At 42.0% G+C, this 57,671-nt stretch carries 59 protein-coding genes and 1 pseudogene (2 of these 60 cut by a window edge); 6 read left to right on the forward strand and 54 right to left on the reverse strand.

Going from position 1 to position 57,671, the window contains the following annotated elements; translation table 11 throughout:
- From LIR34_RS05735 to LIR34_RS05755, 5 genes are all read right to left on the reverse strand, one after another.
- Positions 1 to 382: the 5' portion of a TIGR00730 family Rossman fold protein gene (locus LIR34_RS05735; protein ID WP_161283865.1), read on the reverse strand. It extends 161 nt beyond the left edge of the window; 382 of the gene's 543 nt are visible here — the first part of the coding sequence; the start codon lies at positions 380 to 382; its stop codon lies off the left edge, out of view.
- A gap of 46 nt (positions 383 to 428) precedes the next feature.
- Positions 429 to 710, reverse strand: a complete 282-nt coding sequence (locus tag LIR34_RS05740) for a hypothetical protein (RefSeq protein ID WP_161283864.1) — start codon at positions 708 to 710, stop codon at positions 429 to 431.
- 32 nt (positions 711 to 742) lie between these two features.
- Positions 743 to 1,603, reverse strand: coding sequence for a YitT family protein (locus tag LIR34_RS05745; RefSeq protein WP_161283863.1), 861 nt, complete (start codon positions 1,601 to 1,603; stop codon positions 743 to 745).
- 171 nt (positions 1,604 to 1,774) lie between these two features.
- Positions 1,775 to 2,374, reverse strand: a complete 600-nt coding sequence (locus LIR34_RS05750) for a 50S ribosomal protein L25 (protein ID WP_161283862.1) — start codon at positions 2,372 to 2,374, stop codon at positions 1,775 to 1,777.
- 208 nt (positions 2,375 to 2,582) lie between these two features.
- On the reverse strand, positions 2,583 to 3,752 hold the full coding sequence (locus tag LIR34_RS05755; RefSeq protein ID WP_173902238.1) for a cation diffusion facilitator family transporter: 1,170 nt from the start codon (positions 3,750 to 3,752) through the stop codon (positions 2,583 to 2,585).
- Between the two features lie 171 nt (positions 3,753 to 3,923).
- Here LIR34_RS05755 and LIR34_RS05760 point away from each other — a divergent pair, with 171 nt between their 5' ends.
- Positions 3,924 to 4,700: an NYN domain-containing protein gene (locus LIR34_RS05760; RefSeq protein ID WP_173902239.1), complete on the forward strand. Its 777-nt coding sequence runs from the start codon at positions 3,924 to 3,926 to the stop codon at positions 4,698 to 4,700.
- On the opposite strand, the gene LIR34_RS05765 is transcribed toward LIR34_RS05760, so the two are convergent.
- The 20 genes and pseudogenes from LIR34_RS05765 to LIR34_RS05860 form a co-directional block, all read right to left on the reverse strand.
- Positions 4,701 to 5,216, reverse strand: coding sequence for a threonine/serine exporter family protein (locus LIR34_RS05765; RefSeq protein WP_173902240.1), 516 nt, complete (start codon positions 5,214 to 5,216; stop codon positions 4,701 to 4,703).
- Positions 5,177 to 5,941 (reverse strand): threonine/serine exporter family protein, encoded by a 765-nt coding sequence (locus tag LIR34_RS05770; RefSeq protein ID WP_161283858.1) that lies wholly within the window; start codon positions 5,939 to 5,941, stop codon positions 5,177 to 5,179. Before LIR34_RS05770 ends, LIR34_RS05765 begins: the two co-directional genes overlap by 40 nt.
- A 139-nt stretch (positions 5,942 to 6,080) precedes the next feature.
- A pseudogene (gene hcp / locus LIR34_RS05775) lies at positions 6,081 to 7,589 on the reverse strand (hydroxylamine reductase); the annotation flags it as partial.
- 99 nt (positions 7,590 to 7,688) lie between these two features.
- Entirely contained in the window at positions 7,689 to 8,795 is a 1,107-nt protein-coding gene (locus tag LIR34_RS05780; protein WP_173902241.1) for an alpha/beta hydrolase-fold protein, read from the reverse strand.
- 26 nt (positions 8,796 to 8,821) lie between these two features.
- Complete coding sequence (locus LIR34_RS05785) at positions 8,822 to 9,628, reverse strand: alpha/beta hydrolase (RefSeq protein ID WP_173902242.1); 807 nt, start codon at positions 9,626 to 9,628, stop codon at positions 8,822 to 8,824.
- 28 nt (positions 9,629 to 9,656) lie between these two features.
- Complete coding sequence (locus tag LIR34_RS05790; protein ID WP_173902243.1) at positions 9,657 to 10,538, reverse strand: AraC family transcriptional regulator; 882 nt, start codon at positions 10,536 to 10,538, stop codon at positions 9,657 to 9,659.
- A gap of 73 nt (positions 10,539 to 10,611) precedes the next feature.
- The gene (locus LIR34_RS05795; protein WP_173902244.1) at positions 10,612 to 11,394 is read right to left on the reverse strand and encodes an alpha/beta hydrolase; all 783 of its coding nucleotides are present in this window, start codon (positions 11,392 to 11,394) and stop codon (positions 10,612 to 10,614) included.
- 33 nt (positions 11,395 to 11,427) lie between these two features.
- Positions 11,428 to 12,792 (reverse strand): MFS transporter, encoded by a 1,365-nt coding sequence (locus tag LIR34_RS05800; protein ID WP_161283853.1) that lies wholly within the window; start codon positions 12,790 to 12,792, stop codon positions 11,428 to 11,430.
- 19 nt (positions 12,793 to 12,811) lie between these two features.
- Positions 12,812 to 14,014, reverse strand: a complete 1,203-nt coding sequence (locus LIR34_RS05805) for a GDSL-type esterase/lipase family protein (protein ID WP_161283852.1) — start codon at positions 14,012 to 14,014, stop codon at positions 12,812 to 12,814.
- Between the two features lie 41 nt (positions 14,015 to 14,055).
- A complete protein-coding gene (locus tag LIR34_RS05810) occupies positions 14,056 to 14,952 on the reverse strand; it encodes a Nif3-like dinuclear metal center hexameric protein (protein WP_161283851.1) in 897 nt (298 codons plus the stop codon).
- A 397-nt stretch (positions 14,953 to 15,349) separates the two neighbouring features.
- On the reverse strand, positions 15,350 to 16,090 hold the full coding sequence (gene truA / locus LIR34_RS05815; protein WP_161283850.1) for a tRNA pseudouridine(38-40) synthase TruA: 741 nt from the start codon (positions 16,088 to 16,090) through the stop codon (positions 15,350 to 15,352).
- 4 nt (positions 16,091 to 16,094) lie between these two features.
- Positions 16,095 to 16,898, reverse strand: coding sequence for an energy-coupling factor transporter transmembrane component T family protein (locus LIR34_RS05820; protein ID WP_161283849.1), 804 nt, complete (start codon positions 16,896 to 16,898; stop codon positions 16,095 to 16,097).
- Complete coding sequence (locus tag LIR34_RS05825) at positions 16,891 to 17,778, reverse strand: energy-coupling factor transporter ATPase (RefSeq protein WP_173902245.1); 888 nt, start codon at positions 17,776 to 17,778, stop codon at positions 16,891 to 16,893. The genes LIR34_RS05820 and LIR34_RS05825 overlap by 8 nt, the downstream gene beginning before the upstream one ends.
- Positions 17,769 to 18,614 (reverse strand): energy-coupling factor transporter ATPase, encoded by an 846-nt coding sequence (locus LIR34_RS05830; protein ID WP_173902246.1) that lies wholly within the window; start codon positions 18,612 to 18,614, stop codon positions 17,769 to 17,771. Before LIR34_RS05830 ends, LIR34_RS05825 begins: the two co-directional genes overlap by 10 nt.
- Before the next feature lie 13 nt (positions 18,615 to 18,627).
- On the reverse strand, positions 18,628 to 19,233 hold the full coding sequence (gene yihA / locus LIR34_RS05835; RefSeq protein WP_161283846.1) for a ribosome biogenesis GTP-binding protein YihA/YsxC: 606 nt from the start codon (positions 19,231 to 19,233) through the stop codon (positions 18,628 to 18,630).
- 64 nt (positions 19,234 to 19,297) lie between these two features.
- Positions 19,298 to 21,613: an endopeptidase La gene (lon, locus tag LIR34_RS05840; RefSeq protein ID WP_173902247.1), complete on the reverse strand. Its 2,316-nt coding sequence runs from the start codon at positions 21,611 to 21,613 to the stop codon at positions 19,298 to 19,300.
- Positions 21,614 to 21,631: 18 nt separating this feature from the next.
- Positions 21,632 to 22,936, reverse strand: coding sequence for an ATP-dependent Clp protease ATP-binding subunit ClpX (gene clpX, locus LIR34_RS05845; RefSeq protein WP_161283844.1), 1,305 nt, complete (start codon positions 22,934 to 22,936; stop codon positions 21,632 to 21,634).
- 74 nt (positions 22,937 to 23,010) lie between these two features.
- On the reverse strand, positions 23,011 to 23,592 hold the full coding sequence (clpP, locus tag LIR34_RS05850) for an ATP-dependent Clp endopeptidase proteolytic subunit ClpP (RefSeq protein WP_022214226.1): 582 nt from the start codon (positions 23,590 to 23,592) through the stop codon (positions 23,011 to 23,013).
- Positions 23,593 to 23,642: 50 nt separating this feature from the next.
- Positions 23,643 to 24,929 (reverse strand): trigger factor, encoded by a 1,287-nt coding sequence (gene tig / locus LIR34_RS05855; RefSeq protein WP_161283843.1) that lies wholly within the window; start codon positions 24,927 to 24,929, stop codon positions 23,643 to 23,645.
- Positions 24,930 to 25,119: 190 nt separating this feature from the next.
- Positions 25,120 to 25,677 (reverse strand): DJ-1 family glyoxalase III, encoded by a 558-nt coding sequence (locus LIR34_RS05860; protein ID WP_161283842.1) that lies wholly within the window; start codon positions 25,675 to 25,677, stop codon positions 25,120 to 25,122.
- A gap of 130 nt (positions 25,678 to 25,807) precedes the next feature.
- On the opposite strand from LIR34_RS05860, the gene LIR34_RS05865 reads away from it, so the two are divergent.
- The gene (locus tag LIR34_RS05865) at positions 25,808 to 26,263 is read left to right on the forward strand and encodes a CYTH domain-containing protein (RefSeq protein WP_173902248.1); all 456 of its coding nucleotides are present in this window, start codon (positions 25,808 to 25,810) and stop codon (positions 26,261 to 26,263) included.
- Here the strand turns inward: LIR34_RS05865 and LIR34_RS05870 are convergent.
- The 14 genes from LIR34_RS05870 to LIR34_RS05935 all read right to left on the reverse strand — a co-directional run bounded on the left by LIR34_RS05870 (position 26,260) and on the right by LIR34_RS05935 (position 40,004).
- Positions 26,260 to 26,706 (reverse strand): transporter, encoded by a 447-nt coding sequence (locus tag LIR34_RS05870; RefSeq protein ID WP_161283840.1) that lies wholly within the window; start codon positions 26,704 to 26,706, stop codon positions 26,260 to 26,262. The two genes, LIR34_RS05865 and LIR34_RS05870, sit on opposite strands and share 4 nt — an antisense overlap.
- Before the next feature lie 118 nt (positions 26,707 to 26,824).
- Positions 26,825 to 28,381: an ABC-F family ATP-binding cassette domain-containing protein gene (locus LIR34_RS05875; RefSeq protein WP_173902249.1), complete on the reverse strand. Its 1,557-nt coding sequence runs from the start codon at positions 28,379 to 28,381 to the stop codon at positions 26,825 to 26,827.
- Between the two features lie 145 nt (positions 28,382 to 28,526).
- Positions 28,527 to 29,825: a dicarboxylate/amino acid:cation symporter gene (locus LIR34_RS05880; protein WP_173902250.1), complete on the reverse strand. Its 1,299-nt coding sequence runs from the start codon at positions 29,823 to 29,825 to the stop codon at positions 28,527 to 28,529.
- Between the two features lies 1 nt (position 29,826).
- Entirely contained in the window at positions 29,827 to 30,678 is an 852-nt protein-coding gene (rfbD, locus tag LIR34_RS05885) for a dTDP-4-dehydrorhamnose reductase (protein WP_173902251.1), read from the reverse strand.
- Positions 30,679 to 30,829: 151 nt separating this feature from the next.
- Positions 30,830 to 31,888, reverse strand: coding sequence for an FUSC family protein (locus tag LIR34_RS05890; RefSeq protein WP_173902252.1), 1,059 nt, complete (start codon positions 31,886 to 31,888; stop codon positions 30,830 to 30,832).
- A gap of 882 nt (positions 31,889 to 32,770) precedes the next feature.
- Positions 32,771 to 32,884, reverse strand: a complete 114-nt coding sequence (locus LIR34_RS05895; protein ID WP_412122891.1) for a cysteine-rich KTR domain-containing protein — start codon at positions 32,882 to 32,884, stop codon at positions 32,771 to 32,773.
- Positions 32,885 to 32,893: 9 nt separating this feature from the next.
- Entirely contained in the window at positions 32,894 to 33,406 is a 513-nt protein-coding gene (locus LIR34_RS05900; protein WP_156729024.1) for an immunoglobulin-like domain-containing protein, read from the reverse strand.
- A gap of 50 nt (positions 33,407 to 33,456) precedes the next feature.
- Complete coding sequence (locus LIR34_RS05905; protein ID WP_156729023.1) at positions 33,457 to 34,791, reverse strand: HAMP domain-containing sensor histidine kinase; 1,335 nt, start codon at positions 34,789 to 34,791, stop codon at positions 33,457 to 33,459.
- Complete coding sequence (locus LIR34_RS05910) at positions 34,779 to 35,453, reverse strand: response regulator transcription factor (protein WP_156729022.1); 675 nt, start codon at positions 35,451 to 35,453, stop codon at positions 34,779 to 34,781. The genes LIR34_RS05905 and LIR34_RS05910 overlap by 13 nt, the downstream gene beginning before the upstream one ends.
- 178 nt (positions 35,454 to 35,631) lie before the next feature.
- Positions 35,632 to 37,062 (reverse strand): MobA/MobL family protein, encoded by a 1,431-nt coding sequence (locus LIR34_RS05915; protein ID WP_156729021.1) that lies wholly within the window; start codon positions 37,060 to 37,062, stop codon positions 35,632 to 35,634.
- A gap of 432 nt (positions 37,063 to 37,494) precedes the next feature.
- Positions 37,495 to 38,799, reverse strand: coding sequence for a DNA primase family protein (locus LIR34_RS05920; protein ID WP_156729037.1), 1,305 nt, complete (start codon positions 38,797 to 38,799; stop codon positions 37,495 to 37,497).
- Positions 38,789 to 39,442, reverse strand: coding sequence for a CHC2 zinc finger domain-containing protein (locus tag LIR34_RS05925; protein ID WP_156729020.1), 654 nt, complete (start codon positions 39,440 to 39,442; stop codon positions 38,789 to 38,791). The genes LIR34_RS05920 and LIR34_RS05925 overlap by 11 nt, the downstream gene beginning before the upstream one ends.
- 99 nt (positions 39,443 to 39,541) lie before the next feature.
- Entirely contained in the window at positions 39,542 to 39,802 is a 261-nt protein-coding gene (locus tag LIR34_RS05930) for a hypothetical protein (RefSeq protein WP_040351214.1), read from the reverse strand.
- Entirely contained in the window at positions 39,795 to 40,004 is a 210-nt protein-coding gene (locus LIR34_RS05935) for a helix-turn-helix transcriptional regulator (RefSeq protein ID WP_101883532.1), read from the reverse strand. Before LIR34_RS05935 ends, LIR34_RS05930 begins: the two co-directional genes overlap by 8 nt.
- A 144-nt stretch (positions 40,005 to 40,148) precedes the next feature.
- Here LIR34_RS05935 and LIR34_RS05940 point away from each other — a divergent pair, with 144 nt between their 5' ends.
- Entirely contained in the window at positions 40,149 to 40,760 is a 612-nt protein-coding gene (locus LIR34_RS05940; RefSeq protein WP_156729019.1) for a helix-turn-helix domain-containing protein, read from the forward strand.
- A 23-nt stretch (positions 40,761 to 40,783) separates the two neighbouring features.
- Positions 40,784 to 41,881: a tyrosine-type recombinase/integrase gene (locus tag LIR34_RS05945; RefSeq protein WP_156729018.1), complete on the forward strand. Its 1,098-nt coding sequence runs from the start codon at positions 40,784 to 40,786 to the stop codon at positions 41,879 to 41,881.
- A gap of 181 nt (positions 41,882 to 42,062) precedes the next feature.
- Here LIR34_RS05945 and rpsI read toward each other — a convergent pair whose 3' ends face one another.
- Together rpsI and rplM are read right to left on the reverse strand one after the other, a co-directional pair.
- Complete coding sequence (gene rpsI / locus LIR34_RS05950; protein ID WP_161283835.1) at positions 42,063 to 42,455, reverse strand: 30S ribosomal protein S9; 393 nt, start codon at positions 42,453 to 42,455, stop codon at positions 42,063 to 42,065.
- Positions 42,456 to 42,471: 16 nt separating this feature from the next.
- Positions 42,472 to 42,900 (reverse strand): 50S ribosomal protein L13, encoded by a 429-nt coding sequence (gene rplM, locus LIR34_RS05955; protein ID WP_161283834.1) that lies wholly within the window; start codon positions 42,898 to 42,900, stop codon positions 42,472 to 42,474.
- A gap of 355 nt (positions 42,901 to 43,255) precedes the next feature.
- Between rplM and LIR34_RS05960 the strand changes: the two genes are divergently transcribed.
- Together LIR34_RS05960 and LIR34_RS05965 are read left to right on the forward strand one after the other, a co-directional pair.
- A complete protein-coding gene (locus LIR34_RS05960; protein ID WP_161283833.1) occupies positions 43,256 to 43,819 on the forward strand; it encodes a TetR/AcrR family transcriptional regulator in 564 nt (187 codons plus the stop codon).
- A gap of 124 nt (positions 43,820 to 43,943) precedes the next feature.
- The gene (locus tag LIR34_RS05965; protein WP_173902253.1) at positions 43,944 to 45,911 is read left to right on the forward strand and encodes an oleate hydratase; all 1,968 of its coding nucleotides are present in this window, start codon (positions 43,944 to 43,946) and stop codon (positions 45,909 to 45,911) included.
- 153 nt (positions 45,912 to 46,064) lie between these two features.
- On the opposite strand, the gene LIR34_RS05970 is transcribed toward LIR34_RS05965, so the two are convergent.
- The 13 genes from LIR34_RS05970 to ureB all read right to left on the reverse strand — a co-directional run.
- A complete protein-coding gene (locus tag LIR34_RS05970) occupies positions 46,065 to 46,787 on the reverse strand; it encodes an FUSC family protein (RefSeq protein WP_173902254.1) in 723 nt (240 codons plus the stop codon).
- Positions 46,788 to 46,805: 18 nt separating this feature from the next.
- A complete protein-coding gene (gene pflB / locus LIR34_RS05975) occupies positions 46,806 to 49,082 on the reverse strand; it encodes a formate C-acetyltransferase (protein WP_173902255.1) in 2,277 nt (758 codons plus the stop codon).
- Positions 49,083 to 49,245: 163 nt separating this feature from the next.
- The gene (locus tag LIR34_RS05980) at positions 49,246 to 50,520 is read right to left on the reverse strand and encodes an SLC13 family permease (protein WP_244092225.1); all 1,275 of its coding nucleotides are present in this window, start codon (positions 50,518 to 50,520) and stop codon (positions 49,246 to 49,248) included.
- Between the two features lie 104 nt (positions 50,521 to 50,624).
- A complete protein-coding gene (locus LIR34_RS05985; protein WP_173902257.1) occupies positions 50,625 to 51,539 on the reverse strand; it encodes a LysR family transcriptional regulator in 915 nt (304 codons plus the stop codon).
- A 196-nt stretch (positions 51,540 to 51,735) separates the two neighbouring features.
- Positions 51,736 to 52,266 carry a EutP/PduV family microcompartment system protein gene (locus LIR34_RS05990; protein ID WP_161283828.1) on the reverse strand — a complete coding sequence of 177 codons (531 nt, stop codon included), beginning with the start codon at positions 52,264 to 52,266 and terminating at the stop codon, positions 51,736 to 51,738.
- Between the two features lie 17 nt (positions 52,267 to 52,283).
- Positions 52,284 to 52,715, reverse strand: coding sequence for a BMC domain-containing protein (locus LIR34_RS05995; RefSeq protein ID WP_173902258.1), 432 nt, complete (start codon positions 52,713 to 52,715; stop codon positions 52,284 to 52,286).
- 10 nt (positions 52,716 to 52,725) lie between these two features.
- On the reverse strand, positions 52,726 to 53,091 hold the full coding sequence (locus LIR34_RS06000; RefSeq protein ID WP_161283826.1) for a BMC domain-containing protein: 366 nt from the start codon (positions 53,089 to 53,091) through the stop codon (positions 52,726 to 52,728).
- Between the two features lie 244 nt (positions 53,092 to 53,335).
- The gene (locus LIR34_RS06005; RefSeq protein WP_173902259.1) at positions 53,336 to 54,127 is read right to left on the reverse strand and encodes an urease accessory protein UreD; all 792 of its coding nucleotides are present in this window, start codon (positions 54,125 to 54,127) and stop codon (positions 53,336 to 53,338) included.
- 3 nt (positions 54,128 to 54,130) lie between these two features.
- A complete protein-coding gene (gene ureG, locus LIR34_RS06010) occupies positions 54,131 to 54,739 on the reverse strand; it encodes an urease accessory protein UreG (protein ID WP_161283824.1) in 609 nt (202 codons plus the stop codon).
- Positions 54,740 to 54,795: 56 nt separating this feature from the next.
- Complete coding sequence (locus LIR34_RS06015; RefSeq protein ID WP_173902260.1) at positions 54,796 to 55,491, reverse strand: urease accessory protein UreF; 696 nt, start codon at positions 55,489 to 55,491, stop codon at positions 54,796 to 54,798.
- 11 nt (positions 55,492 to 55,502) lie between these two features.
- Positions 55,503 to 55,982: an urease accessory protein UreE gene (locus LIR34_RS06020; RefSeq protein WP_161283822.1), complete on the reverse strand. Its 480-nt coding sequence runs from the start codon at positions 55,980 to 55,982 to the stop codon at positions 55,503 to 55,505.
- A gap of 25 nt (positions 55,983 to 56,007) precedes the next feature.
- Positions 56,008 to 56,514 (reverse strand): AmiS/UreI family transporter, encoded by a 507-nt coding sequence (locus tag LIR34_RS06025; RefSeq protein ID WP_173902261.1) that lies wholly within the window; start codon positions 56,512 to 56,514, stop codon positions 56,008 to 56,010.
- A 22-nt stretch (positions 56,515 to 56,536) separates the two neighbouring features.
- Positions 56,537 to 57,671, reverse strand: the 3' portion of a protein-coding gene (ureB, locus tag LIR34_RS06030) for an urease subunit beta (RefSeq protein WP_161283820.1). 587 nt of this gene lie beyond the right edge of the window; the window shows 1,135 of its 1,722 coding nt (coding positions 588-1,722); its start codon lies off the right edge, out of view; the stop codon is at positions 56,537 to 56,539.

Genomic DNA, 57,671 nt, shown 5'->3' on the forward strand with positions numbered 1-57,671 from the left:
GGCGATCCAGTCTGTGCAGGCTTTTGAGTGTCAGAATCTCAAAAAATTCTTCATAAGTTCCGATCCCACCAGGTGTCACGATGGTTGCATCGGAGCGTTCTTCAAGAAGTTTCTTGCGTTCCCGCATGGTTTCTGTAAAAATAAATTCACTGCAGTTCTCATACAGGACACCCGGGTTGTCAAAGAAACGCGGTGCAATGCCGAGGATATATCCCTTTTCGGCATCGACACCTCTCGCTGCCGCGCCCATCATTCCGGTCGCTCCGCCACCAAAGACAAGACCATGGCCACGCTTTGCCATCATCCTTCCAAGTTCTTCTGTCCTGTCATAATAACTCTGCTCCAGCTGTGCACTGGATGCTCCATAAACACATATGTTCATAAAAATTCCGCCTTATTTTTCGACTTTCTGCTGCCGTATTATTACTTTATTCCAGTCCGGCAAAGAACAGTTCATAAAAATCATCTTCGCCTTCCAGCATCGGAGAGTTCTCGCCTCCTCCGTTTGTACTCCTTCTCATAGTAGCATAAAACTCTTCGCCTGCTGTAATCAGATCCATATCATAGACTTCATATCCCAGTTCTCTGCATTTCTGACAGAATGCACTGAGCGGCTGTGCAGCCTTACGTGTCTGGAGAAGTTCTGCCCGAAGCGCCGGATCACGGAGAGCTTTCTGTTTCAGTTCATCAAGCATTTCTGTAATTTCCATGTTGTCATCCTCCTGTATACTCATAGATTAGCTTATTCTGCCGGTTTCTGATAAAATCTTCCAGAAACCTGCTCTGTTCGGATCGCATTGATAAATGCCTGTGGGTCTGTCTCCCTGACAGCTTTGATGACTTTCTCGCTTTCTGCACTGGAAACAACCGAATAAACAACATAGCGCTCACAATGTTCGTAGGAACCCTCCCCTTCCAGTATCGTTGCTCCATGGTTTGACACTTCTGCTATCGCATTACTGATCTCCTGCGGATGATTCGTCACCACAAAAAGTGTCTTCTGCTGATACTTCTTGTACAGTACATGCAGAACCTGCGTTGATGCATACTGAAAAATAATAGAATACAGTGCTTTGTCCCAACCAAAGAGGATTCCCGCCGCCACAAGGATTACGGCGTTCAGACCCAGCACGATATTGAAGGAATCAACTCCCTTCTTATCCGACAGATAAATGGCAATAAAATCCGTTCCTCCTGTTGTTGCATTCATCATAAGACAGATGCTGATGACCAGTCCATTGATCATTCCTCCGAAAATACTGATCAGCAATGTATCATATGTGATCGTCCAGCCTGGAATGATATCGGTAAAGAAACCGGTAAGAAAAATCATCAAACAGGAATACAGGGTAAATTTCTTGCCAATAAAACGGAACCCGATATAAACCGGAACAGCATTCAGAATCACATTGACCAGCGTATAGGGAATTGCCACATGAAGAAACATCTCGGCAATACGCTGGATCAGGATCGTCAGGCCGGTTGCCCCGCCTGGATAAAGACCTCCTGTCCTGACAAAAGATTTGATATTGAGTGCCATCAAAAGTGAGGCCAGGAAGATCACCAGGATTCTTTTTCCATCTTCTTTCACACTAAACTTCATAGCTTGATTTCCTCCGCTGTGATTTATACAATCATCATACCAGACCAAAGCGAACAAGTCCACTTCAAAGTCCCTGAATCCCTCAATTAAAGAAAAAAAAATCCCTCCTGTGAACGAACTCTACAGAAGGGATCTTTTATCATATTATATTAGGTGTGAGTCCGAAACAGCTTATTTCTCTTCTTCTGCTGTTTCTTCCTCAGGTGCTACTGTTTCCGGTACAGCTCCGTTGTGGACTGCAACGACTGTCAGTACAACCGCTTCCGGATCATCCTTAATGTCAATGTCTTTATCCTTCGCAATGCTCAGGTCTTTGATACGGATGGTATCGCCGACTTTAAGTCCGGATACATCTACTTCTACTTTGTCAACCAGTGCGGACGGATAAGCTCTGTAGTTTACTTCTTCCATGTTTTCCTGAAGAACACCTTCCAGAACTTTGTCGTGATTTACGATCACGATCTCAGCTACGGAATGTACCTTCTCATTGCTTACCAGTGCCTGGAAATCAATCTCGTCAACTCTGCCTGCCAGTGGGTTAAAATCAACCTCCTTGATCAGTGCATCGTATGTCTGACCATCTATCTCCAGCATAACCTGGCTTCCTTTGTGGTCAGTCTTTAACAGTTTGTCAACCTCTGTCTTCAGCATTTTTACCGGAATGGATCCTTCGATCTCACGGCCGAATACATTACCTGTAACATATCCTTCTCTTCTCAGTCTTTTTGCTTTGACGTCCATGCTTCTTTTTTCAGCTTTTAAAGTATTCATTTGTCTTTTCCTCCAAAAATCTGATGCTTAGCAGCCTTCAACTTTGTTTTGTGAAAGGAGGTTTTGTTAAGTTCTGTCTTCTTTTTACGGTTAGAAGTATAGCACTGAGCTTCAAAACAGATTAACCAAATATTATTTTTTTTGTGCTTTAATTTTGTTGAAATTTGAAGCCGGTATCATGAACAGACCGAAGAAAAATCTCCTCCTGTCAATAATATTCATGATCTATCTGGATCACTGCAAAATATCTGCTTCCCGACAGTTTATGTATCTGCTCCTTCAGGGAATTCATGATCTCATTGTCTGTATAAGATGTCTTTCTTGGAACTTCTACATCAAAGATAAGATTTGTTCTGGTTGTTCCTTTGACCATACGAAAATCATGAATGCTGAATGTCTCATCCAGGTTATGGACAATTTTTTCCACCTTGTCCTTCATCGCCAGGACTTCCCTGTCATCTGTTACGATCGGATCCATATGGATGGTCGCGGAACAATGAAGCTTCTCCTGCAGTTCATGCTCAATGTGGTCAATCTGCTCGTGAATATCCTGGATATCTCCATCCACGGCAACCTCGGCATGAAGAGAGATCATGACCCGTCCCGGACCATAGTCGTGAACAATCAGGTCATGCACTCCATAAACCAGAGAATGTCCGAGTACAATCTCTTTGATCTCATCGATAAATTCCTGCTTCGGCGGCTGGCCCAGAAGAAGATCGATGGTTTCTTTCAGTGTGGAACCGCCTGTATAGACAATAAATAATCCAACCAGAATACCAAACCATCCATCCAGGATCAAGCCTGTGTATTTACTGATGAGTGTCGCCGCCAGAACCAGAGTTGTTGCCACGGTATCACTGAGGCTGTCTGCGGATGTCGCCTTCATCGCTGCACTTTCAAGCTTTTTACTCAGAGAACGGTTGTAATAAAACATGTACAGCTTTACCAGAATCGATGCGATCAGGATTACAAATACCACGGTACTGCTCTCGATCGGTTCCGGATCTCTCAGTTTCCCGATGGATGTCACGATCAGTTCAAATCCCATAACCAGGATTGCAACTGAAACCAGAAGTCCTGAAATATATTCCATTCGGCCATGTCCAAACGGATGCTCCGGATCGGGTGCCTGTCCGGAAAGCCGGAATCCGATCAGCGTAATGATCGAAGAGCCTGCATCTGACAGGTTATTGAAGGCATCTGCCGTGATCGCAATGGAACCGCTCAGCATACCTGCGATCCATTTGCCGAAAAACAGAAAAATATTTAAGCCGATTCCTACTGCTCCACTCAAAACCCCATATGCCTGCCGGACTTCCGGTGATTTATAGTTACGGCTGTCTCTGATAAAAAATGACGCCAGAAATTGAATCATACCTATCCCTCCTGAATAGTTTCATACATTGCTCCTGTAACAATTTTCCCTCGATAATACCACAATCTTATCCGAAAATCCAGAATAATTTGGAATCAATCTGGAAAAATTTTTACGAAGATGATATAGTTCTAGTAATGATATTTTTTTATCATAAGGAGAATAAGTCGAATGAAAAATCTTAAAAATATAGCAATGTTGATTGATGCAGACAACACCCAGCTGTCCAAGCTGGAGTCTGTGATCCAGGAAATTTCTGCCAATGGGCGCATCGTTGTAAAGCGTGCCTACGGCAACTGGCGTAAGGGTTCTCTTAAGAACTGGGAGAACGAGCTGAAGCGTCTGGCGATCAAAGCTGAACAGCAGTTTGATTATGTTGCCGGCAAGAATGCTACGGATATGGCACTCGTGATCGATACCCTGGATCTTCTTCACAGCGGAATCTACGATGCCTTCGTCATTGTCGCCAGTGACAGCGACTATACACCTCTGGCAATCAAGCTTCATGAATCCGGTGTTTATGTCATGGGTGTCGGTGAAAAGAAAACCCCGGAGCCTTTTCGAAATGCCTGCGATGAATTTGTATATCTTGAGAATCTGAGCAAGGATGCAGACACTCCGGAGCCGCAGCCTGCCCCTGTTTCTTCCAGGAAGTCGCGCAGCAGCAGACGCAGCCAGGAGAACGCCGAGGAACGTCGTAAGGCAAAGGAGCTAAAAGAAATCCACAAGCTTCTCCGTATTGCCTGGGACAAATACCAGGATGATGACCGCTATGTCAATGTCAGCTCTGCCGGTCAGTACATCAAGCGTGCAAAACCGGATTTTGATGCCCGCACCTATGGTTTTCTGAAGCTCCCGGATCTGATCGAAGCTTATCCAAATAAATATGCAATGAAGCGCTACCCCGGCAAGGGAACAGTAACGATCATTGCATATAAATGTATCTGATTATTTGTCACTGTTCACTTCGTTCGCAGTAACTTGTGTCTGTAAAACATAATATCTTCTGAAAATCGATAGCAGCGTCCATACGATGCAGATTCCGCCTGCAATGGACAATGCATACTGAAGTGTCAGACTGCCATAGTGTGACACTTCTTCTGTATTTCCCTGTACAGCCGCACTCATTGTATAGTACAGAGTACTTCCCGGAATCAGTGGGACAACAGATGGAATCAGAAACAGCGGGACCGGAGCTCTTTTTCTGGCCGCAAGGAGTTCCGCATAAACTGCCGCCAGTGCTGCTGCTGCCAGTCCGGAAGTAAATATCTGACCATCACTGAAATACATCACAAGAAGATATCCTCCCCAGCAGAAAACTCCTCCCAGAGATGCTGATATCCATAATGCTCTCCTTAAACGAAACAGCATGGCAAAGCCCAGAGAGCCGACAAATGCCATGACCAGCTGCAAGATCACATTCTTCATACTCTCACCATCCATATCGCTGCCATAAATCCACATGCAAGTGCTCCTGCCCACAGAATACTCTCAATCAGTCGCATCATTCCGGAGATCGTATCGCCCATCAGCATATCACGGATCGAGTTTGTCGCCGCAATTCCCGGGATCAGAAGCATGATATCACCTATCATGATCTTATCAAGATTCAGAAACGGAAAAAGCTTTACTGTCAGACAGATAACAATTCCCACAACAAAAGACCCAAACAGATTGAACATGATCGTATTTACAAAAAGCTTTGTCATTTTTTCCTGAATAAAGCAGATCAGAACTGCTACCAGTGCAGCTGCAATCCCGTCCGCAAACGTTCCGCCAAAAAATACTGCAAAACTGCCTCCAGCCAGAATACTGCCAATATAAAGTTCGCGTCGTCCCTTGGGCTCTGCGATCTCATGAAGTCTTCTCTGAAACTGATCCATCGGAATCGGATTCATGCAGCAGTTCCTGCTGAGGGCATTCAGCTGTTCCAGTGCAGTAAAGTCTGTACTGCCCGTATAATTTACCCTTTTGGTATGCGTAAGCAGTTCTCCGTTCATTTTTTCCATTGTTATCACGATACTGGATGTAATAACAAACACATTCATCCTGGCTGCGCCATAAGCACATCCAATCCTCTGCAGCGTATCTTCAACACGCTTGATCTCCGCTCCGGAGTCAAGGAGCATTTCTCCCATATCCAGAAGCAGGTGCAGAAGCCTGTTCTCATCATAATTTCCAGTTTTCATCTTTGTTTCCATCCCTGATTTCTATATATTCTGTAAAAAAATATCCACTGCAATACGTTAATTATCTAACATATGCAGTGGATTTGCAACCGGTTTTTAATTAAATCAAAGAGACTTGTTACATCTCAAAAACAGTTTTTTATCCGATCAGATCAGCAATGTCTTCTTCAACAGAACGGATTCCGCCGATCCCGAAATTATCTACCAGGATCTTTGCCACGTTCGGAGAAAGGAATGCTGGCAGAGTCGGTCCCAGGTGGATATTTCTCACTCCGAGGGAAAGCAGAGCCAGGAGTACGATCACTGCTTTCTGCTCATACCAGGCAATATTGTATACGATCGGAAGGTCGTTGATATCTTCCAGTTCAAATATTTCCTTTAGTTTCAGTGCGATCACAGCCAGTGAATAGGAATCATTACACTGTCCTGCGTCAAGTACTCTCGGAATGCCGTTGATATCTCCCAGATTCAGTTTATTATACTTGTATTTTGCACAGCCGGCAGTCAGGATCACCGTATCTTTCGGAAGTGCCTTTGCAAAATCTGTGTAGTAATTTCTGGTCTTTGCACGGCCATCACAGCCTGCCATTACAACAAACTTGCGGATGGCTCCAGTCTTAACCGCCTCTACGATCTGATCTGCCAGTGCAAGGACCTGTGCATGGGCGAAACCTCCGACAATCTCTCCACTTTCAATCTCCTGTGGCGGTGCACATTTCTTTGCATGCTCGATCACAGCAGAAAAGTCTTTCTCTTCCCCCTCTGCTCCCGGAATATGTTTGCATCCCGGATATCTGACTGCTCCGGTCGTATAGATCCGGTCTTTGTAGCTTTCCTTCGGCGGTACGATACAGTTTGTGGTCATCACGATCGGACCATGAAAGCTCTCAAACTCTTCTTTCTGTTTCCACCACGCATTCCCGTAATTTCCTGCAAAGTTCGGATATTTTTTGAATGCTGGATAGTAATGTGCCGGAAGCATCTCAGAATGTGTATAGACATCCACACCTGTTCCTTTCGTCTGTTCCAGAAGCATTTCCAGATCACGGAGATCGTGTCCGGAAATCAGGATTCCCGGATTGTTTCGAACCCCAATATTTACTTTTGTGATCTCCGGATTTCCATAAGTTTCTGTATTTGCCTTATCAAGAAGTGCCATCACCTGTACACCATATTTTCCGGTTTCCAGCGTCAGAGCTGTCAGTTCTTCCTCACTGAGAGTATCATTCAGTGTTGCGGCAAGTGCTCTCTGAAGAAAAGCATCCAGTTCTTCCTCATTATGAAGAAGTGCAAGTGCATGTTTCTCATAGGCAGCAAGACCTTTTAACCCATAAGTGATCAGTTCTCTTAAGCTTCGGATGTCCTCATTTTCGGTAGAAAGAATTCCAACCTTTGATGCTTTTTCTTCGAATTCCTTCTCTTTTCCATTCCAAACTGCTGCCTCCGGAAGCTGATCTTTGTCTTCCACTTCTGAAAGCAATCTTTCCTTTGCCTTCAATGTTTCTGTAATACGTTCTGTAATGGATTCTCTGTCAAAATTTACATTTGTAATGGTTGTAAAAAGATTCATCACCACCAGATGATCAATCTCATCCGGAATCTCTTTTCCTTCTTTTCGAAGTTCTGTTGTAACTGCAGAAAGCCCCTTTATATGTGGTCATAACCACGGATATAAAATATCGCAGAAAAAAAGACGGATTTTTATCATCTGTCGTTTCTTTTATTGTCTTACATTACAATCCATTTTTCAGAATAACAGTTTCGCAAAATCTCGAATACAACGTCTCCATACATTCCAGTCATGCCCGCCCTCATAAATGATTCTGATGCATGAAATATCTTTTTTACTTAAAAGTTCATCTTCCTCCAGAAACTTCTGGATAAAAATATCATTCTCTCCCATTGCACGAAAAAAGATCTTAAGATTATTTTTAAATGTTTCTTTACTGTCCAGAATTCTCAGATGTTTATCAGAGGCCTTTCCTCTCTGGACCATGTCCATAATTTTATCTCCCTGAATAAAATCACGAAGAAATCCACTGAATAATCCAATATAGGAAAAATATTCCGGATATTCAAATGCCGTGATACTCGTCTGAATAGACCCCATGGACAGACCTGCCATTGCCCGGCTGTCCTTGTTTTTAATTGTACGATATTTCTTTTCTATGTATGGAATCACATCTTTTATCAGATATTCAGGAAATATCGTATGATCTACTATTCGCTTTCCTTCTGCATTTTTCGTTTGAACCATTCCATTATTCATCACAATGATAAATGGCTTTGCTTCTTTCGCCTGAATCAGATTATCCATAATGAAATGGACTTTTCCTTCTTCGATCCATCCGGTTTCATTTTCTCCATGTCCATGCTGCAAATACAAAACCGGATATCTCTTTTCCGGACACTCCTCATATTCCACCGGTGTATAAACAAAACAGCGTTCCCATTCTCCGGTTATATCAGAATGAAAATATTCCTGTCTCACAGTTCCATGTGGTACATTTTTCAGATAATAGAACTCTTCTTCTGTTTCTATTGAAACATAATTATATGGCCTACTATATCCATAACATATCGGAAGGTAGGGGGTAAGTACATTCATTCCATCAATCTGCAATTGTACAAGAGTTATTCCATCCTTTCCCGGATATTTCAACTTCCATATTCCTTCTTCTTTAATAAACGGAAATTTTTGCTCGTAGATGATCAGACTGACATCTGAAGCATAATCTGCCTTAATCTGAATCCATACATTGCCTTCTGCATCTCTGATCTGTCCTTCTGGTTCATCAGCTGCCGATATAACCGGACAAAATGAAAGAGCCTGTGACGTTATCGCCTGATTCATGACGTTTTCCTCTCTTTGCAATTTATTTAATTATGATTTTCGAGTATTAACCTTGTTTTTGTGCCCGGCTCGATCTCTGCCAGAAAAGAAAAGACCGGATCCATCTGATCTTCCCAATACGCCATTTCATGATTTCCCTGACCCATTCTGTCAATAAAAGGTATCTCCAGTTCCTTAAGCTTTTCACGGAAATCTTTTACTCCCTTTCCAACCAGATCATCCTGCTCTCCACAGGCAATAAAAAGTTCCGGAATCTCTTCTTTTGGAACCTCTGAGTAAAATTTACAGAGATTTGTATCATTCTCATAATACTTTTCTTCGCTGCCAAATACATTTTCAAATAATTCCCGGTCAAACATCTCTTCATGTCCACAAATCAGATCATAACAATCTGCACTTGGAGATAATGCTGCTATTTTTGAAAAATACGAACGAAATCTGAGTCCATTTAATAATGCCCCATATCCACCCATTGAAATTCCACCTATAAATGTGTCTTCTCTTCTTGTTGAAAGGGGCAGAAGTTTCCTTGTCATATCCACCGTTTCTTTTATAAATGCAGAGTAATTAGAAAGCCTTCTGGAATGATCTATATAAAAAGAATTATCTCCATCTACCACTACTACTGCGATTCCTTTTAACTCACATTCCCGTCTGAATCCCAGATAGGTCATAAGCGTTGTTGCATCATTACTGAAACCAGGAAGAAAATATAAGGTTTTATACGGGGGCTCAAAATTTTTTCCACTCATTCCGTCTGTAGGCAGATAAGCTTTAACCGTTGTAAATTTAGTAATTGTTGATGACAAATATTGTAATTCTATGTATGCCATAATAAAATCCCTTCTATTAATACAATCCTCATCTTTTCTTTTTCATCCATGCAGACGGAGTACATCCATAAAATCGTTTAAAAGTTTCGATAAAAGATTTTATATTTGGAAACCCATTATTCAGTGCTATAACCGTAAGCTGCATTTCCGGATGTATTTTCATCATTTCCACACAATTCATAAGACGAAGATACTGTAAATGATCATGAAAATTAATTCCTATATGCTTTTTAAATAACCGTGATAAATGTGCAGATGTGTAATGAAATTGTTCTGCAACAGCAGCAAGTGTCAGATTTTCTGTATAATGTTTGTCAAGATAATTCGTGATTTCCTTAATTTTATTAATGCTGTCTTCTCTGTTACGCCTGTTTTCTGTTGGTTTCTTCACACAGGACATACGAAGAACTCCAAGTAACCGAAACAACAGTTCCATTGCCCGGATTCTTGACAGATCATTTTCAACAGTTCCATCCAGATTTTCTCCAAAACCAGCATAACCATTCTGTTCTTTCTTCTGCTTCAGTTTTCCAAATTGCAGCAGAACATTTATCATCTGCTGCATATCTTCCGCTTTCTCAGGTATACTCAAATAAAAATCTCCTCCAAGCCAGCGTTCCATAAAACTTTTGGAAATCTGAACAGTAATACCCTCAAAATGATCTGTCTCATCAATCCAGTGATCCGCATGAATTTCTCCACTGTTAACTATGAAAATATCTCCTTCCGTCTGATCATACTGTATTCCATCTACAATCCGACGGATTCTTCCACAGGTCACAAGATTAAATTCAATATTACGATGCCAGTGAGTAGGTGTAAAAATCTCTATTCCATCAAAGCAATGATTAAAAATACGAATAGGTATCCTGTTATAAATAAAATCTTCACTTTCGTATAATTCTGACATAAACACCTCCGGCAAAATATTGTTTTACCTCATTATAGCATACCTTCTGACAATCTCACACAACGCCACGCTTTTATTTCAGCAGCCATTCCACCGCTTCTGGCAAATATTTATTCCAGAACGACCAGTCATGAATTCCCTCTGCCTCGTGATACGTCACTTTTACTCCTTCTTTTTCCAGATATTTTTTCATCATACGATTTTCTTCGATCAAAAAGTCTTCTGTCCCTACTGCCTGATAAACCTCCGGCATATTTTTTTGTAAAACTGCTTTTTTTACACAATACATCGGATCTTTTTCAGAATCTTTTAAACAATCCAGATTTCCAAACGTACGTACATAATAATCATAATCTGCAATGCTGTCTGAATATCCGGCCTTCTGACCAGAAATCTTGTCAATGATAAACGCACCTGATAAGGTAAACAGCTTTCCAAATGTTTCATGATAAAGACTTCCCAGTCTCAATGCACCAAAACCACCCATGGAAAGTCCACCAATGTAAGTGTCCTCTCTCCGTTCAGAAAGAGGAAACATTCTTCTGGTAAAATCAACAATTTCTTTCCCTGTAAAATCACTGTAACGACCTGCAATGCTGTTCATATTTTCATAAAAACTATTTTCCCCGGAAGGAAGAACAATCGCAAGATTATACTTTTCGGATATTGCTCTCAAATTGCTATAATCCATCCAGTCATCCTGACTTCCGCCAAATCCATGAAGCAGATAAAGAGTCTTAAATTTTTCTGGTTTTTTTACGTCAGTTCTTCCATAAGTTTCTACAGGCACAATAACATTTAAATTAACTGTGCGAAATAAAGTCTCAGATGCAAATGCAATTCTAAAAACCGCCATAGTTCATTTCCTCTCTCTGTTTTCTATATAAAATTAATTTTCTGTTACCATAGCATCTCTTTTTTTATTAAGATCTGCACGAATCTGAGGGTAGATTTTGTCAAGCTTATAAAATCCATTTATTATAAATACGATAACAAACAAAATTACAGGAATCCAGACGTAACAGAATTCAATCGCGTTTACAGCTGATGCAGTCTGCACTTCTGCCGCTCCGTTATAACCACCTGCATTCAGAATGGCTGTAGTTATCATCTGAACAATAGAGTTCGCAATTTTTACTGCAAATCCGATAAATGCCATCAAAAATCCCTGAACTCTGATACCGCTCTTCCATTCTCCATAATCAATACTTTCTGCACACATAACATATATAATTCCGTTCACGAATGCAGTTCCCACAGACGCAATGACCGCACAGGCAATTACTGCAATATTATTAAATTTCAAGAAATAAATACCAATATTTCCTAATACACCAAATACAGATCCAACCCATACAATGTTTCTGTTTCCAATTTTTGCTGCAATAACAGGAATAATCAGTGTGATTGGAATTCCAATAATATTTGCAACAGAAAGCAAGCTGGAAGACATCCCGGCATTCTGTAAAACATTGGTGGAATAATAAACAGTTGTAGAAGATTTGACAACTACCTGGGCAATAATAAACAGCGTAGTAACAGTACATATGATCCAAGGGGTATTTTTCATGGATCTAATGGTATCAGCTGCTGATATTTTCTGCTGTGCGGCAGTTCCCATATTCATTCGTTCTCTTGTATTAAATCCATCTACCATAGTTAATGCTGCACCACAAATACCAAAGATCAGTATCGTTATATTGTATCCACGGTACTCAGAACCATGCCCCAGCACAGAAACAAGTGTCAACGCAAATGCACCTGTAATCAGCTGTCCAATATTTGTTCCAAGAGTTCCAAACATATTTGTTGCAAGTCGATCCTGTGTATCATCTGTAATTGCAGAGATCAATACATTTTGTGGGATCAGTACAGTTGTATATGCTAATGTATAGATAACATATGTAATCAAAGCATAAATATATTTTACTGTGGCACTTGCATCCGGAACATGAAGCACAAAGAAACAGGCTGCTGCCATAGGTATCGCTCCAAAAATAAGATACGGCCGGCATTTTCCCCAGCGGGTATTTGTATGATCTACAATGATTCCCATTACCGCATCTGACACAGCATCTGCAATTCCACCGATCAACATGATCGTTCCAACCTGAAGTACACTGATCTTAACAACATCTGTATAGAAATACATAATAAATGTAGTGATAAGTGTAGTACACAGACATATTCCCATATTTCCCGATCCATAACTGATTTTTTCCAGCAAAGACATCTTTTTGTTAATCTGATTCATATTTTTTCTCCTCGTATTTTTAATCATCCAACCCTGTAAGCATACTCAAATCCACACATTCCGCAAGGATTTTTCCACCCATTGTATTTGGATGTAATCCATCTCCAATATGAACTTCTTCTTTGAGATAAGCCGGAACTGTATCATTTTTTAATATATCATCAAAATCAAAATATCCATCATAAACACTTTGTGTTCTGATCCATTGATTCACATCTCTTCTTGTTTTTTCAAACGCCTGCATCCATTTCTCTGAATACTCTGTATTTCCACACGGCATAATAGTTGCACCATAAATTCTGCTTCCATGATCGTGTGCTTTTTTTGCAAGATAACTGAAGCCCTGCTCCAGATATTCAGCGGAAACAGATTCTTCTGCTTTTTCAAACTGAAGAGGATGCATAATATCATTAATGCCCATCAGGCAAAAAATACTGTCAACTTTGTCCCTCCCAAATACATCCTTCTCGAATCTTCTCACCCCTGCTTCTCCAAAAAGCCCTCCTTCTGCAGGAGCATCTGGTATCCATGTAGCATCATGAAGCAGTCTGTTCCCTCCGATTCCTGCATTAAGCAAGGTTACCTGCCCCGGATATTTTTTATACAGTCTTTTCTGAAGTGCATTTGTGAAAAACGCCATTGCTGTAATAGAATCCCCAAAAGCTGTTATTACTTTGACGTCATCTTCTGTCCAAACCTGAACAGCCGAAAAGCCAAAGAAAAACTGACCTTTTACCGATGAAGGATCTTCTTTTACAAATTTATAGATTTCCTCCATAGATGTACTTGAAAAAGCGTTTCCTCTCGTATCATCTCCTTCAATATTACATCTGACTTCTGATCCGCCTTCTGCCCAGTATCCACATAAATTCTGAATTTTCTGCTGCTGGTCAATATAAATATTTACTGCGATCCGATCTCCGGCTTTCACTGTAACTTCAACTTCATCACTGTAAACTTCTGCTCCTGCCGGAAGTACGATCTCTTTTGTTCCTCGAAGTGTTACTTCCCTTATTCTTTCCACTGCTCCTTCATTTTCAATCCCAATGGTTACCTTTTTTAAGTTCAATGTTTCTTTTGCGTATTTATTTGAAAATAAAATACGCACTTTATTTCCATTTAAATTATTATCAAACAGAACTCTCTGGGTTTTGTCTGACAATGTTGCCAGTGTCATTCCGTAATTAATCGGAAGATATTTAAAACTGCTTGTCCATTTCATTTGTTGTACTCCTTAACTTACAGACATCGGATAGTTGCTGTTTACTCCGATTTCTGTTCAAACAAACTCTTTTTTGTCTGATACTTCCACATATCACCAGTTGGAACATAAAAAACTGATACTTTATTTTCAGTTAATTCCATAAGCCAGTCTTTTGCATATCGGGCACCAAGTTCTTCCCAGTTAAAATGTCCTGGATTGATACATGCAAGATTTTTTCCCAGAGAAATTCCATCGCGGATATACGATAATACCGTCCACTCGATCACTTCCCCCGGAATAATACATTCAACCCCATCCTGCTCCATTTCACGAATAATCTCCGTCGCATAATCACTCCAGCTTCCGTCTTCGTTAAAATGCTGCGGAATAAACGCATCCGGATAAATATGTCCTGTAAATGCTATTTTTTTTAATTCTGCTTCTGGATTTCCTATAAAGCGAAGTCCTTGCATTCCAATTTTTTCTATCAATTCCTGATTGATCTCTCTAAGCTTTTTTGCCTTTGGAAAACATACTGTATAACCAAACGGAATCTTCTGCTCTTCTGTAAGATATTCCATCCAGCCCAGGTATTTCAGCACTCCTGTAAAAATGCTATCAGGTTTATGGGCATGCATATGATCATGATCCCGAACAAGCACAATCTTATTCTCTTTTAGTAATTTTAATTTTTCATCATAAATTCTGCATTTATAATCTGCCTTCCACTCAGGCCAGTCAGGGGTCAGATAGGATACCGGCTCATGAACATACAGAAGATTTGCTTTAAGTTCAACCGCCCTTCTAATCACATCAACTGTCGGAACCAATGCAGAAACAATTCCTGTGCATTCCTGTGAGCAATCACCAAACTTTACTTCATCACATCCATGGTAATCTTCTCCCAGATCAGGATGATATTCAGAAACCCGATCTAATATTTCCTGAATTGTCATTTGTTCTCCTTTTCCTTTTGTGATATTTTTCTTTTTTTATTATGATAGCAGTAAAAAAGAGCTTTTTCTTTTCCTTTTTTTTCTATATAATTGTCATTTTTTGATATTTTCATTTTCAGACAAACTAAGGGAGGGTATAACTCTTCCTGAGCTATACCCTCCCTGTTTTTATGCTGTCCATTTCCAGACAGTCGCTTTTATTGTTTCAACCCACAGTCGGTAATTTCACAGAGTCTGACTTATCAGCAGAATGCTGACTGTGGTTTGCCTCATGTCAGTGGGGGATACCGATTTCTCTCCGCCCTCCACTGCCGTTAATTTTTTTATTTGCAATTCATCTCACCACCTATAGAGGTGGGGAGAATCCTTGCCATTATTTGTTAAATAAGACTGCTTTTCAGTCAAAAAATTCAATTCCCATCAACGTCAGTCCATGAGCCGGTGCAGTCGGTCCGGATACAGATCTGTCGCAGGCATCCAGAATCTTCTTTACACGCTCCGGCGGATATTGTCCATTCCCTACCTGTATCAGCGTTCCTGCGATAATACGTACCATATTGTAGAGGAATCCCTCTCCTCTGACCTGTATCGTCACAATATCTCCATCTCGCCAGATATCGATTCCTGTCAGTGTACGGACCGTTGACTTCACCTGTGCTCCTGTTCCGCAGAAGCTGGCAAAATCATGCCGTCCGATCAGATAGGAGGTTGCCTCTCGCATTTTGTCTATATCCAGCTTATAGTGATAGAAATACGAATACAATCTCTCTGTCGGCACTGGAAACTTCCTGTTCAGGATGCGGTATTCGTAGGTTTTTTCACTGTCACAGTAGCGCGGATGAAAATCCGGCTCCACTTCCTCAGAAAGCTGAATACGGATGTCCTCCGGCAGACGCTGGTTCAGTGCGTAGGATATTTTTTCTCCGGGAATGCGTGTGTTCGTATCAAAAACGGCTACATTTCCCAGGGCATGCACACCGGCATCTGTACGGCTCGCACCCATGATCTCGATTTTTTCTCCGAGTAATTCTGTCAGTGTATCATTCAACACACCCTGGATGGTGACTCCATTCGGCTGGATCTGCCATCCGCTGTAATTGGTTCCATCATATGCAACCACAAGTCCGATTCTCTTCATTCCATCACCATCCCATCACGCGAAATCCAATCGCAACAGCAAGATATACAAATAGTACCACATAGGCTATATGATCCCTTCTGGTATAGTGCAGCGGCTTCATCTGTGTACGGTTATCACCACCATGATAGCATCTTGCCTCCATCGCCATTGCAAGATCATTGGCACGGCGAAATGCTGAGATAAACAGAGGCACAAGAAGCGGAACCATGTTTTTGACCTTCTGGATCAGATTTCCACTCTCAAAATCTGCACCCCTGGCAATCTGTGCTTTCATGATCTTATCCGTTTCCTCCAGAAGGATCGGTATAAATCTCAGGGCGATCGACATCATCATAGCAATCTCATGTACCGGAATGTGAATCTTATTTAATGGACGAAGACTTTTTTCCAGACCGTCTGTAAGCTGGTTCGGTGTCGTTGTCAGTGTCATAAGAGAAGAACCGATCACCAGATAAACCAGTCGGATTGCCATCCGGACTGCCATGGAAATTCCCTCTCTGGTGATCTTAAAGATTCCTATCTTCCAGAGTACCTCTCCCGGCGTCAGCAGAATATTGAACACCATTGTGATCATAAGGATCATAAAGATCGCCTTCAGTCCTTTGAAGATAAACTTCACAGGCACCTGGGAGATGATGATCATTCCCGCCAGAAACAGCGTTGCCACGGCATATCCTGCCACACTGTGAAACAAAAATACAGAAATAATGAATATCAGAGTTCCAAATAATTTCGTTCTCGGATCCATTCTGTGGATTGGAGACTTGGCCGGATAATACTGACCGATTGTGATATCTCTAATCATTCTTAACCCCTCCTTTCAGTAAAGGAGAGTTTATTTTCTTAAGTGCTTCCAGGATGTCCTGCTTTGCCTCTTCAACCGTGGTATCAGAAGGGTCTACATCGAGGCCTTGTTCCTTCAGTGCGTGCATGATATAGGTGATCTGCGGAGCTGCCAGTCCCATAGGTTCCATTTCTCTGAAATGAGCAAAAACCTTCTTCGGGGTGTCATCAAAGGCAATCTCTCCATGATTAACTACGATCAGACGCTGTGCATATTTGGCTACATCCTCCATGCTGTGAGATACCAGCACGATCGTGATTCCGCGTACTTTGTGAAGCTGAGCGATCTGATCAAGAATCTCATCCCTGCCCTTCGGATCAAGACCTGCTGTTGGCTCATCCAGGATCAGGATTTTCGGATTCATGGCAAGTACACCCGCAATGGCAACCCGTTTCTTCTGACCACCAGAAAGTTCAAACGGTGATTTGTCAAAATTTTCTTCTTTGAAGCCGACGTGATGAAGTGCTTTGCGTGCCTCTTCCTCTGCCTGCTCTCTTGTCATTCCCTGATTCATAGGTCCAAAGCACACATCAGAAAGAACATCACTCTCAAACAGCTGATGCTCCGGATACTGAAAGACCAGTCCTACTTCGCTTCGAAGCTTCCGGCGGTCATATTTTTCCGCCCATACATCCTCGCCGTTGTAGGATACAGTTCCTGATGTTGGCTGGATCAGTGCATTAAAATGCTGGATCAGTGTAGATTTGCCGCTTCCGGTATGTCCGATCACACCGATAAACTGACCATCCGGGATTTCCAGATTGATGTCTTTAAGTGCATGGATCTGATAAGAGGTTCCCGGGCTGTATGTGTATGTTACGTTTTTTAATTCTATTGACATAAGGCATTTACCAGTTCTTCCGTAGTAAGAATTCCATCCGGAAGCTCTACTCCGGACTGTTTGAGTTCATGTGCCAGCAGAGTGACCTGCGGTACATCAAGACGATATTTCTTAAGCGTTTCTACCTGAGAAAAGATTTCTCTCGGTGTTCCCTCCATGACTACATGTCCGTCATCCATGACAATAACATGATCTGCATCTATGACTTCCTCCATGTAGTGTGTGATCAGCACCACTGTAACGTTTTCCTGCTTATTCAGCTGGTGAACTGCGGCCAGAACTTCCTTACGTCCGTTCGGGTCCAGCATGGCGGTCGGCTCATCCAGTACAATGCATTTCGGCCGCATCGCCATAACTCCTGCGATGGCAACACGCTGTTTCTGTCCACCGGAGAGCTTATTCGGTGAATGATGTCTGTACGCTGTCATTCCTGTCTTTTCAAGGCTCTCATTGACCCGCTTCCATATGTCCATTGTGGGAACTCCCATATTCTCAGGGCCAAATCCGACATCCTCCTCCACAACGCTTCCAATGATCTGATTATCTGGATTCTGAAAAACCATTCCGGCCTTCTGGCGTACCTTCCACAGTTCCGGTTCCTCCAGAGTATTGATGCCATCGATCCAGATTGTTCCGTCCGACGGCAGAAGAAGTGCATTGATATGCTTTGCAAATGTAGATTTACCGGAACCATTATGTCCCAGGATCGCTACAAACTGGCCTTCCCTGATATCAACATCCACACCGTCTACTGCTCTCTGTGTTTCCTGAACATTGCCGTCTTCATCATATTTCAAGTAATCGAATGCAAGTTTTACTGCTTTGATGATTCCCATCTTTTTAATCCTTTCAGGCTTCTTCTGTCGGTGTCAGACCGGTCAGAGAATCCATCAGTTCCCATATCTCTTCTCTTCCCTGCTTTGTTTCCGCAGAATACGGAATGATCTTCGTACCTTTTGTCAGTTTAAGTTCTTCACGGATAACTTTGAGGCATTTCTGAACCTGGCTTCGTTTGATCTTGTCAAGCTTGGTCGCTATGATGATCGGTTCATAACCATTATGCAGGATCCAGTCATACATCTGACAGTCATTTGCAGATGGTTTATGTCGGATATCGATAAGGAGGAACACCGCCTTGAGATTTTTGGAACTGTGAAGATAACGCTCTATCATCTTTCCCCATTTTTCTTTTTCGGCAGGTGTGACCTTTGCATATCCATAACCCGGAAGATCCACCAGAAACATCTCATCATTTATCTTATAAAAGTTGATCGTCTGTGTCTTCCCCGGCTGAGCACTGGTGCGCGCCAGTGCTTTGCGGTTCATAAGACCATTGATCAGAGAAGATTTTCCTACATTTGATTTTCCTGCAAAAGCCACCTCCGGCATCCCTGTATCAGGAAGTGTACTGGTGACTCCGCAGACTATATCCAAAACTGCATTTTTTATAACCATAAATTCCTCTTTTGATAACTGTTCAGTCCCTTCATGGTGACGCTCTGCTGAAAAGCTATCTTTCTTATTTTGCCAGTGCTTCGTGAAGCACTTCCTTCATGTTATCTACATAGGAAATTTTCAGTCCATCCAGGATCTCAGCATCAATTTCCTGGATATCCGGTTTATTTTCCTTCGGTACAAGTACCTGTTTGATCCGGGCATATTTGGCTGCCAGAAGTTTCTCCTTAAGTCCTCCGATCGGAAGAACTCTGCCGCGGAGAGTAATTTCTCCTGTCATGGCTACATCTGCTCTTACTTTCCTGTCGATGATCGCAGAGAGCATAGCTGTCGCCATGGTGATACCCGCAGACGGGCCATCCTTTGGAACGGCTCCCTCAGGGATATGTACATGGATATCATTCTCCTGGAAGAACTCCTGCTTGATATCATACTGATCTGCCACAGAACGGATATAAGAAATACCTGCCATCGCAGACTCCTTCATGACATCTCCGAGCTGACCGGTCAGTACCAGTTCTCCCTTACCCGGCATCACATTTACTTCTATCTGGAGAGTATCTCCTCCAACCTGCGTCCAGGCAAGTCCTCTTGCGATACCAACTTCATCCTTTTTGTTTGCCATCAGATAGCTGTATCTGGACTTTCCAAGGAAGGTGTCGAGATTTTTTGTATTTACTACAACCTTATCCTGTCCGTTTTCCATGATCTCACGGGCAGCTTTGCGGCATATTCTGCCAATGGTCCTCTCAAGCCCTCTCACTCCCGCCTCTCTGGTGTAGAGAGTGATCATCTTACGGAGCGCTGCCGGCTGTATGGTCAGTTTTCCCTTCGGAATTCCATTTACTTCAAGCTGCTTTGGTATCAGGTGTTCTCTGGCAATGTGTTCTTTCTCATTTTCAGTATACCCGGAAACCTCGATCACTTCCATACGGTCCAGAAGAGGTCTCGGGATTCCTTCCATGTCATTTGCAGTGGCAATGAAAAGTACCTCTGAGAGATCCTGAGGAACTTCTACATAATGATCGTTAAAACGACTGTTCTGCTCCGGATCCAGCACCTCAAGAAGTGCAGCCGAAGTATCACCCTTATAATCGCTGCTGGTCTTGTCAATCTCATCCAGAAGCATCAGCGGATTGCTTACTCCCGCCTGCTGCAGTGCAACCGTGATACGTCCCGGCATTGCTCCCACATAAGTCTTACGATGTCCGCGGATCTCAGCCTCATCCCGTACACCGCCAAGGCAGATTCGTACATATTTCTTATGAAGGGCCTCTGCCACAGATTTCGCGATAGATGTTTTGCCGGTTCCCGGAGGACCTACAAGACAGAGGATCGGGCTCTTGCCGCCGGAAGTCAGTTTGCGAACAGCAAGGAATTCCATGATACGCTCCTTGACATCCTTAAGACCGTAATGTCCATCTTCCAGGATTTTCCATGCTTCCTCAAGATCCATGGAATCTTCGGATTTCTTATCCCATGGCAGATCCAGCAGAGTCTCAATATACGTGCTCAGCACACTGCTTTCTGCCGCACTGCTGTTCATGCTCTTAAACCTGTCGATTTCCTTGCTGATCTTGTCCCTGACTTCTTTGGAAGCCTGAAGCTCTCTGAGTTTATCCCGGTATTCTTCTGCCGTGTCAGCCGTATTATCCTCTCCAAGCTCCTCACGTATCAGCTTAAGCTGTTCTCTCAGAATATATTCTCTCTGATTCTTGTCCACCCGGGCTTTGAGTTTATGCTGCAGATCGTGTCCGATCTGCAGCACCTCGATCTCATTTGTCAGGATTGCCGCAAGAACTTCATACTGTTCTTCCAGAGTTAATGCCTCCAGAATCTTCTGCTGATTCTGATAGGACAGAGGTACATTCACGGAAATCTGGGAAACTAATTCTTCGAGATTCTGGATATTAAGGATTTTGGCTGCAAGATCTTTGCTGATTCTGCCGCTCTCCAGGCAATATCTCTGGAACAGTTCCCGGATGCTCCGATACATTGCCTCTCTGAGAGACCGGCCATATTGGGCACCATCCTCTTCCACTCCTACGGTTTCTGCCATAAGAAATGGATCCTCCTGTTCCAGTCCGACAAGCTCAGATCGCTCCAGACCTTCAACCAGAACGCGCAGCAGATCGTGTGGTAATTTTACCACCTGCTTGATATAGGCTACCGTACCCACCTTATATAAATCCTTGATCTCCGGTGTTTCTATTTCCGGATCCTTCTGTGTGACCAGAAAAATCTTCTCATCCTGAAGCATGGCAGCTTCAATTGCCTTCATAGAACGTTCTCTGCTTACATCGAAGTGAACAATCATATCTGGAAGGATCGTTGTTCCCCGAAGTGCCAGTGCAGGAAGAATGCTGATTGGCTGTTTCATGTGTCTTCAGTCCCTTCTTTATGCCGTTTCCGGTTTGCCTTTCTTTCTTGAACGGGAAGCTTTCTTTCCTGCCGCAGGTACGCTTTCTCCATGGATCACTTCCGGCTCTGCGGTTCCCTCCACTGCATCCTTTGTGAGGATACATTTCTGGATCGTCTTGTCAGAAGGTGTGCGGTACATCAGATCCATAAGAGATTTCTCCATGATAGATCTTAATCCTCTGGCTCCTGTTCTGCGCTCCAGTGATTTACGTGCAACTGCTTCCAGTGCTTCCTCCTGGAATTCCAGTTCTACTCCATCCAGCTCAAACAGCTTATGATACTGTCTGGTCAGCGCGTTCTTTGGCTCTTTGAGGATACGGATCAGTGCTTCCTCATCCAGTCCGTCAAGAGTCACAACGATCGGAACTCGTCCGATAAATTCCGGGATCAGACCGAATTTGACAAAATCCTCCGGCATAACATCTTTGATGATCTCGCCGATGTTTCGTTCTTTCCTGATCTCTATTTCTGCGCCAAAACCAATGGATTTGGTGTTCTGTCTTGCTTCGATTGCTTTCTCAATTCCGTCAAAAGCACCTCCGCAGATAAACAGGATATTGGTTGTATCAATCTGAAGGAATTCCTGATGCGGATGCTTACGTCCACCCTGCGGCGGTACATTCGCAACCGTTCCCTCAAGGATCTTGAGGAGTGCCTGCTGAACGCCCTCACCAGATACATCACGGGTGATCGACGCATTCTCAGACTTTCTGGTAATCTTGTCAATCTCATCAATATAAATAATTCCATACTGTGCACGTTCAATATCGTAATCTGCTGCCTGAATCAGCTTCAGAAGGATATTTTCTACGTCTTCACCGACATAACCAGCCTCTGTAAGAGTTGTTGCATCTGCGATCGCAAACGGAACATTCAAAAGACGGGCAAGTGTCTGTGCAAGCAGTGTCTTACCGGAGCCGGTCGGTCCAAGCATCAGAATATTACTCTTCTGCAGTTCCACATCCATGTTCCTGGATGCCGTGATCCTCTTGTAATGATTATAGACAGCTACAGAAAGAGCTTTCTTGGCCTCATCCTGTCCAATAACATAGTCATCCAGAATCTTATGGATCTCTTCCGGCTTCAGCAGATTGATGTCTGTATCATAGATATCCTCCTGCTCATAATCTCCCAGTTCCTCTTCCATAATCTCTGAACAGATACCTATACACTCGTCACAAATAAATACCCCTTCCGGGCCTGCGATCAGCTTGCGAACCTGATCCTCAGATTTGTGACAAAAAGAGCATCTGACTTTTCCATCTCTTATTTTTTCTGCCATAGATAATTCTCGTTTCCTTTCAGTTTGATATGGCACAAAAGGAACCCCCTGAAAAGAGGTTCCTTTTGTCTGCTTTATTTATGCTCGACAACACCATCGATCAGTCCGTATGCCTTTGCTTCTTCAGCAGTCATATAATTGTCGCGGTCTGTGTCTTTTTCCACTACTTCATAAGGCTGTCCTGTGTTTTCTGCCAGAATCTCATTCAGAGTCCGCTTTGTCTGTGCAATATGATCTGCAACAATCTGAATCTCTGTTGCCTGACCCTGTGCACCGCCGGACGGCTGATGGATCATAATGGTAGAATGCGGCAGGGCAAATCTCTTGCCTTTGGTTCCTCCTGCCAGAAGGAATGCACCCATGCTGGCTGCCATTCCGAGACAAATGGTAGATACATCACATTTGATATACTTCATTGTATCGTAGATTGCCATACCAGCTGTTACAGATCCTCCCGGACTGTTGATATATAACTGAATGTCTTTACCAGGATCTTCTGCTTCCAGAAACAGAAGCTGTGCCACGATAATGCTGGCACTTACGTCATTTACTTCCTCCCCGAGAAAGATAATACGGTCTTTCAGAAGACGGGAATAAATGTCATAACTTCTTTCGCCTCTGCTTGTCTGCTCAATGACATAAGGTACTAAACTCATATAAATATGCCTCCATTCGTCGCCTGACTGTGGATCATAATCGTTCTTGCTTAGGCTTCTTTTGCTTCGTCAGCTACGAGAGTTACAGCTTTCTGTACAGCCATATCTTTCTTCATCTGCTCTAATTCACGCTCGCCAAGCAGTTCTTTGATCTTGTCAGCTTCCATCTTGTATGCTTCAGCCATCTTGCTGATCTCTTCGTCAACTTCTTCCTGTGTCGGCTGAATGTTCTCAACTTCTGCAATTTTCTCAAGAACCAGTCTTGTCTGGATTCTCTTAAGAGCCTGCGGTTTCATTTCTTCCATCATCTTCTCAGCTGTCATTCCTGTGAACTGGAAGTACTGTTCCATTGTAAGTCCCTGAGACTGCATTCTTCTTGCAAAGTCATCCAGCATCTGACGTGTCTGAGTATCAACCATTGCATCCGGGATTTCCATCTCAGCGTTCTCGATTGCTTTGTCCACTGCTGCGTTTTCTTTTGCTGCACGTGCTTCTTTCTCTTTCTTTTCTGTCAGGTTCTTCTTGATGTCTTCTTTGTACTCTGCAAGAGTATCGAACTCAGAAGCATCCTGTGCAAAATCATCATCCAGTTCCGGAAGTTCTTTTGCTTCTACTTTCTTAACGTCACACTGGAATACAGCTTCCTTGCCAGCCAGTTCTTTAGCCTGGTATTCTTCCGGGAATGTAACCTTAACTTCTACGTGGTCTCCTTCTTTGGCACCAACGAGCTGATCTTCAAATCCCGGGATGAAGGATCCGGATCCAAGTGTCAGCGGATAGTCTGTTCCTTTGCCGCCTTCAAATGCTTCACCGTCAACAAATCCTTCGAAGTCGATGGTTGTGATGTCACCGTTCTCTGCTCCACGGTCTTCTACTGTAACTGTTCTGGAGTTTTTCTCCTGCTCTTTCTTAAGCTCAGCTTCAACATCCTCATCTGTTACTTCTGTCTCAGACTTCGGAACCTCTACACCTTTGTACTCACCAAGAGTAACTTCCGGTTTAACAGCTACTTCTGCTGTGAAGATGAAAGCTTTTCCAGGCTCAGCCTGTGTTACATCGATCTGCGGCTGAGATACGATCTCAAGTTCGCATTCCTCAAGAGCTTTGCTGTAGTGCTCCGGAATCAGAGCGTTTGCAGCATCCTCAAGGAAAATTCCCTTGCCGTACATCTGCTCGATCATTTTTCTTGGTGCTTTTCCTTTACGGAAGCCCGGAAGAGTGATTCTTCCTTTTGCTTTCTGGTATGCAGCCTGCATAGCCTTCTCTAAATCTTCAGCAGAAACTTCGATTGTAAGTTTTGCCATGTTTTTTTCCAGTTTTTCAACCTGTAAACTCATGTTTCCTGTTCCTCCTTAATTTGCGGGTAAAACCACTGATTATTCTATCTATTGCTTATCCCTGTCTGCAGATAATGCATACAGGAAGCTGTATCCCAATATCAAGAGATACAATTACAGTCATTATCGTAGTATAGCACAACAGGTATAAAAACACCAGTATTTTTTTGCAGAAAAGTCCTGTTTTGCCTTATTTCCGGGAATATACCACGGATTCTGCGATCTCGTCTGCCTTTTCGTCTCCGAGAAGCTGTCCGATGAGGCTTAAAGCAAAGTCTATGGCAGTTCCAAGCCCTCTGCTTGTCGTCACATTGCCATCGATGACAACACTCTCAAGTGATGGCTTCGCACCAGCCAGTCCTTCCATACAGGACGGATATGCGGTTGCATTTCTTCCTTCAAGGAAACCAAGGGAGGCAAGAACTGTCGGTGCCGCGCAGATTGCTGCTACTTTACCGCCTCTTCCGTAAAAATCTCTCAGAAGATCACAGAGCGGCTGATATTCTCCGAGATATTTGGTTCCCGGCATTCCTCCCGGAAGCACAAGCATATCTGCATCCGAAAAATCTGTTTCTTTGAACACTCTGTCTGTTTTCATCTCGATTCCATGGGATGTTGTGATCTCTCTGCTTTCCCTGATCGAGACAGTCTCTATGTCAATCCCCGCACGGCGCATCAGATCTACCACTGTCAGTCCTTCAATATCTTCAAATCCGTCTGCAAGAAAAATATAAACTTTTTTACTCATGAGAACCTCCGATTCTATACGTATTTTTTTCTGATATCATTTGTTAAGTATAGCATTTTTGAGAAAAAAGAGATATACTAATCTACAAATTCTAATGAATATTTTTCCCAGATTTAAAGGAGAATCTAGTATGGAAATCGAAAGAAAATTTCTTATAAAAAAAGGACTGCTTCCGGCAGAGCTTGAAAGCTATCCATTTCACGAGATCGAGCAGGGCTATCTCTGCACAAATCCGGTCGTGCGGATCCGAAGACAGGATGACGAATATTATCTGACCTACAAATCAAAAGGCCTCCTGTCCAGGGAAGAATACAATCTTCCGCTGACCCAGGAAGCCTATGAACATCTCAGACCTAAGGCAGATGGAATTGTCATCTCCAAGACCCGCTATCTGATCCCGGAAAAAAACGGTCTGACAATCGAACTTGATATCTTTCACAAAGACTATGACGGTCTTTTTCTTGCTGAAGTTGAATTTTGTTCAGAAGAACAGGCCAACGCCTATGTTCCGCCGGCATGGTTCGGTGAGGATGTCACCTACTCTTCTGAATATCACAACAGCACTCTGAGCAAAGGAAAATCCTAATCCTGCTCTTCTTCATCGCATTTCTTAAATGGTGAATGAGCCATATCGCTGTCCTCTGTCATCAGAAACTTCCTGATGGCAAAGAGGATGGCAATAGCGATGACACCGATCAGTGTCTGTGTCGTTTTCATATGCTCTACCACCATCTGTCTCGCCGTCGCAAACATCAGGACCTCAACCACCGTCTGTGCCGAATGCTGACAGAGCATCTTGACAAACTCAACTCCGACTACCAGCGACAGTGCATTTGCAAGAAACTGTGTAAAAAAGTCGATATCCATATCCATAATGGGTATCTCTGTGAGTTCGTAGATCAGCCGGACACCGGCCAGTGCGATTACGATCAGAATGACAATGGAAAGCACAATCTCTGTATAACGTGCAGCATTGTAGATCCACTCATTAAAGTGCTTCCGTATCCTGTGATTTACATTTTTATTCATAAACCCTCCATAATATAATGCTCTGTTGAACAACTACAGTTTTAGCTTATCATGAGGATATATGCCCTGTCATGTCCTTTTATCCGTACATTCATTTTTATTTATAATGAACTTACGTTTAAAAAACCTTTGTGGTCCATTTGCTCATATCCCAGACTTCATTTACCACATCCTGATAAAATTCCGGTTCATGGCAGATCAGAAGAATACTTCCTCTGTATTCCCGGAGTGCACTTTTTAATGCTTCCTTTGCGTCCACATCCAGATGGTTTGTCGGCTCATCCAGAAGAAGAACATTGGTATCTCGATTAACCAGCTTGCAGAGACGGACCTTTGCCTGTTCTCCACCGCTCAGTACCCGTACCTGACTCTCAATATGCTTCGTGGTAAGACCGCATTTTGCAAGTGCTGAACGTACTTCATACTGTGTATAGGACGGGAATTCCTGCCACAATTCCTCGATACAGGTAGTCTTATTATCTCCCTTGACCTCCTGCTCAAAATATCCGAGCTGGAGATTTTCTCCTCTCTCACAGCTTCCCTTGAGTGACGGGATCAGTCCCAGGATACTCTTGAGCAGTGTTGTTTTTCCAATTCCGTTGGTTCCGACCAGAGCGATCTTCTGTCCGCGTTCCATGGTGAAGTTCAGAGGTTTTGATAATGGCTCATCATAGCCGATCACCAGATCATGCGTCTCAAAAAGCAGCTTACCCGGGGTACGTCCATAGCGGAAATGGAATTCCGGCTTCGGCTTCTCCGCCGCCAGTTCGATCACATCCATCTTGTCCAGCTTTTTCTGCCTGGACATTGCCATATTTCTTGTAGATACACGGGCCTTGTTTCTCGCCACAAAATCCTTCAGTTCACTGATCTCCTGCTGCTGACGGCGGTACGCAGCCTCAAGCTGTGCTTTCTTCACTGCATAGACCTCCTGGAAATGATCATAATCACCCACATAACGGTTCAGTTCCTGGTTTTCCATATGATAGATGATGTTGACCACCTCATTTAGAAATGGAATGTCATGAGAAATAAGAATAAAAGCGTTCTCATAATCGAGAAGATAACGTTTCAGCCATGCGATATGCTCTTCGTCGAGATAATTGGTTGGCTCATCCAGAAGAAGAATATCCGGTTTCTCCAACAGCAGCTTGCCGAGGAGCACCTTGGTCCTCTGACCACCGCTCAAGTCTGTCACATCCCGTTCAAGTCCCAGATCCAGAAGCCCAAGTGCTCTGGCAACCTCCTCTACTTTTGCATCGATCACATAAAAATCATGCAGTGTCAGTTCATCCTGGATCGTCCCGAGTTCTTCCATAAGTGTATTCATCTCTTCTTCATCTGCACTGCCCAAAAGGTCACAGATTTCATTCATCCTCTGCTCTTTCTGAAGAAGCGGGTCAAACGCAGATTTCAGAACTTCCTGGATCGTCATCCCTTTCTCAAGGACAGCATGCTGATCCAGATATCCTGCATGAACATTCTTTGCCCATTCTACCTTGCCCTCATCCGGCATCAGTTTCCCTGTAACAATACTCATAAAAGTAGACTTACCTTCGCCGTTGGCCCCAACAAGTCCGATATGCTCTCCTTTCAGGAGTCTGAAAGAAACATCTGCAAAAATGGCCCTGTCGCCAAACCCATGTGTCAGATGTTCTACATTTAATATGCTCATAGTTCATTCTCTCTTTCATTCATACTGATATCTCGTATTATAGCCGAAGCCCGACAGCAAATGCAACCTGTTTTGCATCTCTTATATTGAGACAGAAAAAACGACCATACTTTTGCGTACAGCCGTTTTCTGTATATTGATCTTTTTATTCAGTTTCGTTAAATACTTTCTTATCGAGTGCACCATTCTGATGAGCAACGATCGTTGTGCAGACCGCATCACCTGTGATGTTGACTGCTGTTCTTGTCATATCAAGAATTCGGTCGATACCCATGATCAGACCGATGGCTTCAACCGGAAGTCCGACAGAATTAAATACCATGGTCAGTGTTACAAGACCAACACTTGGAACACCTGCTGTACCGATAGAAGCGAGGGTTGCTGTTCCGACAACGGTCACGTAATCCATCGGTGTCAGATGAATACCAAATGCCTGTGCCGCAAACACAACCGCAACACCCTGCATGATGGAGGTACCATCCATATTGATGGTCGCACCAAGCGGAATGGTAAAGGAAGAAATCTTCTTTGATACACCGATTTTCTTGGAAAGTGTATCAATAGAAAGCGGAATGGTCGCATTGGATGTCGCTGTTGAGAATGCGAATGCCATAACCGGGAAGAACTTCTTGATAAATCGGATCGGATTCAGCCCTGTAAATATCTTCAACAGAATCTGATATACGCCAAAACACTGGATTGCCAGTGCAAGCAGTACACCAATCATATATTTTGCCAGCGGAATAAAAGCACTGAAACCAATATTGGCAAAAGTACGGCTGATCAGACAGAAAACTCCGATCGGAGCAAGGCTCATGATCATCATGGTCATTTCCATCATAATATCATTGAACTGACTGAAAAAGTTTGCTACTGTCTCGGCACGTTCTCCCATCTTTGCAAGGATCACACCAATGATCAGTGCAAATACAATTACCTGCAGCATGGTTCCGCTTGCCAGAGAATTGATCGGATTATCCGGAATGATATTCAGGATCGTATCTGTCAGAGATGTAGCCTCCATCGTCTCCACAGAAGCTGCGGAGGTCTGGATCGCACTCATATCGAGTCCAACGCCAGGATTAATCAGATTACCTACAGAAAGTGCGACAACAACTGCCAGTGCTGTCGTAAACAGATAAAATACCAGTGTTCTTACACCAACAGTTCCAAGCTTCTTGGTATCTCCTATCGCCATACTTCCGCAGACCAGAGAGCAGAATACCAGCGGTACAACCAGCATCTTCATCAGACGGATAAAGCCCTGTCCGATCACATACAGAATACCTTCTACAATCACATCTTTCTTAAAGCTGCTGTCCGGAACCAGATAGCAGAGTACAATACCCAGGATTGCACCTGCAAGCAGGGCAATAAAGATCTTGGTAGTCAGGCCAAGTGCCTTTTTGTTCGGAGTTTTTGTTTTTACGTTTTTTTCTTTCATCTCAGTCCTCCGTTCTTTCATCCATGTATACCTTCAGTGACTCTTTCCAGTCAGGCATATTGTACATTTCAATAATACGAAGGATAAAGTTATCCAAAACTGCATACGGAGGTCTTACAGAAGAAAGATCTGACTGTTCCGTTGGAACGGCTTTAAGCTTCATACTTTTTCCTGCAAGCTTCAGAATTTCCTGTGCAAACTCATATCGGCTGCATACTCCTGTGCAGGTCACATGGTAGGTTCCATACTCGTTGGTGCTGATCAGATACAGGATCATCTTTGCCAGATCCTCTGCGCTTGTCGGAGATCCAAACTGATCAGATGCAACGGATAACGGGGTTCCCTTATCTGCCGCTTCCAGAACACGGTTTACAAAGTTATTGCCTTTATGGCCATACACCCAGTTGCTTCGGATGATAAAGTGCTTATGTGTAAATTCTTTGACATAATTCTCACCGGCTCTCTTGGATCTTCCATAAACAGTCAGCGGATTTGTATCATCAAATTCCGTATAAGGTTTCTTACTCTTTCCGTCAAACACATCGTCTGTGGAAATCTGTACGATCTTTGAGCCACATTTACGGGCTACGATACTTAAGTTTCTTGCGCCAAGTGCGTTGACACGATATGCGTGTTCCGGATTTTTTTCACATTCATCCGTATTTGTGATACCTGTACAGTTGATGATCACATCCGGGCGGTTGATCGTACCGAAATTAAGGACTTCATCCGTATCGGTAATGTCCAGCTCATCAATATCTGTATTCAGAGCCTCGATTTCCATCGGATCAAGCATGTCATTCAGTGCACGGCCAATCTGTCCATTTGCACCTGCAATCCAGACTTTTAACATCTCTCTGTTTCCTCCTCATAATAAATTACGGTGCTGATTCAGATCAAATCAGCACCGCTTCAATCTACATTCGCAAATATTTTATCAATTGTGTATATCCATGTCAAGAAAAAACATATTTTTCCTGTCATTTTGGACATATACAAATTCTTCAGGCTCTGGCCTCTTTTCTTACAGACTGCATGGCTGCAAGCCTGTCGATCGTCTTGTTGCAGATGATCGTATAGACAGCACCAAATACATTGGCTCCGATACGAAGTGCTACTGCCGCCGGCATTCCGAATAATCCCGCCGCAATGGACAGTGCACCAAACGTATTGAACGCTGTCTGCCATGCATAACCTGCTGAATATCCGACACCAATTCCCCCGATCATTCCAATATACGGATACATGGATTCCGGAAGAATCAGGTACAGTACAACAAACAGGGCACATCCCACGATGTTGAACATTCCTCTCTTTCCGACACGTCCCATACAGTCTTCCGTAAACGGAAGACATACAGACATACAGGCAATTCCTGCCCACATTGCTCTCGGCAGTCCAAGAAGATTCATAAAGAGCATCGCACTGGAAACAATAAGAGTCAGTTTAAGATACCATCTGCCCCGCGCAGAATGCAGGTCAAATTCACGAAACAGATCCAGAAAGGTTCTTCTGTACGGACGGTTTTTCTGGTTTTTGTAAAAAATGATCATACACAGGATCATTCCCACTGCAAGCCCTTCTACTCGCCTGATATATTCTGCTCCTGTCACATCGTAACCAAGCAGCAGCAGATATCCAAGAACAAAGGTAGAATGGTTATACATGATCACATTATGGCATCCCAGGATCATCAAAAGAAGGATTGCGGCCACATTTACAACAAATGCCGGCAACGGTGACAGCATATTGGAAACTCTCGGCGCAATCATTAAAATCCCGTAGATGCCTGCTATGGAAAGCAGTCCATGTGAGGTCCTGATTCCAAAATCTGCCTGTCTGAGAACAAGAACTGCGAGCAGCACGGTAACTCCTACAACACTGTTTGCACTTCCGGTCAGCTTACTGTACAGAGAAACTACTGCGACGCAAAATGCCATCACAAGGTAAACTTTGAAATTATAGATCAGAATATGTCTTCGTTTTTCTTTTGGATCTGTGGTGTTTTTGATCAGCTGCTTCGACCCGGCCGAGCTCAGCTGAAGTTCCTGATAAAAAGTCATAATTCTCGCTCCTTACTTTGAAAAGTGTAGAGAACTATACCGCAAAATGCCACAAAGGTCAAGTGGAAATTTGTAAATCCACTCCTTATACGCCACTATCTTGGATGCAATCATTTCCAGATAAAGGTTATAACCATCTCCGCCCCAAAGGGAAGTATTAGTTGCATTGACAATTTTCACTTATCTGAAGTCCGATATTCTCGTGCGCATTGTTCTATGATATAATGCTTATGTTGTCCAACCGATACCCGGCAACGGGAGGAGGTGAACCGCATGGATATTATAATCTCGTTTCTTGTCTCCTGTACGGCAAGCATAATTGCCTACTATGTTCGCAAATGGCTAGATGGCGGCAAGTAGGACAGCTCTAACCTAGTGGTTTCTTATCCACTATAATAAAATAAGAAGAAAGCCCAAGAAGCTGCAACTTCGAGGGCTTTCACTCTTTTGTCCGCATGGACTTATAATCTCTTTTGCCTATGGCAATTATATCATATGCATTTTTTGTTTGCAATATCTCAATATATTTTTTCAATGTGCTACGCTTCAAAATCCACCACTTTTTTTGAAAATTTCCAGAATTCCAGACATAAGAAAAACCCCGGAAAATCAAGGCTTTCCGAGGTTTTAATAGTTTTCTGTATTCGATTGAAATTATCGTTTGCAGAACTGGGAACGCTTGATTTTACTAGATTCTTGAAATGTGGTGTTGCAAACACGTTACAAACGCAGGACTTCTCATTGCTCCTCAGAACACCTCTAAATTATCAAAGAGGGAGATGACTAAAAGTACAAAAGTGTATCTTTTTTTCTCGCAACATTCAAACTCAATAAAATAAGCCGATAATCCAAGAAAAATGACCATTCTTAGTATTATCGGCTCTACGTTTTAGCGTTTGGCTCTATAACAATTATTTGTTGTTGCCTTACATTGATTAGGTTTTCTTGTTTACATTTAGGGCAGTATATCCATTTTTTGTTATCATTTGTTTCCACTCTAATATGCTATTTTATTGTAAACTCACATGCCAAATAATATGTGTCATAATCCCAATCTTTTGGAGATTCAAAATAAGAAACACTTATAATTATCCGATAATGCCCTGATGGAAGTTCACCATAAAACGAAGAAATATCATATGCTAACCTCAATCTTTCTGATGGTTTTATAATAACATCATCTTCATTGTTTTTTGACGGATCAGAAAGTTGAGTTAATTGATACCATACATCTGATTCTTCTGTTTCGATTTCAAAATAAGATTCTGAACAATGGTATTCTTTATCAGAGTTGTTTTCGATAAAAAATGTCGCATTCTCTAAGTTAAAATCCCATTTTTTATCTAACGTAATTTCAACATCTGATAAAGAATTGATTTCTTCTTCATTTTCATAAGGCGAAACCTCGTAATATTCTTTTAAATTTTGTGGAAATACATTTTCCTCATTTTGTGATGAATTGCACCCAGATAAAATGCTTACGACTATTACTAAAATTATGCAGATACATTTTTTCATTTTTAAAACCTCCTCGATAAATGTTCAGTCCAATTATATGAAACAAATATCTATTTTTCATCAACATCTATGATTTTTATCCAAGCTGTAACACACGCTCCACCCTTATCATTATTCGCAATTTTCAATGTACCTCCATGCCTTTCACACAATATTTTACAAATATTTAATCCTAAACCCAAATGTTCAGTCGTAGTGTCTTGCGATGATTTGTAAAACGGTAATGTCACACGCTCTATATCACTATCCTTAAAACCGCAGCCATCATCAGAGACAGAAATCAATAAATATTGTTTTTTCATACTAATGTCAATATCTATCATTGAATTAGCATATCTAATACTATTAGATAATAAATTTTCATAAATCTGTACAACAATATCAAGATTGATAAATAGGTTTTCGTTATTATTACAGTTTGTCTTAATAGAGTATTTTATGTCCGTACAAAGCAGTTCTGTTGTATCTGACAAAGATTTTAATAGTAAGTTAAAGTTTATAGTCTCTTTTTTGATTTCTATATCTTCTAATCGGTATAGATTCGTCATGGCATTAACGTATTTTTCAAGTCGTTCCACATTCTTACGCATTGTTGATAATTCATCAATTACCTCTTGCTGGGAAACTAATCCTTTTGGAATAAATGATAACAACATTGTAGTATGCCCTTTAAGTAGTGTTAAGGGAGTACGCAAATCATGCGAAAAAGCAGCATTTAATCGTCTTTGTTCAGCAAACTGTCGTATCATTTTTTGATTGTTTTGATATAAACAATTTTTCATTTTTTCAAATGCAAGACACAGCTTACCCATTTCGTCTTTATAGGGGTAATACAAAGTAAAGTCCAATTCTTTGTTTTCGATTTTGCTATAAGCATTAGTTAGTAACTTTATTGGTCTTGCCAATTTTCGTTTTATAAAAATAGTTACGCAAAGCATCATACTGAATGAAAGAATAACAGGAATAGTAGCAATATTTATCATGCCTAAAGTAGTATCTATAATTCTATCTTGTTTGGTAAAGTTTGGTGAGACCTCGATATAAGAAACATGATTTGGATAAACATATTCTTGTACCGGGCGTTCTTTTTGATAGTCTACAATAAAACTACATACTTTCTTTTGGCTCGCATTATATATTGTATACTCTGTCTGGTCATTATTGTATTTTGCTATAAATGAACCATTTTCAGGTATATCATATCTTGTTGTCATGTCCTCATATTTATAGTTAAGATTTATTCTATAATTATCAACAAGAGCAATGGCAGTAACACTTATAGTAATACCAACTACTAAAGAAATGAGTGCGTAAAGAATAAATGAAATTTTAATACTTCGGTTATCAATATAGTATACTAATTTTTTTCCCATTACTTTTCCCACTTATATCCGCACCCCCAAACAGTTTCTATATAAGGATTATCACTCATAGAAAGAAATTTTGTTCTTATCCGTCGTATATGTTCCGTAACAACAGAATTGTCACCACAACCATCTAGCCCCCATACTTTTTCATAGATTGTTTCACGGTCGAAAACAATACCTTTGTTTTGTGAAAGAAATTCAATTATATCAAATTCTTTCTTCGTAAAGTTTATTTCAGCATTTTTATAAAAAACCGTTCGTGATGAATAATCAATTACTATACTTTTATCGAACTGTACTATTGCAGACGAACTATGTCTTTTCTCTCTCCGCAAATGGGCAGCAACTCTAGCTTCTAATTCATCAATAGAGAAAGGCTTTACAACATAGTCGTCAGCACCGACAGCAAACCCCTTGATTTTATCACAGTCCTCAACACGAGCTGTTAAAAAAATAATAGGACAGGAAACATAATTTCTAATCGACTCACAAACTGTAAAGCCATTCATATCTGGCATATTTATATCCAACAGAATAATATCGGGGTTTTTAGTAATTGCATTTAATGCTTCTTTTCCGTTAATTGCTGTATACACTACATAACCAATCTTGTAAAAATATTGATTTAACATTGATACAATATCTTTTTCGTCATCTACAATTAAAATACTCTGTTCCATAATTCGTTCCTCCTTAGTTAGTATATCTTATCATGGAAAAAACAATTTTTTAACAACTTTTATCTATTACATGTGTTTAACTATTCATGTGACATTTTATATTGATTACAATGTTAAATTTCATATCCATTCAAACAATAACGTATTTTACCTGCTGCAATTATTATAATCCCTTTTCTTATCGTTCTCTATCCATAGATTTTTTCTTAACTGACCGTTTCGGCTGCTGTCTGCCTTCCTGCTGATAGCGGTGTAGCTTTTCCAGTACGCTCGCTTTTTTCGGCTGTTCTAATGGTTTCTCTTTCTTCTGTTCCGTCTGATTTTTCCATGCCCTTAGTTCTTCGTTGTATTCTATAATCAATTCTTCTGCCTTGTTATAAACCTTCTGAAAGGCTTGCACATTGGGATAGCCTTCCCGCTTTACTATCTGTTCCAAACTCTTGTGCAGACGCTTTTCCAAATCCTCTAACAGTTCAATTCGCCCTTCCAGAGATTTTCGCTCTTTGCCTTTAAATAGTCCTCGTAACTCTGACAGTTGCTTTTTCAAAGAAGAAATATCCTGCTGTGTGCGTTTTATCTCTATTGACTGTCTCTGCAATTCATACATGAGCTTCTGCATATCTTTCCATTCCTGCAAATCAATCTTTGGTACAGGTTTAGGCGGTAGTTTAAATTTGAAAATTACTTCCTGCAAAAAGTCTTTCGCACCTCGGATAATCTGACGAAACATATCCGGCAGCCAACCGTGTGCCCTGATAGATTGCAGCGTTTTGTCTGTGATTTTTTCCTGCTTGATCTTCAAAATATCTTCTTCAGGAACGCCCTCAACTAATGCCACATCAACTGTCCGATTCCATTCCTGCCTTGCCGCATTATCCGCCTTTATCTCCTCCGCTTTCGGATTGTTCTTTCCGATTTTCTTGGTTGCCAGATATACGCTGCCCTGTTGGAATACGGACAGTTTTTCTGATTCTTCTTTTACATATCGGTTGATCGTATCGGTAAACAGTTCCTTGACTTCTTTGGTAAAGGCTTTGTTCTTAAACCATTCATTCTTTTTTGTGAAGATATGGCTCTCATAAACTTCCCCTTTGGGGATAATACTGCACCCCGCCCGAAGATTACCCTGCTCGTCCAAAACCTCTTTCTTTGTGCGTCTATGCTTTCCCTGCTCATCATAAAACATATTTCGGGTAGCAATCTTTACTTCGGATTGTTCTAACATTTTCCGTTCACTGAATACCAGATGGATATGATAATTCGTCTTTGCCTTGTTGTGATGAAGGGCAGCTGTACACTCCACACCATATCTTTTATGGAAAGTCTCCGTAAAAATCCCTACCACATCATCTGCCCTATACTGAACAAAACTTTCAGGAAGCGCTATGATAAACTCACGCCCTTCAATACATTTCCCTGCTGAACCACTCGCCTTAAAATCCAACTGATTTTCTCTTGCAAGATTTTTCCAAAACTTCGGTGTTACTCCTTCTGTCTGATAGGTCGCATAGAGATATTCCTGCCGTTTCGGATTGGAGATATAATCAATCCTTCCTGCCACATCGGACAGCTTGCTTTGTCTGATAAATGAATGTCTGCCTATAAGCATCCTCCTTCCTCGGCTCTCGCCGACTTTATTGTGAGTAGGTGCATAGGCACCTGTTTACGAACCTATCCGCCTGTCGGCGGTTTGCTCCCGGCAGGGCGAAATACACAGAGTATAAACCGTAGGTTTGTGCGATGGGTGTATTTCGCTCTCAATCGCCGAGGGCTGTTTTTGTATTACATAATCTGATTATTGCTCAGACTTACGATTTCATTTATAGGCGTATCCGCCCTTTTGATTTGCCCATATCTGGGTTGCTTTAACTTCTGCAACACTCCCTTCTGCTAAAAAATATAATAAATTCAAAAATTACACGTATAAGCGTATAAACGTATTTTCCACACTTTTCAGAAACCTGTAATCCCTTGATTTTCCTAAAGATATACGCTTATACGCTTCTTTGGAAAATTCTTTTTTATCTATATCTCATCTGTATCAGCGGTAGCTATCTATGCGTATCTGTGTATGGATTCCCTGAAATCCTCTGGCATTTTTTCCATTGTCTGAGGGAATATTCGTAGAATAATGAATGTGATATTTCTTTTCATTTTCTTTTAAGTATCCCGAAAAACTTTTTGCACTCATAGGTTTTTCCGTATTATCCTCACACCAACGGCAGTATGCTTGATAAAGATTCTTAGAAGTCGCTGTTGTATTTTCTTCCAAACGGATATACCCTGATGACTGCATAAAAGCGATAATGTTATTCCCGGATTCCATAGCTTCGTGTAGATTTTTCTTTGCACATTCGCTGATGGTAAAGCGGTATTTGTTTTTCAGTAATCTTTTCAATCCCTCCAGACACCAAAGGAAAATATCGTCTGCTTCTCTTTGCAGTTTCTCAATCAGATAGGGATCATCTACTCTGTCCGGCGGCACATCTTTGACCGTAAGGATAATCTGTCTGCGGTAAAATCCATAGGAACGATCATGTAAGGCACTCAGACTTCCGTTTCCAAAGCAAAGAAACCTGACATATAAATTCCCCTGTACGCTCTGCTTTGACTTCCTTTCCAAATCCATCTTATCCTCCAGAGTGACTATGGTTTTAATGTAGTTGGTGTCTTTCAATGCTTCCAGTTTCATATCATCATCCACCATCAAAAGTCGGTATTCCAAATCTGCCCTTGCAAAACGGTTATGCTCTACCTTTTGAATATTACTTACATTCATATTCGTTCCGAGAATTTTTCTCATGACCAGACCAATACGGGATTTTCCCTCCCCGCCTTTTCCTAAGATAATCAATAACTTCTGTGCCTTGTTGGATGGAATTAAACAATATCCCATATATTCCTGCAAGGTAGGAATATCATCTTCCTCCAGCAGTTCTGAAAGGAATTTCATCCACCGTTCCGGCTTTGTTTCTTTCATTTCATAATTTACAGGCAAGCGGTTCAGGCAAAACTCCTTATTTTCTGTAAAATCTCCATTCAAAAAATAAGTTCCATTATTCACATGGATGCGATCCATTTGCACCGGAAGTTCTTCGGAATAGGCTTCCAGTTTTAGAACCTCCAAAAGCTGTTTTACTTTCTTGGAAATTCCTTTCGTAAGAACCGGTTTTACCATTCTGTAAATTTCTTTTTCTACTTCGCTGTCTGGTAGCATTCCATCATAACTGAAAAAGATACCGTTGATACACTTCAATGGTATTCTTTGCAGGAAATTTTCACAAAATGCTACTTCATCAATCTGCCCATCCTCAAACCATTCCTGAGAGTACGGCTTAGAGTTCATTTCCCTCTGATCCAATGCTTCTTCCAGTCTGTTCCTTGTTGTTTCGTCTATATTCTTCCATTCGTTCTTCAATTCTTTTCACATCCTTCCCACTATCCAATAAAAATTCAATTCTGTCCTGTAACTCTCCAAACACCAGTAAATCCAGATAGTAACTTATCTTTTCTATCTGCTGACAGGCTTCTATAAATTCTGCTTTCCATTCTTCCTCTGGTGTTTTTGGTGCATATCTTATTTTCCATTCTTCCAGCAAATGAAGATAATCCGATAAAATGCGGATACTTTCCCGTTCCCATTCTTCAAATTTCTTTTCGGTCTGGTAAAATGTTCTTTTCGGTTTTTCTTTTTTCTTACTGCCATTCCTTTTCTTTGCGTTATCTGTGAAAATAGGTATATGAAAATCTTCTGCCAGTTTCTTTGCTGCTTCAAATGGTGCAAGATGAAAGAAATCTGCCACAAATGTGATCACATCCCCTTTCGCACCACAGGCAAAACAGCAAAAGCCTTTGTCTACTTTCATACTGGGATGCCTGTCATCATGAAAGGGGCAACAGACCATCCCATTTCTACTTATTTTTAATCCGTACTGTTCGGCAGCCTGCCTTGCAGTTACGCTTTCTTTTACTGCTTGAAAAATATTCAATTCGACTCCTTTAAAATTTTCGTTGTGTTCTCTCAGAGCCTTTGATATACTGAATTTGCGAGATAGAGTTATCAAAAGCTCTGAGAAGTTGTCCTTGTGTTACGCAAGGGCTTTTTCTTTTCCCTGCTTTTTTGCCTCTCCATTGAAATATCCAGTTTCCTCCCATACTTTACGATCAGAACAGTAATAACTGAATTCATTGGAATCGCCCATCTTCATTGCCACTCCAAATTTCAAAATTCCCTGCTGTATTCCGATACGAACGTAATGAGCATCTTTTCCGATTGCTTTTGCAATTTCCGTAATCGGCACATTTCTTCCCGTAAATGGCGGCAATTCTACATATAATCTTTTATCCATTTTCCACATCCTCCTTTACAATCTGACTAAGTTCTTGATCTAAAGCTGTAGCAATTTTATATGCTACCTGCGGTGTACAGCCCTTTCCTGATATAATGCAGGAAATCGTCTGCCTTGACACTCCACTTAACTCAGCCAATTTCTTAATTGTTAATCCTCTTTCTCCCATCAAAATCTGCATTTTAAATACGTTTATCTTCATTTTATTTCTCCTTTCTTTTTTAATATGCACTTTTAATGCGTATTTTTATTATATGCACTTATTCTGCGCATGTCAATACTATTTTATATAAATATGTACTTGTAATTCGTATTTTTCTATGGTATGATAAGCGTGAGGTGAATAATGATGAGTAATGAGAAGTTACATAACAATCAAATCGGACTTAGAATCCGTACTGCTCGAAAAGAAAAAGGTATCAACCAAACAGAGCTTGCAAATTTGTTGGGGAAATCGCTTCGCACAATCCAAAAATATGAAAGTGGAGAAATCGAAGTTTCCATTGCTATGCTCAATGAAATCGCAAAAGTTTTAGGCTGCGAATCCACATATCTTATAGGGTATGATGCTGAGAGAAAACCTTTAGAAAATCTTTCTGATATTATGAATTTCTTATTTCAGTTAGATAAGATAAAGGAGCTTGGCTTCAATATCGAAGTCAAACGCCCGCCACATTATGATGGATGGGAATGTGCTATTACTTTTAATGGCAAAGATGTTTCTACGGAGTTAAATCAGGATCTCTGTCTATTCTTGGAAGAATTTGAGGATAAACGAAATGAAGTCAAGGACTATCAGACAAGTCTCGAATCTTATCAGAAGTGGCAGGATAAAACGCTTGCTTATTACGCAAATGCAAAACTGACCGAAAAAGAAACGGAAGAAATCTCAAATGAAGAACGAATCCAAAGATTTCAAAAAATTATGAACGAGCGGTACGGTAAAAAAGAGTCCTAATTTTTAAGGAGGATTTTTAGAATATGAAATTACCGAACGGCTACGGAAGTGTAGTAAAACTATCTGGAAAAAGAAGAAAACCTTGGATGGTTCGTAAAACCACAGGCTATCGCATTGATCCAGTCAAAGAAAAGAAAGTAAATGAATATATCATTATTGGATATGCCGCCACAAAAACAGAGGGATTGCAAATGCTAGCTGATTATAATCGGAATCCTTATGATACGAAGGCAGCCAAAATGACTTTTGATGAAGTGTATGAGGAATGGTCTAAGAAAAAATTTCCTACGGTATCCGAAAGCAATATCAAAGGATACAAGGCATCTTACAAAACATGTGGCATTCTTTACAACCGAGTTTTTAAAGATTTAAAACTGGCAGACTTACAACAGGTTATTGACACCTGCGGAAAGAATTTTCCCACATTGAAGAAAATCAAAATCCTGTTCAACCAGTTATATGAATTTGCATTGAAGAATGACATCTGCAACAAAGATTATTCTACTTTTGTTGAAATCGCCCAATACAAAGACCGTAATCCAAACAAGCATACACGTACAAAATTCACGAAAGAAGAAGTTGCAAAAGTCTGGACAATGAAAGAGGACAAATACTATCAGATCATCCTCATGCTGCTCTATAATGGCACACGTATCTCCGAATTTCTTGATTTGAAGAAAGAAAATGTGCATTTGGAAGAACAGTATTTTGATGTAATTGACAGCAAAACAGAAAACGGAATCCGAAAAGTTCCGATTGCTGATAAGCTCCTGCCTTACTATAAAGACTGGTATAATTCTTGTCCTGATTGCGAATATCTTCTTCATACAGAGGATGGCAAAAGATTTCTTTATCGCAATTACTATGACAGCTATTGGACTCCTCTTATGGAACAGATTGGAATTGACCGTACACCACATTGTACCCGGCATACCTGTATTTCCATGTTATCGGAAGCTGGTGTTCAGGATACAACAATCAAGAAAATTGTGGGGCACTCCGGTGCTATGACTTTGACAGAAAAAGTTTATACTCACTTAGATATGCAGGTTCTTGTAGACGCAATTAACAAAACCTTAGAAAATGAGGACAGCGTAACTGCCGATACAAAATCTGCATAACAAAAAGGACACTCTCCAGTGCCTATCACCGAAAAGTGTCCTATATTTTTTAGATATTTTTGTTGCAAACGTGTTGCAAATGCGTTGCGAACTGAGTAAATTCCACCGCTTTTCACCACATCTGACAACTCCACAAACCCTTGTAAAACAAGGATTTGAACGTAAATCCGAGTTCCGAAGATTATCGTTTAGAGAACTGCGGAGCTCTACGAGCTGCTTTGAGACCGTATTTCTTACGTTCTTTCATACGTGGATCACGAGTAAGGAATCCAGCTGCTTTGAGAACTGGTCTGTACTCTGCGTCTGCCTCAAGAAGGGCTCTTGCAACACCATGTCTGATGGCACCAGCCTGTCCTGTGTATCCGCCACCTTTAACGTTAACGAGAACGTCAAATTTACCATCTGTTTCTGTTGCAGCCAGTGGCTGACGAACGATAACTTTCAGAGTCTCTAATCCGAAGTACTCATCGATATCTCTTTTATTGATTGTGATTTTGCCTGTACCAGGTGTAAGGTAAACTCTTGCGATTGATTTCTTTCTTCTTCCTGTTCCGTAGAATTTTGCGCTAGCCAATGTCTCCTACCTCCTATTAAAATGTTAAGGTTTCCGGTTTCTGAGCTTCATGCTTGTGCTCTGGTCCGGCATAAACGAAAAGTTTCTTGTACATGGTTCTTCCCAGAGGTCCTTTTGGAAGCATACCTTTAACAGCCAGCTCGATAACCTTCTCCGGTTTCTTAGCCATCATTTCTTTTAATGTGGTTTCTTTCATTCCACCAACATAGTCGGAGTGATGATAGTAAATCTTCTGATCCATTTTCTTACCTGTAACTTTGATCTTGTCAGCGTTAACAACGATCACATAGTCACCTGTATCTACGTGTGGTGTAAACTGAGGTTTGTTCTTTCCTCTTAATACGCTTGCAACACCAGATGCCAGACGGCCCAGTGTACAGCCTTCAGCGTCAACTACATACCATTTTCTTTCGATTTTATCTGGATTAGCCATATAAGTCTGCATGGTTTTACCTCCTGTTATTTATCAACGATAGTTTGTTTAATCACGTTCATCCGTGATGTCATATATAATTCCTGGTGATCAGTGCAAATATATACTGCGGAAATGTCCGAAACCGCTGATAAAAAACACCTTTGCCGGGGCTTTGGCTCAGGAGTCATCGCACTACGTCACATTGGGTAATTCTACTATAACGTTCTTCATCTGTCAACAGTTTTTTCCCAGTTTTTCGATATTTTTTTCAATAGACACCGCTGCCCTCTTCTCATGCTTGTATCATCGCTGTTTTGCACTTATAATGAAAGAAAAAAGCTACAGCCGTATAACATATCCACAAAAAGAAACGGAGGAATTGCACTTGTCCAATATAACCAAACATGCTCTGGAAGAATCCCTCAAAAGACTTCTTCTCAAAAAACCCCTGACAAAAATTACGATTAACGATCTCACTACAGACTGTGGAATCAGCAGAATGACTTTTTATTATCATTTTAAGGACATCTATGATCTGGTCGAATGGGCCTGCCTCGAAGAATCCACACGGGCTCTCCAGGGTAAAAAGACATACAGCACCTGGGAGGAAGGACTTCTGCAGATTTTTGAGGCCGTTTATGAAAACAAAGCTTTTATTATGAATGCCTATAATTCTCTGAGCCGCGAACAGATCGAAAACTTCCTTTTTCGTCTGACCCACGATCTGATCATGGGCGTGGTGGAGGAACGCTCTGTCGGGACTTCCATCACGGAAGCTCAGAAGAATTTCATTGCAGATTTTTATAAGTACAGTTTTGTCGGGATCCTGCTCGACTGGATCCATCAGGGAATGAAGGCTGATTACACTTCTATCTGTACAGATATGTGTACGACTCTGCATGGAAATATCTCAAATTCCATCAAAAACTTTACAAATTCGACAGAATGATAAGTTTTTGCTCATTTCGCTTTTTTTGTAAATTGAAAATTATCCAAAATGGCAATACTATGTAGACAGAAACAAACAATACCGTTCACAGATCATTACAAACACATGAAAGGTGGTTTTTTATATGTCTAAAAAAGGATTAAAACTTGGTGTTGCACTCGCAGCAGGAGCCGGAGCAGCTGCCATACTTGCAAAGACTTCTCAGGAAAACAAGGAGATCAAAGAAACCAAAGCAAAAAAAGCCGAAGCTGCAAGAGCTGATTACCGCAATACAGAACGCGGCAAATACGAAAAGAACAGCAAAGGCATCTACTATACCAACGGTAACTATGAGGCATTTGCCCGCCCGGAGAAACCGGAAGGCGTAGATGACAAACACGCATATATCGTAGGAAGCGGTCTTGCTTCTCTCGCTGCTGCCTGCTTCCTCGTTCGTGATGCCCAGATGCCAGGCTCCCATATCCACATTCTGGAGGCTATGGACATTGCCGGCGGTGCCTGCGACGGCATCTTCGATCCGACCCGCGGCTATGTCATGAGAGGCGGACGTGAAATGGAAAACCATTTCGAATGTCTCTGGGATCTGTTCCGCAGTATTCCTTCCATTGAAACACCTGCTGTTTCCGTACTGGATGAATATTACTGGCTGAACAAACATGACCCTAACTATTCTCTCTGCCGTGCGACTGTAAACCGCGGAGAGGATGCTCACACAGATGGTAAATTTAACCTCAGCCAGAAAGGCTGTATGGAAATCATGAAACTCTTCATGACAAAAGACGAAGACCTCTACGATAAGACCATCGAAGATGTTTTCGACGACGAAGTATTTGATTCCACTTTCTGGCTGTACTGGAGAACCATGTTCGCATTTGAAAACTGGCACAGTGCCCTGGAGATGAAGCTTTATTTCCAGCGTTTCATCCATCACATTGCCGGACTTCCGGATTTCAGTGCTCTGAAATTCACCAAATATAATCAGTATGATTCCCTGATTCTTCCTATGCAGAAATATCTGGAAGATGCTGGTGTTGATTTCCAGTTCAACACAGAAGTTACCAATGTTATCTTTGATTTCAAGGATGACAAGAAGATTGCCTCTGCGATCGAATGCAAGGTAAATGGTGTAGAAAAAGGCATTGTCCTTACCGAAAATGACCTCGTATTTGTTACCAACGGAAGCTGTACAGAAGGCACGATCTATGGCGATCAGAACCATGCACCAAACGGTGATGCCGAGGTTCGTACAAGCGGCTGCTGGTCCCTCTGGAAAAATATCGCAGTGCAGGATCCGTCCTTCGGACATCCGGAAAAATTCTGCTCCGATATCAGCAAGACCAACTGGGAATCTGCAACTGTCACAACTCTTGACGACAAGATCATTCCATATATCACCGACATCTGCAAACGTGATCCTCGTACCGGCAAGGTTGTTACCGGCGGTATCGTAAGCTGCCAGGATTCCAAGTGGCTCTTAAGCTGGACCATCAACCGTCAGGGACAGTTCAAGGATCAGGACAAAGATAAAGTCTGCGTATGGGTTTATGGTCTGTTCACAGACGTACCTGGAGACTATATCAAGAAACCTATGAAGGATTGTACCGGTAAAGAGATCACCGCAGAATGGCTGTATCATCTTGGTGTTCCGGAAGACCAGATCGATGAGCTTGCTGAACACAGTGCAGTGTGCGTACCGACCATGATGCCGTATATCACCGCATTCTTCATGCCAAGAGCCAAGGGTGACCGTCCGGACGTAATCCCGGATGGCTGTGTAAACTTCGCTTTCCTCGGTCAGTTCGCAGATACACCTCGTGATACAGTATTCACCACAGAGTACTCTGTCAGAACCGCTATGGAAGCTGTTTACGGACTTCTCGGTGTTGACCGTGGTGTACCGGAAGTATGGGGAAGCGTTTACGATATCCGTGAGCTCTTAAGCAGCAGCGTCAAACTGATGGATGGCAAATCCCCACTGGAGCTCGACATTCCTGGAGCAAACCTTATCCTGAAACCAGTACTTCATTTCATCAAGGGAACTGTGATCGAGAAAGTCTTAAGAGACTACGATGTACTGAAGGATGATATGTAACATCTTTCTCTGTTTCGTACAAACATTAAAAATTGCAATATTTCTATAATATATGTTACTGCATCTGGATCTTATCTATGATATCCTAATAATACACACATATTCAAAAAATCCTGGAACAGGTCAGAAGACCTGCTCCAGGATTTTTTAATATCACTTATGTCTATCTTTTATTTTAGAGATTATAGTAGAAAATTTTTCACCTTCCACCCCGAAATTTTCACGCTCTTTCTTTCGGGATGTGCGGTTTTTGTTTATGTAAGATTTAAAAGCATATTTTGTTTCAGCCCAGAAGGTTAGTAAAGAAACACCTTTTTCTCTGTCGTGCTTTGAGGGAAACAGCACATACAGCAGAAGTGTGATCAGCACACCTCCACCAGTATCAAGGATGCGGGCTATTGTGTATGGGAGTACCCGCTCCGTACCTACTGTATAGATCACGACAAAATAAATAACACTTCCAGGCTGAATCGCTGAGTCTGCACCCAGTGCAAAATTGCACCAGATCACAAGACACAGACCGGAAACAAGCCATATCCAGTCAGGAACCCCGAAGGGCTGACTGATATACAATTCATAGAAAGGAATCACCAGGAGACCTCCAACCAAAGTACCGATCACCCGATTGATTCCGTTGTGGAAGCCCTCTTCAAACTGGCTTCCTACCGCGTAGACTGCACCGATTAATGCAAAACACGGATTTCGTTCGCTTAGGAGGTATTCGTAAACTATGGCAGTGATCAATACTGCCAGAGCAGTACGCCACATCCTCGCCCGAACCCGGGGAGATTTGAAATTTTTAAGTGGCGTAAGCTGCCATTTGTCTGGCACCTGTGCTCTGTCCAGCATTTCCTGCGGTCCAAATCCAAATGCCATATCTGTATCCTTCCCTTATTAAAGTCTCTTATGGCAGGTACGTGCGATAACATCAAGCTGCTGTTTCTTTGTCAGGGAAATAAACTTAACAGCGTATCCAGAAACACGGATTGTAAAGTTCTGATACTCTTCTTTTTCCGGATGTTCCATTGCATCGATCAGTTTCTCGGTTCCAAACACATTGACATTCAGATGATGAGCATCCTGTGAGAAGTATCCGTCAAGAATGTTTACCAGATTTTCTTTGCGCTCTTTTTCTTCATGTCCCAGTGCATCCGGGTTGATCGTCTGTGTATTGGAAATGCCATCCAGTGCCCAGTGATACGGAATCTTCGCAACAGAGTTCAGAGAAGCAAGAAGTCCGTTCTGCTCTGCGCCATAAGACGGTGAAGCTCCTGGTGCAAAGGAAGTATATGCTTTACGTCCGTCCGGTGTAGCTCCTGTAGCCTCTCCATATACTACATTGGAAGTAATGGTCAGGATAGAAGTACTCGGTTTGGAGTCACGGTATGTGTGACGACGGCGGATTTTGTCAAAGAAGGTACGCAGAAGCCAGGTTGCGATCTCATCTGCACGCGGATCATCATTTCCGTAGCGTGGGAAGTCTCCCTCAATCTCGAAGTCTTTTGTGATGCCTTCTTCGTCACGGATAATCTTAACTTTGGCATATTTGATCGCACTGAGGGAATCTACAACGTGTGAGAATCCTGCAATACCTGTTGCAAAAGAACGTTCACAGTCATTATCAATCAGAGCCATCTCTGCTGCTTCATAGTAGTATTTATCATGCATGTAGTGGATCAGGTTGAGCACGTTTACATAAATATCTGCGAGCCAGTCCATCCACCAGTCAAATTTCTCAACCACTTCATCATAATCAGCATATTCAGAAGTAATTTTTGCCATTGCCGGTCCACACTGGATTCTGTGTTTCTCGTCGAAACCACCATTGAATGCGTACAGCAGTGTTTTTGCAAGGTTTGCACGGGCACCGAAGAGCTGGATCTCTTTACCTGTCTTTGTTGCGGAAACACAGCAGCAGATAGAATAGTCATCTCCCCATTCCGGTTTCATAACTTCGTCATTCTCATACTGGATGGAACTTGTATCAACGGAGATCTTAGCCGCATATTCTTTGAAAGCTCTCGGAAGGTTCGGGCTGTAAAGAACGGTAAGGTTCGGTTCCGGGCTTGGTCCCATGTTTTCCAGAGTATGAAGGAAACGATAGTCTGTCTTTGTTACCATATGGCGTCCGTCCAGACTTGTTCCGCCAACTTCCAGGGTTACCCAGGTCGGGTCACCTGAGAATAACTGGTTGTATTCCGGAATACGTGCGAATTTTACCATTCTGAACTTCATGGTCATGTGGTCGATCAGTTCCTGTGCCTCATCTTCTGTGAGGATTCCTTTTTCGATATCACGCTGAATGTAAATATCCAGGAATGTGGAAATACGTCCGACACTCATTGCTGCTCCGTTCTGTGTCTTGACTGCTGCCAGATATCCGAAATACAGCCACTGAACTGCTTCGCGGGCATTTTTTGCCGGTCTGGAGATATCGTATCCATAGATCTCAGCCATCTTCTTCATCTCATTGAGAGCTTTGAGCTGCTGGCTGATCTCCTCACGCATACGGATGACATCATCGTACATGTTTCCGCAGCCTGCACGGTAATGAGCTACTTTTTTTGCCTCGATCAGACGATCGATTCCGTAAAGAGCCACTCGACGATAGTCACCTACGATACGTCCGCGTCCGTAAGTATCCGGAAGACCTGTTACAACGTGTGTCTTTCTTGCAAGACGCATTTCCGGAGTGTATGCACCAAAAACAGCCTCGTTATGAGTTGTCACATAAGTTGTAAAGATTTTTTTAAGTTCCGGATTAATCTCATATCCGTAAGTCTCGGCAGCCTGAACCGCCATGCGGATACCACCATAAGGCATGAATGCACGTTTCAGAGGTTTGTCTGTCTGTAAACCTACGATCTGCTCCAGGTCTTTCAGTTCTTCACTGATATATCCAGGTCCATACGCGGTCAGACCGGAAACAACCTCTGTTTCACACTCCAGAACACCGCCTTTTTCTCGCTCTTCTTTCTGCAGCTTCTGAACATGGTCCCATAATTTTTCAGTTTTCTCAGTCGCATCTGCCAGAAAACTCTCATCTCCATCATATGGTGTATAGTTTTTCTGAATGAAATCACGAACATTGATTTCTTCCTGCCAGATTTCTCCGCGAAAACCGTCCCATGCTCCTTTGCTGTCAAACTTTCCAGGTTTTGTCATTGGCATTGCCTGTATCCTCCTTCTTTGCTTTGCGTTTCCTTTGATGCACTTATTATATCCACATATTTTCGATAATAACAAATCATTGATACGTATGGTACTATAGGAAAAACTTATGGACTTTTAGAGAAACAATATTACTGCGAACAGTTACCAAACAATCCGTGTTTTAATAAAACGGAAACATCAGCGGCATCAGAAAGATTGTCATTAATGCAAGGATCAGTGCCAGCGGTGTTCCGCATTTCAGATAGTCTTTAAATGTATATCCGCCTGGTTCAATGATCATGATCTGACATGGTGCTGCCATAGGTGTCATAATTGAAATACAGCTTGCAGTGAGTACACCAACAACTGCTGCTCGTGGATCTAACCCCATTTTAAGGCAGGCAGATGTAACCAGCGGAATAAAAATCGTCAGTGTTGCAAGATTTGACATTACCTGTGTAAGCAAGAATGGAATCATAAAAAATACAGTCATCATAATATATGGATTTACTGTATCACCAAGAATCCGAATCATCAGATCAGCTACAAGATTACCGGCACCGGTTACCTTGATCGCATCCGAAAGAGAAAGTACCCCTGCAAACAGAAAGATTGTCGGCTGATGGATGGAACTCAATGCTTCCTTTTCGGAAAGAACTCCGGTAAGTACCAGAAGAACTGCTCCAATACATGCAATAAGATACATTTTTATGCCAATCACATTTTCAAAAAGCATCAGAATAATCGTTCCAAGAACAATTATCAGAGCAAGTTTTTCTTTAAAAGGGCTCAACTTTTTAGACACTTCTGCCCCGTGTTCCGTATCATTAAATTTGCTGTTATCAATATCTGGCATCAGTTTATGACCTACAAAGACCATATAGGCAATCGCAACAACAAGCAGTGGAATTCGTGCAATGGTAAAATCCCATACATGCAGGGCATTCGGTGCACCACCCTCCATCATGATATCATTCCATGTCATATTACTGGCACCCTGTCCCAGAAAAGTCATGGAAGTGGCAACATTTGCACATGCCATAGCCGGAAAAAGAAGTTTACTGCGGCTGGTTCCAATATCATTGGCAATTCCAACAAGAAGCGGAATCATAATGGCAGCAGTTGCTGTTGCATTTGTGATACACGCCATAAGAGATGCAGCCAGACAGGATAACAGGATCAGCATACGTGGATTCTCTTTATAACGGATAACAAGATTCTGTGCATGATCGATCAGCTTTGTCTTGGTAAGTCCCGCACCGATCACAAACATCGCAACAAACATAACAACATTTGTGTTAACAAATCCGCTGAATGCTTCTTCGGGGGTTCTGACTCCTGTCAGGATAAGTGCGATCATGATTCCGGATGAAATAACTGCAATCGGAATTTTACCTGACGCAAAAGCAATGATCGTTACCAGCAGGATCACTAAGGTAATTTGTAAGGGTGTCATACTTTTCTCCTTTGCATATGATAATATTTTAACAATAAATACAATCATATCTCAGGGTTTACTCAAAGTACAGTTCGCTTTTTTCAATATATCTTTCATATTATTCAAAATTTTCTGATCTGTTTGCAAATAATTTTATACAATTTCTGAATTTCTTTTCGGAAAACCGTATCTTTCATAAAAACCAGATTCAGTTCTGTATGCAAAGGCTCTTCACCGATAGAAAGCGGAATAATCTTATCCGAAAAAAGGCTGTTAAAGATCATATGATCCAGCGTAATCATAACTGCCTGATTGCAGGCAACGCAGGCAAGTCCTGTGCGGGTTCCGCTGATTTGATAACCGATATTTGGAATTAACTCATTACGAGCATAAAGTTCATCAGCTTCCTGACGAAATGTCGTACCCGGGAGCTGCATTACGTTTTCTTCTTCTGCACATTTCGACAGGTCAATCCACGGATATCGAAATCCTTCACGTAATACAGCCTGTGTTATGAGTGGATGATTCTTTTCTACAGCAATAACAGTTTCGCAGGATTTTACCAGTTGATATTCATAGTCAGAATTTCTTTTATCCGTTGTAGCAAGAATCACATCCACTTCCTGTCTGCGAAGCATTTCCATAAGGTTTGTTGCCGAATATTCCTGAAGAACTATTTTCATATCCGGATAAGTCTTCCTGAACACAGGAAGGACTTTATCCAGGACTACTGTAGAAAATGAAGGCTGTACACCTATCTGAATTACTTTATTACTGATATTGGCAAAATGCTGCATCTGCTGATTCAGTTCCAGTTGAAGCTGTTCTATTTCCCGACATTTCTGAATGTAGTATTTTCCGGCTTCTGTCGGAACAAAACGTTTCCCGACCCGATGAAACAAAAGAACATTCAACTCATTTTCTCTTGCCTGCACAAATCTGCTCAGTGCTGAAGGAGTAATGTAAAGTTTATTAGCAGCTTTCGTAATCCCACCGCATCGGGCAACTTCCAGAATATATTGTATATTTTTATCCATAAGCAATCTTCTCCTAACAGATTTTCCGTTAATTCTCTTTTTTTCTTTTTACCTGCTGCATCGCCAATTGTCAATCCGTCATTACCAGATAATATCGATGAACTGAAAAAAGAACAAAAAAGAGACACACATTCCTGTATGTCCCTCTGCATAAATTCATATATTCATAAGATTCCTGTTTCTGATCTCTTCCAGCTTATCGAATGCTCTCCGGATATTCCACCCCCTCCGGAAGCGGCTGCCATTCGTTCAGACCGAGACTCTGCTTGAACTTAGCCTGCTCAAGAGTGATCTTCGGAAGATCATCCTTAAGGTAATCCAAAAGTTCTGCGATTCCCTCTCTCGTCACGTTGTTGACCTCGAAGATCCGCTCACATCCCATGTTCTCCATCCACTGACGTACCATTGGAAGATTGGCATTCGGTGAATCTACCTTCGTGATGATTCCAATCAACGGTCTCAAAAGGAAACATCTGCTTCCGTCACTGAAAAGGTTAAAAGGTTCGTTCGCAGCCTGCACGATGGCGATCACGTCTGCCTCGAAGGAAAAACAGGCAAGACCAACGCTGAAATGCTTAGACTCCGCATACTCTCCCGGGGAATCGATCGTATCTTCATTTGAGTTTGTATACTGGGTTTTATGATAATGAAGCTCTTCGCCTTTCAACGCCTGTGTCAGGGAAGTCTTACCTGCCTCACTTCGTCCCATCAAGAAAATTTTTTTCATTTTTATCCTGTCCTGTATCAGCTTTTGTGGATCTCACATACATCAAAGTTCAACTCATCACGGAAAAATCTCACAACTTCCTCTATTGCAGTCAGTACCTGGGACAATCCTCCCAATATAATAAGTGCACCACCAAAACGATCCATAAATCCGACCTCAATATCTGCCGCCTTCACCGCTACATCTGTAGCAACCACAACAGCCTCCCATGGTGTCATACGGACGATGCCGATAGACTGTCCTGTATGATCCTCGCCCTCATGTACGCCTATGTCCAATGCAAGATTCTTATAAACAACTGAGTCCGAAGGAGTAAATACATGTGCAAAATCAATCGACTTGCCAGGAACCCGCACTCGAGTCATACGCAGCTTTCTGCCCTTCAGATTCTCATAGTCGTCATGAAAAAGTCTCTCAAGAAGTTCCTCTCGCGTTATTCGTTCTTCCATGCCTTACTTCCTATCTCTTGGTAATCTTACAGACCACATAGCCCAGAGTATCACGGAAATAATCCACAACCTCTGTCATTGCTGACATAACATCGGAAATCTCCCCTGTGATGATCATAGTTCCTGTGAAACGATCTGCAAATCCAAGATATACGTTACCACTCTTTACTGCAATGTCAGATGCGATAACCGCTGACTCTGATGGTGTCATATTCATAATTCCAATTGCAGATGAACGATAGTCAACCTGCGGATTCAGTCCGAGTTTCTGATATATGATAGGCGCCGGACCACCCATTACATGTGCAAAGGTAATCTCCTTACCAGCTACCGTTTCCTGTACGATTCTGATCTGATCGTTATGTTCATTTGCCATTGACAGTTCCTCACTTTCAGATAATACGTAAAATTTCACGAAATATTCTCTACCTAGTATTTCTACTATACTATTTAAGCATCCTGATGTCAAGGTGATTTTCCAAAAACTCAGCAAAAAACAACTTATTTCAAAAACTAAATCCACACAAAACAACATTATATTTTCTTTACTTCTTTTAAAACTAACAAAAAACAACTGCTCCGGATTTCTCCAGAACAGCTGCCTCTGCTGGTTTCTTTATTCAGTTCATTTCCTGTATCTTTTCTGATATCTTAAGAAGAGGTTCTGCCCCTCTTCCCAGGATACGGACCGCCGCATCTCCACTTGCTATCCGGGTGACACCTCCCTCTACATCCGGTGTTTCGTCCAGCAGTTCCCGAACCGCACTAATCCAGGATTCTGATTTTTCGATATTAAAAAAGACCAGGTTCAGAAGATGGGTAAATCCCTCATACATCCCCATTCCGCTCATCTCAAAGAATTCCGGATCATATCTGGTATTATCCAGATAGATCAGATTTCCTTCTTCACGAACTGCAACATGATTGTGATAAAAACGGTAGGCAAATGTCTCTCCACAGGCTGCTCTTCCACATGAGAGAATCTCCTGAAACAAAAGGCGTGAAGTTTTTTCCTTCAATTCTATTTCAAGATGGTTCTCAAATGCCGAGTCCCTAAATGGAATTGTCGGAAGCGGTGCATATTTCAGGAATGCCTCCGGCTCTACAACAATCTTGGTTTCGCGTCTTGCCATTCCCTCTTTCATTTTGTGGATCTTTTCATATGCCTGTGACAGATATTCCAGACTGGTGCCGGGATTCACATGAATATCGAATTTCTGTACATCCCCCTCCATGATTCCGGCCGATGCAGAAAGAATCATCACCTGCATATAATCCTCTCGAAGATAAAAAGGAAGCATCACCTTGAAAGGCGCTGTAAAAAACACATCGCTCAATACGGCTTTTCCGTCTCTAAGTTCTGTTTCCAGTCTTACCTCCGATGTCTTTCCAAATTTATTCTCTGCTGTCACTCTTTAACATCCTTCCAGAAGTACATTTTTTTTGATCCATTCGATCACGGCATCTGTGCCGTCCAGTCCACGGATATTGGTAAAAAGAAATGGTCTGTCACCGCGCATTTTTCTGGAATCCCTGTCCATAACAGAAAGATCAGCCCCGACATACGGTGCAAGATCAATCTTATTGATGACAAGAAGATCTGATTTGGTGATTCCAGGACCGCCTTTACGCGGGATCTTGTCACCTTCTGCAACATCAATAACAAAAATCGTCGCATCTACCAGTTCCGGACTGAAGGTTGCAGAAAGATTGTCTCCTCCACTTTCAATAAACAGAATCTGAATATCCGGGAATTTTTCCATCATTTCCTCAACTGCTTCCAGGTTCATGGAAGCATCTTCACGAATCGCAGTATGAGGACAGCCACCGGTTTCCACACCTGTGATTCTTTCTCTCGGAAGAACGGAGTTTTTGCTTAAAAATTCCGCATCTTCCTTTGTATAGATATCATTGGTTATAACGCCAATGCTGTATTCAGAAGCCATCTGTCTTGTAAGACATTCGATCAGGGCAGTTTTACCGGAACCAACCGGTCCTGCCACACCAATTTTTACATATGACATTTTTCCTCATCCTCTCATTTTTGAAGTTTTATCCCTAAATTTTATCCCTGGTGGTATCAGGACATATAAATCCTTGAATACAAACCTTCATGCTGCATACAGCGAAGATCAAATCCCGGTTCTGAAAGTCCGAGCCATTCTTCTCCTAGTTCTGTCACTTTTTTTGTCAGTTCCTGCAGAAGCGGATAGCATCCACTTAAGAGCTTCTGACCGGAAGACTGACTTAATGGAATCGTTTTTACGCAGTTTGTGACCATCGCAGAGGTCTGTGCATAGATAAAATGTTCCAGTGCTTCGTTTTCGGTGATTCCTGCTGCTCCACAGAAGACACCATAGGCCACCGCGTGATGCACGTTTTTTCCCTTTCGTGCCTCTCTGTATTTATCAAAAATACTGTTCTGTACAGGAAACTCCAGTGCCGACAGGGTCTTGATAAATCTGGATCCCAGTTTTCTGCTTGCCTCTCTTGTCTCACGCGGGATCTTCCCGGCTTCCATGATCTCTTCCAGACGGGAAATTGCTTCCAGATCCTCTCTGAGGGCATATTCAAAGGCAAGTCTCACTGCCATAAATTCATTGTACGAAAAATTATATTTCAGACGCTTGTGGATAAATTCCTGTGCACTGTCCTCATCGTGGACAATCCCCTTCTGGATATAGGTTTCCAGACCATAGGAGTGTGAATATCCGCCGATTGGAAATAATGCATCATTTACCTGAAGCAGAAAAAATTTCGCTGTTCCTTCTGTCATAGACGTACCTCCTAGTGGGTATGAGAATGTACGGAAGCTGAAATTCTTCTGTCAAAATCCAGTTTGGATTCTTTTACCTCCGTGGAAACACCGTGAAGTTTATCCAACATCACTTTCATCGGTTCATTGTAAGGAGTGATAAAGGTTCCCTCTTCTGCTCCCCAGAACAGTGGTGCATGACGGTTTCCGATCTCATAGCACACCTTTGCAACCATATGTGGATGATGTTTGTCTACTGTGACAACAATAACCTCACAGGGAGGGATATTTACCGCATACACGGTATCACCCTCCACTGCAAGAACATCATCCTGATTCAGACCCCTGGTCAGCACAGAATCATCCAGACGGATGCCGAGTTCTGTGCCTCCCTGACTTGTTTTTCTGTGAAGCTTCTTAAACGCTTCATCCCAGTGGATATCCACGTAATCTACTTTTTTTCCGGAGAACTCCTCATCGGTCAGTTTTCCCAGAATTTTTTCACAAATCATTGTATGTTCCTCCTCGCGGATTTTTTTACCATTTTCCGATCAGCATCAGTACACCTGGAATCCAGGCTGTCACAATACCTTCAAACACCTGAAGTGCCGGAACGAATTTGCCAAGCTTTTTGCCCATGATGTCTTCTACAAAAGAAGTTCCCCAGAGGATCGCCCAGAGATACCAGATCGCTGCCCAGCGGATATCCGGCTGGATTCCAAGAACTGAGCTTCCGACAAAGCCTTCCAGTGTTCCGAATACCACTGCATTGATCGCTACAAATGTAGAGAACCATGCAAATGGAATACTGCTCAATTTAAAGATATTGTTGATTGCTACAAACAGGTAGGTAAAGCAAAACAGAAGTCCTGTTCCTGCCGCATAATAGTTTCCCTGCACAAGATTTACAAAGTTGATGAACAGGGATAAGCCTCCCGTAAAAATATTCATCACTGCGAGGGATTTTCCATCGACTTTATAAAAGTTGCAGATACCGTTGTTGATCAGGACAATTCCTACAAATAATAAACAAACACCTAACATTTATACCCTCCTCAGTAAGTTATCAGAATAAGTTATACAGCTGTGTCAGCGGAAGTTTTGTGGCCGGTTTTGATGTGATGCTGACACCATCGGCTTTTACCTCGTAAGTTTCCGGATCCACTGTGATCTCCGGTGTCTTATCATTAAATACCATATCTTTCTTTCCGATGTTTCGGCAGTTCTCTACCGGAACAACTGTTTTTTCCAGGCCGTATTTTGCCTTGACATCCTCTTCCATGGCTGCCTTTGATACGAAGGTCAGGCAGGAAGCATATTTTGCTTTTCCATGTGCTGCAAACATAGGCTGATAGAATACCGGCTGAGTGGTCGGAATAGAAGCATTGGCATCACCCATCTTGGATGCAATGATCATACCTCCCTTGATGACCATATCCGGTTTTGCTCCGAAGAATGCCGGATTCCAGAGAACAAGGTCTGCAAATTTTCCTGGCTCTACAGATCCAACATATTCAGAAATACCATGTGTGATCGCCGGGTTGATCGTGTATTTGGAGATATATCTCTTTACACGGAAGTTGTCATTTCCATGGCCTTCATCTTCCGGAAGAGGACCTCTTTCCCCTTTCATCTTACTTGCAGTCTGCCAGGTACGGGTGATAACCTCTCCGATACGTCCCATGGCCTGGGAATCAGAACTCATCATACTGAACACACCCATGTCGTGAAGCACATCCTCTGCTGCGATGGTTTCCGGACGGATACGGGAATCTGCAAAAGCAACATCCTCCGGGATCTTTTTGTCAAGGTGATGGCACACCATCAGCATATCCAGATGCTCGTCCAGAGTATTTACAGTAAATGGCATTGTCGGGTTTGTGGAAGAAGGAAGGATATTCGGTGTTGCTGCCGCCTTGATGATGTCCGGTGCATGTCCGCCGCCGGCACCCTCTGTATGGTATGTATGGATGGTTCTTCCACCGATGGCATTGATGGTATCCTCAACACATCCACCCTCGTTCAGAGTATCTGTATGGATGGCCACCTGCACATCATATTCATCTGCTACATTCAGGCAATGATCGATAACTGCCGGAGTTGCACCCCAGTCCTCATGGATCTTAAGTCCCATGGCACCTGCTTTGACCTGTTCGATCAGCGGCTTCTCATCGGAGCAGTTTCCTTTTCCAAGAAATCCA

It is taken from the genome of Blautia sp. MSK17_66 (genome assembly GCF_020538025.1).
Lineage (GTDB): Bacteria > Bacillota > Clostridia > Lachnospirales > Lachnospiraceae > Blautia_A.

Excerpts from the sequence above, each read along its gene's own strand:
- LIR34_RS05740 (WP_161283864.1), bottom strand. The coding sequence starts at position 710 with ATGGAAATTACAGAAATGCTTGATGAACTGAAACAGAAAGCTCTCCGT.
- LIR34_RS05745 (WP_161283863.1), bottom strand. The coding sequence starts at position 1,603 with ATGAAGTTTAGTGTGAAAGAAGATGGAAAAAGAATCCTGGTGATCTTC.
- LIR34_RS05750 (WP_161283862.1), bottom strand. The coding sequence starts at position 2,374 with ATGAATACTTTAAAAGCTGAAAAAAGAAGCATGGACGTCAAAGCAAAA.
- LIR34_RS05755 (WP_173902238.1), bottom strand. The coding sequence starts at position 3,752 with ATGATTCAATTTCTGGCGTCATTTTTTATCAGAGACAGCCGTAACTAT.
- LIR34_RS05760 (WP_173902239.1), top strand. The coding sequence starts at position 3,924 with ATGAAAAATCTTAAAAATATAGCAATGTTGATTGATGCAGACAACACC.
- LIR34_RS05765 (WP_173902240.1), bottom strand. The coding sequence starts at position 5,216 with ATGTGGATTTATGGCAGCGATATGGATGGTGAGAGTATGAAGAATGTG.
- LIR34_RS05770 (WP_161283858.1), bottom strand. The coding sequence starts at position 5,941 with ATGAAAACTGGAAATTATGATGAGAACAGGCTTCTGCACCTGCTTCTG.
- LIR34_RS05780 (WP_173902241.1), bottom strand. The coding sequence starts at position 8,795 with ATGAATCAGGCGATAACGTCACAGGCTCTTTCATTTTGTCCGGTTATA.
- LIR34_RS05785 (WP_173902242.1), bottom strand. The coding sequence starts at position 9,628 with ATGGCATACATAGAATTACAATATTTGTCATCAACAATTACTAAATTT.
- LIR34_RS05790 (WP_173902243.1), bottom strand. The coding sequence starts at position 10,538 with ATGTCAGAATTATACGAAAGTGAAGATTTTATTTATAACAGGATACCT.
- LIR34_RS05795 (WP_173902244.1), bottom strand. The coding sequence starts at position 11,394 with ATGGCGGTTTTTAGAATTGCATTTGCATCTGAGACTTTATTTCGCACA.
- LIR34_RS05800 (WP_161283853.1), bottom strand. The coding sequence starts at position 12,792 with ATGAATCAGATTAACAAAAAGATGTCTTTGCTGGAAAAAATCAGTTAT.
- LIR34_RS05805 (WP_161283852.1), bottom strand. The coding sequence starts at position 14,014 with ATGAAATGGACAAGCAGTTTTAAATATCTTCCGATTAATTACGGAATG.
- LIR34_RS05810 (WP_161283851.1), bottom strand. The coding sequence starts at position 14,952 with ATGACAATTCAGGAAATATTAGATCGGGTTTCTGAATATCATCCTGAT.
- truA (WP_161283850.1), bottom strand. The coding sequence starts at position 16,090 with ATGAAGAGAATCGGACTTGTGGTTGCATATGATGGAACCAATTACAGC.
- LIR34_RS05820 (WP_161283849.1), bottom strand. The coding sequence starts at position 16,898 with ATGATTAGAGATATCACAATCGGTCAGTATTATCCGGCCAAGTCTCCA.
- LIR34_RS05825 (WP_173902245.1), bottom strand. The coding sequence starts at position 17,778 with ATGTCAATAGAATTAAAAAACGTAACATACACATACAGCCCGGGAACC.
- LIR34_RS05830 (WP_173902246.1), bottom strand. The coding sequence starts at position 18,614 with ATGGGAATCATCAAAGCAGTAAAACTTGCATTCGATTACTTGAAATAT.
- yihA (WP_161283846.1), bottom strand. The coding sequence starts at position 19,233 with ATGGTTATAAAAAATGCAGTTTTGGATATAGTCTGCGGAGTCACCAGT.
- lon (WP_173902247.1), bottom strand. The coding sequence starts at position 21,613 with ATGAAACAGCCAATCAGCATTCTTCCTGCACTGGCACTTCGGGGAACA.
- clpX (WP_161283844.1), bottom strand. The coding sequence starts at position 22,936 with ATGGCAGAAAAAATAAGAGATGGAAAAGTCAGATGCTCTTTTTGTCAC.
- clpP (WP_022214226.1), bottom strand. The coding sequence starts at position 23,592 with ATGAGTTTAGTACCTTATGTCATTGAGCAGACAAGCAGAGGCGAAAGA.
- tig (WP_161283843.1), bottom strand. The coding sequence starts at position 24,929 with ATGAGTTTACAGGTTGAAAAACTGGAAAAAAACATGGCAAAACTTACA.
- LIR34_RS05860 (WP_161283842.1), bottom strand. The coding sequence starts at position 25,677 with ATGAGTAAAAAAGTTTATATTTTTCTTGCAGACGGATTTGAAGATATT.
- LIR34_RS05865 (WP_173902248.1), top strand. The coding sequence starts at position 25,808 with ATGGAAATCGAAAGAAAATTTCTTATAAAAAAAGGACTGCTTCCGGCA.
- LIR34_RS05870 (WP_161283840.1), bottom strand. The coding sequence starts at position 26,706 with ATGAATAAAAATGTAAATCACAGGATACGGAAGCACTTTAATGAGTGG.
- LIR34_RS05875 (WP_173902249.1), bottom strand. The coding sequence starts at position 28,381 with ATGAGCATATTAAATGTAGAACATCTGACACATGGGTTTGGCGACAGG.
- LIR34_RS05880 (WP_173902250.1), bottom strand. The coding sequence starts at position 29,825 with ATGAAAGAAAAAAACGTAAAAACAAAAACTCCGAACAAAAAGGCACTT.
- rfbD (WP_173902251.1), bottom strand. The coding sequence starts at position 30,678 with ATGTTAAAAGTCTGGATTGCAGGTGCAAATGGACAGATTGGCCGTGCA.
- LIR34_RS05890 (WP_173902252.1), bottom strand. The coding sequence starts at position 31,888 with ATGACTTTTTATCAGGAACTTCAGCTGAGCTCGGCCGGGTCGAAGCAG.
- LIR34_RS05900 (WP_156729024.1), bottom strand. The coding sequence starts at position 33,406 with ATGAAAAAATGTATCTGCATAATTTTAGTAATAGTCGTAAGCATTTTA.
- LIR34_RS05910 (WP_156729022.1), bottom strand. The coding sequence starts at position 35,453 with ATGGAACAGAGTATTTTAATTGTAGATGACGAAAAAGATATTGTATCA.
- LIR34_RS05915 (WP_156729021.1), bottom strand. The coding sequence starts at position 37,062 with ATGCTTATAGGCAGACATTCATTTATCAGACAAAGCAAGCTGTCCGAT.
- LIR34_RS05920 (WP_156729037.1), bottom strand. The coding sequence starts at position 38,799 with ATGAACTCTAAGCCGTACTCTCAGGAATGGTTTGAGGATGGGCAGATT.
- LIR34_RS05930 (WP_040351214.1), bottom strand. The coding sequence starts at position 39,802 with ATGGATAAAAGATTATATGTAGAATTGCCGCCATTTACGGGAAGAAAT.
- LIR34_RS05935 (WP_101883532.1), bottom strand. The coding sequence starts at position 40,004 with ATGAAGATAAACGTATTTAAAATGCAGATTTTGATGGGAGAAAGAGGA.
- LIR34_RS05940 (WP_156729019.1), top strand. The coding sequence starts at position 40,149 with ATGATGAGTAATGAGAAGTTACATAACAATCAAATCGGACTTAGAATC.
- LIR34_RS05945 (WP_156729018.1), top strand. The coding sequence starts at position 40,784 with ATGAAATTACCGAACGGCTACGGAAGTGTAGTAAAACTATCTGGAAAA.
- rplM (WP_161283834.1), bottom strand. The coding sequence starts at position 42,900 with ATGCAGACTTATATGGCTAATCCAGATAAAATCGAAAGAAAATGGTAT.
- LIR34_RS05965 (WP_173902253.1), top strand. The coding sequence starts at position 43,944 with ATGTCTAAAAAAGGATTAAAACTTGGTGTTGCACTCGCAGCAGGAGCC.
- LIR34_RS05970 (WP_173902254.1), bottom strand. The coding sequence starts at position 46,787 with ATGGCATTTGGATTTGGACCGCAGGAAATGCTGGACAGAGCACAGGTG.
- pflB (WP_173902255.1), bottom strand. The coding sequence starts at position 49,082 with ATGCCAATGACAAAACCTGGAAAGTTTGACAGCAAAGGAGCATGGGAC.
- LIR34_RS05980 (WP_244092225.1), bottom strand. The coding sequence starts at position 50,520 with ATGACACCCTTACAAATTACCTTAGTGATCCTGCTGGTAACGATCATT.
- LIR34_RS05985 (WP_173902257.1), bottom strand. The coding sequence starts at position 51,539 with ATGGATAAAAATATACAATATATTCTGGAAGTTGCCCGATGCGGTGGG.
- LIR34_RS05990 (WP_161283828.1), bottom strand. The coding sequence starts at position 52,266 with ATGAAAAAAATTTTCTTGATGGGACGAAGTGAGGCAGGTAAGACTTCC.
- LIR34_RS05995 (WP_173902258.1), bottom strand. The coding sequence starts at position 52,715 with ATGGAAGAACGAATAACGCGAGAGGAACTTCTTGAGAGACTTTTTCAT.
- LIR34_RS06000 (WP_161283826.1), bottom strand. The coding sequence starts at position 53,091 with ATGGCAAATGAACATAACGATCAGATCAGAATCGTACAGGAAACGGTA.
- ureG (WP_161283824.1), bottom strand. The coding sequence starts at position 54,739 with ATGTCATATGTAAAAATTGGTGTGGCAGGACCGGTTGGTTCCGGTAAA.
- LIR34_RS06015 (WP_173902260.1), bottom strand. The coding sequence starts at position 55,491 with ATGACAGAAGGAACAGCGAAATTTTTTCTGCTTCAGGTAAATGATGCA.
- LIR34_RS06020 (WP_161283822.1), bottom strand. The coding sequence starts at position 55,982 with ATGATTTGTGAAAAAATTCTGGGAAAACTGACCGATGAGGAGTTCTCC.
- LIR34_RS06025 (WP_173902261.1), bottom strand. The coding sequence starts at position 56,514 with ATGTTAGGTGTTTGTTTATTATTTGTAGGAATTGTCCTGATCAACAAC.